The sequence below is a fragment of the Ilyobacter polytropus DSM 2926 genome (assembly GCF_000165505.1).
Classification (GTDB): domain Bacteria; phylum Fusobacteriota; class Fusobacteriia; order Fusobacteriales; family Fusobacteriaceae; genus Ilyobacter; species Ilyobacter polytropus.
Map to the genome: position 1 here is coordinate 346,028 of NC_014632.1, position 57,671 is coordinate 403,698.

Sequence of the window (57,671 nt, forward strand, 5' to 3'; positions counted from 1 at the left end):
CATTAAAACCCTTGATATGGGAGATAAAATGATGGGAGTGGGTGTGACTGTAATTCTAGGAATGGGTATCACAGTTACGGCACTTATATTCATACAATTTCTTATAGGAATGATGACGAAATTAATGGCTGAAAAACCAAAACCAGCGGCGGTTACTGAAGAGACCCCAAAAGCTCCGCTGAAGCCAGATGTAAATGATCCAGAATTGATGGCTGCTATATCTGCTGCAGTTGCTGCAAAAATGGGTATTTCCAATGATAAGATAGTGAAAACAGTCGTAGAGAAAAGATAGAGGCAAACCTTTTAATCTAATAATCTTATAAGAAATTTCACAGGAGGATAAAAATGAAAACTTTTAAAGTTGTTGTTAACGGAAACGAATATGAAGTAGGGGTACAAGAGGTAAAAGCAGGAACGGCAGCACCAGCACCAAGAGCAGCAGCACCAGCTCCGGCAGCGCCTAAACCAGCAGCACCAAAACCGGCGGCACCAAAACCAGTAACTACTGCAGCAGGGGCAGGAGCAGGAGTAAACACAGTAACTGCACCTATGCCTGGTACAATAATTAATGTAGGATGCCACGCAGGAGCAAAAGTTTCTAAAGGTGACATCTTAGTAGTATTAGAAGCAATGAAAATGGAAAATGAAATTATGGCTCCTCATGACGGAACAGTTACTGAAGTAAAAGTTCAGCAAGGTGCTTCAGTTAATGCAGGAGATATACTAGTAGTATTATCTTAAATCTAGAGGGGGACAATTGTTATGTTACAAGCTTTAATGGATTTTTATACAAGCACAGGTTTTTATGGTATAAATATAGGTTCCATCTTAATGATGATAGTTGCCTGTATTTTCCTTTACCTTGCTATAGTAAAAGGATTTGAGCCTCTATTATTGGTTCCTATCTCTTTCGGAATGCTTCTTACTAACCTTCCATTTGCAGGTATGATGGCAGAGCCTTTAATGGAAGTAAAAGAGCATATAACAGCTTCAGGAGCAGTGCAGTATGTAGTTCATACAGCAGAGCCTGGAGGATTACTTTATTACTTATTCCAAGGAGATCACTTGGGAATATTCCCTCCATTAATCTTTATGGGTGTAGGGGCGATGACAGACTTTGGTCCGTTAATTGCAAATCCTAAATCACTTCTTCTTGGAGCGGCAGCTCAGTTTGGTATCTTCGTTACTTTCTTGGGAGCTATAGGTTCTGGACTGTTTACAGCTCAGGAAGCAGCTTCAATCGGAATTATCGGAGGAGCAGATGGACCTACTGCGATCTTCCTTTCTTCAAAACTGGCTCCGCACCTAATGGGACCAATAGCTGTAGCAGCTTATTCATATATGGCGCTTGTACCAATCATTCAGCCGCCTATCATGACAGCTCTTACAAGTGAAAAAGAGAGAAAGATAAAGATGTCTCAACTAAGAATGGTAACAAAGAAAGAGAAGGTAATCTTCCCTATCGTAGTTACTATCATAGTATCTCTAATAGTACCTCCAGCAGCAACTCTAATCGGAATGTTAATGCTTGGAAACCTATTCAGAGAATGTGGAGTAGTAGGAAGACTAGAAGATACAGCGAAAAATGCACTTATCAACATCATCACAATCTTCCTAGGTGTAACAGTTGGAGCAACAGCAACAGCTGAAGCCTTCCTAAAAGTAGAAACTCTAGCTATCCTAGCACTAGGAGTAGTTGCCTTTGGGATAGGAACAGGATCAGGAGTACTTCTTGCTAAGCTTATGAATAAGATGAGCAAGACCCCTATCAATCCATTACTGGGATCTGCAGGAGTATCTGCAGTACCAATGGCAGCAAGGGTATCACAGGTAGTGGGACAGAAAGCTGATCCGTCAAACTTCCTACTGATGCATGCAATGGGACCAAACGTTGCAGGAGTAATAGGATCTGCAGTATCTGCAGGTGTACTACTTTCACTGTTTGGATAATTATTTATAATGTAGAGCTATATTCCAAGAAATGAGGCCGTGTCTCATTTTAACTCGGTACTTTATTTCTTAAAATTTATAGATTCTTAAAGGGTAAAAAAGAGGGTGACCCAAGTGTAAAAAATACTTGTGGCTCACCCTCTTTAATATTTGTTTAAAGAATCTCTTCTACGTCTAAGGCAGATTGATTTTTTTTCTTTTTGAGGAAAAATATTAGTGCACTTATTGCAGCTAAAATACCAAAAGGATAACCTATGGCTGTGGACATTCGTAACCCCTCTGGAGCGATTATGATATATGTTGTAACAACACCTGTCATAAATGTACCTGGAATTGCAGCGATCCAGAAATTTTTACGGTTATTTGCAAGATAAACTGCACCAGCCCATAAGACTATAGTAGCAAGGGTTTGATTAGACCAAGCAAAGTATCTCCATATTATTCCAAAATCCATGAAGCAAAGAGCAATTCCGACTATAAACAGAGGGATTGCTATTAAAAATCTATTTTTTATAGGACCCTGTTTAAGATTTGTAGCATCTGCAATGGCGAGTCTTGCACTCCTAAATGCAGTGTCACCAGAAGTAATCGGACAGGCAACTACTCCCAATAAAGCAAGGGCTCCACCAACTCTACCAAGCATCGAGTTGGAAATTGTATTTACAACTACACCTGCGGCACCTGCTTGTGCAAGGCCTTCTGTACTACCAAAAAAAGTCATGGCTGCTGCTGCCCAAATAAGAGCAATAACCCCTTCTGCTATCATAGATCCGAAAAATACTCTTCTTCCTTCTTTTTCATTTTTTAAACACCGAGCCATAAGTGGAGACTGAGTGGCGTGGAATCCAGATATTGCACCACAGGCAATTGTTATAAAAAGAAATGGATAAAAAGGAGTTCCTTTAGGATTAAGATTTTGAAGAGTCAACTCTGGAATCTGATATCCTTTTATAAAAAGACCTAAACCAATTCCAAGTCCCATTATAATAAGAGACAGTCCAAATATTGGATATATTTTGGAGATCAACTTATCCACGGGAAGTATTGTTGCTATAATATAATAAATAATTATAATTCCAACCCAGGTCATTTTACCTACACTTGGAACTATATTTGTCAATATACCAGCAGGACCAACTACAAAAACTACACCTACAAGAACTAAAAGCACGACTGAGAAAACCCTCATAAAATTTTTAGGGCCATTTCCAAGATATTTACCGACAATTTCTGCTATTGTTGATCCGTTATGCCTAACTGAAAGCATACCAGCAAGGTAGTCATGAACCGATCCTGCAAAGATGCATCCAAACACAATCCATAGAAAGGCTACAGGTCCCCATAAAGCCCCTGCAACAGCTCCAAATATAGGACCTAGGCCGGCTATATTGAGGAATTGTATAAGGAAAGCTCTTCCCCAACTGATTTCACAAAAATCAACACCATCGGCAAGACTTACCGCAGGTGTAGGCCTGTTTTCGTTTATACCAAAAATATTTTCAACAATTTTCCCATAAATGAAATAACCACCGATTAAAGCTGCCAAAGCTAATAAAAAAGTTATCATTTTTTCCCTCCTTACCTTATAAGAAATAAAATATGATAGTTTTCTCAATATTATTTTTGTAATATTAAATTATTGTGATTTGCTAAGCTATGAAAATAGGTTTTTTTGCAGATTCAATTATCTTTACCCCTGGTTCTCTAATAGTTTTTTCAAGCATTATAGAATGTTTGAGGTCTCCCATAATTATAAGATCATAGTCCTTTGAATATTCTAAAATAATTTTATGAACTTCTCCACTGGAAAACTCTCTTTTGAAATTTTTCTCAGCCTTTTTCATATAAAGATTCAAATCTTCTTCATCATTTGTTTTGTCCTCACTAACTGTAATGGCTGTAAATTCTGTAACACTAGAAAAAATTTCCATGAAATTAAAGAGTGCCTTGTTTGATTTTATCTCTAGGTCATCTGCGAGCATAACTTTTTCTAAAGAATAGTCTTCTAATTCAGGTACTAATATTACAGGTTTATGATGGGTGTTTAACAAAACTTTTTCTTCATGAGTAAGTTCATTTGATTTTGCAAGTATTGCAAGGTCGAAAAACTTTAATTCTTCCAATAATATTTTAGAAGAATCTCCTACCATGTTGTAAAAGTTAGCCTCTTTAATTATAGATAGAAATGTCTTTTCTATTCTTTCTGAACGCTCTTTTTCAGCTTGTGTTATTCTTTGGTATTCTTTGTCGATGTTTTTTATCTTAAGTCTGTAAAGATCATCAGCAGCCATGAATTCTTTGAACTCATCTTTATCCACAACTGAGTGTATAAACATTCCTACAATATCCACTTCAGGATAATTTTCTTTTATCATCTTTGTGTACTTTGTCAAATATTCGACGTCTTTTTCCTCGACAAACACTACCAATATCCTATTCAGCATTGTTAATCACCCTCCTTAAAAAAAATATATGTTTCTTATTTATGTAATGAAATATTGGTCTTCTGTCAATATAGTAGTCAACCTAACACCAATTTTTTCTGTATTTTTTCAAACTCAACAGGGGAGACATTTCCTAAGAAACTGTGTCTCCTCTCTTTATTATAAAATTCTATGTAATCAAATACCATTGCCTTCATATACCTTTTAGTTACTAAACCTTCTACATAAATCATCTCTTTCTTCAAAGAAGCATGAAAGGATTCTATTACTGCATTATCATAACAGTTCCCACGTCTACTCATAGATTGGATTAATCCTAGCTTCTTTACAAGGTTAGAGTACTCCCTACTCGAATATTGCGATCCTTGATCACTATGAATTATCAGTTCTTCCTCTGGTTCCTCCAGTAAAAATGACCTTGTTAAAGTATCTATTACTAACTCACTAGTCATGCGCTTACCTATATCGTAGGCGATAATCCTTCTAGAAAAAAGATCCATAATTGTGCTTAAATATAGCCAACCTTCGCTTGTCCAAATATATGTGATATCTGTAACCCAGACCTCATTTTTTCTACCTACTTTGAATTTTCTTTTTACAATATTTCCTGTGATATTTTCTCTTTTACTCTTTTCATTTCCTGTTTTAAACTTCTTGGTAGAATTAACTGATATATCATTTTCTTTCATTATTCTATTTATTCGTCTTTCGCTTGTTATTATGCCATATTCATCTTTGAGCTCAACCTTTAGTCTAGGGGCTCCATAGCTCCTCTTATGTCTGTTCTTTCTGACCTCTAGAATACTATCTAGAATCCCTTGATCCTTTTTCTTTCTCTCAGTAGTTTTGTTATTCTGAAACTTATTAAAACCACTTCGAGAGACTTCTAGGGCTCTACATATCTGAGATATAGAATGAACATTTCTGTGTATTTCAACGAAGATAAAGAGTTCCCTCTTAGTTATCTTTTTTTCCTTGAGAATATGGCTGTAGCCTTTTTTAAGATCTCTATATCCTCTTCTTTTTCCTTAAGTAGATTTTTCAACCTGATAATTTCTTTGTCTTGAGCGCTTAACTCCATGTCCTTCTTAGGACCTCCAAAGTATTTCTTTTCCCAGGCAGCAACAGTATTAGTGGTAATACCGTATTCATTTGATAGCTCTACCTTTGTTTTTATTTTAAGGAAAGAAAGCTCAGCGATTTGCTTCTGTTTCTCCTCTGAAAATCTTGCATATCTTCTTTTTTCTTCCATCATAGCCACTCCTAAATATGTTTATTTTTTATTATATATTTTTGAGTGCTAAACTGTCTACTAAACCATCATAACACCAATATTTAGGCTTAATTTTTGTCCTACAGAATAATTATTCTATCTAAAAAAACAAACTCCTTTTATAATTTTTTACGAAAATTAAATAACTCAAATTACCACTTAATCATAATTATGATGGATTCATTAATTTGTCTAAAATAATCTTTAATGAAAAAATCTAAAATTATTACAGAATTCATGGAATTTACTTTAAAAGTTTTATTATGTTTTTGAAGAAGTGCTCATAAAGTAATTTGAATATTTATTTATAAACTTTGAAAAATAAAAATTCAAATGGTCTCAAGAATAAATGCCAAAATTTATCTTTAAAACTAAAATATGAACCTGTCACATAATGACCAGGTTCATATAGGTTGATAACTTAATATAATTTTATTTATAAAATGATTTTTTTTACTTTATACTTATAAATATAGAGTTTAATTTAGAGGTGATTAGAAAACATAGTGCACGCCTAGTATATGCTGGTTGGAATCAGATGAATTATAACTTGATTTTTTGACCTCTGTAAAGCTATCATTTATCTTATAAGAATAAGACAAATCTATATATTTCATTTGCAGCTTCAGCTGATTAAACCACTGAAGAGAATGATCAGTACCGATATTATTACCGCTCCAATCTGTTTTATCTTTTGATTCGTTTGCTCCAAAGACATAGTCGACCCATCCGCTGAAATAAATATTCCATCCATTTTTAAATGTATGTAATTTTCTGCCGTAGGCAGCATTTAAAAGATAACCATCCCACTTATCCTCTATACTCCCATCATAGGCTTCCTTATGATATCTGGCCAAGAGGTTCATCCTGACATAGTCGAATCCTTTAATATAAACATCATTTCCAATCCCTATCTGATGTCTTTTGAGTCCTCCACCGTAAGAGCTGTCATCAAAATCATACTGATATGAAATAAACCACTCCTTAAAATTACCAAACGAAAGATCTTTCCCCAAAAGTCCATCTAAAGAGATCCTGGGGTTGATCTCACCATAAAGGTTAGGATCCTGACCGTGGACATCACTAGATCCTGAATCAAAGGCATCAAAAAAATCTACAAACCAATACATATCGAGAAGGTTGTACCTATGAAATCCTTCGAACTCTACATACCTGTCATCGATACTTTCACCATAACCGTCAGCGGAATTATTCCCCTGAAATACACTGACACTGGTATAATTGTAGTTCCACGGCTCATATGATCCAAAAGAAGTGATGTTGACCATTAAGAATAAAATACCAAACATTTTTTTCATTGCTACCATCCTTTTTAATTATACTTTTACTCTGAAGTTTAGAGGTTAAAAATTCTCTAGAGTTGGTCTATATTGTATAGAAATAATAGGATTTTTACAACTTGAAATTAAAATATAGATAGTAAAAAATATAATATCATTCAACTGTATGCAGGATTTTATGCTCTTGAATTGTATAATTAACTGCAATAAAAAAATATTACGATAAAAAATAAAAATCCATCTATAGTATCCCGTTTTATAAATCAAGGTTTTGCAACAATAAAAATAATAAGTAAATATCTAAGGGTATTTGAATATATTATGTTTTGAGAGGTTAAAAAAGGTAAAGAAATAATTTGTTTAAAAATTAATTTTAATCATTGAATTTTAAGAATTACATAAAAACAGATCAAATTTATGATTCGAGGAGGGTTTATGAAAAAAGTATTGTTAAATAACGGTGTTGAGGTGCCAATTATAGGATTGGGAACATTTAGAGCCAAGGGAGAAGAGGTTTATATGGCTGTAAAAACAGCTATCGATAATGGTTATACTCATATTGATACCGCTATGATATATGGTAATGAAAAAGAGATAAATAGGGCGATAAAGGATAGTGGAGTAAAGAGAGAGAACTTGTTTATCACAACAAAACTCTGGAATTCAGACCAGGGTTATGAATCTACAAAAAAAGCATTCCAGAAATCATTGGACGACTTGGGTTTAGATTATATTGATTTATATTTAATTCATTGGAATAAAGGGGTAGAAAAAGCAGCAGAATCATGGAAGGCGATGGAAGAACTTTATAAGGATGGAAAGATAAAAGCCATCGGTGTATCCAACTTTACCATGTATCACATCGAAAAACTTCTTGAAACAGCCCTAGTTAAACCTGCCGTAAATCAGGTGGAATGTCATATAGGACTGCCACAATATGATCTTCAGAAATACTGTGAGAGCAAGGGGATAAAACTAACTGCCTATGCACCTATGCAAGCTGGTAAAATCTTTGAAAGCGAGGAATTAAAAGCAATTGCTGATAAGCATGGAAAATCTGTTGCCCATGTGGCATTAAAATTTCTCGTAGACAGAGGAATTATCGTAATCCCTAAGTCAGTTAAGACCGAGAGAATAATCAATAACAAGGATATTTTTGACTTAGAACTTGATTCAGAAGATTTAAAAGTGATCAAATCTCTCTGGAATGGGAAAAGATTATACACTGACCCGGACAATTGTTACTTTTAGTAAATAAAAACAGCAGCTGAAAAGCTGCTGTTTTTTTTCTTCAGGAGAATTTTAAATCTCTAAGTAAACTTTGAATTTAGAAAGGAAAATTTGAGAAATTTTAGAAAAAACACTCATAAGAGGAGGGGTTGATATGAGTGAAAAACAACTTGAGGACAAGATAATAGAGCTTTTACCGAAAACATCTCTTTTTGGGGGAGTGGATCTGAAAGAGATTCATTTTTTTGTAGAGAGTCTTGTGGAGAAGAGATGTAAAGCTGGTGAAATTATACTAAAAGAGGGGGAATCACCTGGAGATTCTTATCTTTTATTAGAGGGCGAGGTAAAGTTGACAGTCAGGGATAGGCGGGTGGATAAATTTGGTCCTGGAACAGTTTTTGGAATAGATTCTACAATAGGAATTCAAAAACAGATTACAACTGCCATTGCAGCAACTGATATTATTTTGGCAATTATTCCAAAGATGAGCCTCTATACTTTATCTCAGAAAAATCCAGATTTGTTTAGTAAGCTCATCCTAAACGTAGCCAGAGACCTGGCAAGAGCCCTAAAGGGCATGGAAAGGATAATAGAAGATTATGTACTTTTAGAGGAAAAACACCTTCTTTGAGAAAAGAATATGTGAGTCAATAAAATACTTTTATAATCAAAACTTTTTAGCTTGACAAATTTCAATATAAGAGATATAATCAGAGCATATTATGAATGATCCTAAGTATTACAGAATATTATTGAAGCTGGGAGGGGTAAATATGTCACATCCAGTAACTTATGGACAACTAAACAAGAAATTTGTCATAAAAGGAATAAACGGTAATGATAAGACCAAGGCTAGACTCATAGAGAGAGGGTTCTGTATAGGTGAGAATCTATGCATACTGAAGGATACTGATGAAAATCTAATTATAGAGGTAAATAAAAGCAGATATGTTGTTAATTTTGGACTAGCAAATAAAATAATAGTAGACGAAGCATAACTAAAAGACAGCTCTTCGGAGCTGTACCTTTTTAAAAAAATACTTTGATAATCAAAGTAAATTTATAGATGAAACTGGAGGAGACAGATGAAACTTACTGACCTGAAAAGAGGGGAAAAAGCAAAGATTGTCAAAATAGGTAAAATAGGAGACCTAAAGAAAAGACTTGTGGACATGGGAGTCACTTCTGGAGAGATAATAAAACTGGAAAGAGACGCACCTCTAGGGGACCCGCAGCAGTACATAATAAAAGGGACAGGGATAGCCATAAGGAAAGAAGATGCAAAGAATATAGAGGTAGAAAGATAATACATCAATATAAAGAAGGAGAGGAAATACGAGATGATAAAAATAGCCTTTGCGGGAAATCCCAATGTAGGGAAATCAGCCCTTATCAACTCCATAGCAGGCTCGAAACTAAAGGTAGGAAACTGGCCAGGTGTTACAGTCGAGAAAAAGGAAGCTGAATTTGAGTTTGAGGGTAAGAAAATAAAAATGATAGATCTTCCAGGTGTATATAGTCTTAGCCCCTATACAATAGAAGAAAAAATCACGCGAGACTATATATTAAATGAAAATCCAGACGTTGTAATAAATGTGGTTGACTCTACCAACCTAGAAAGAAATTTATATCTTACAATGCTATTAAAAGAATTGGGAAAGCCAATGATAATGGCTCTGAATTTTTTAGATGAGTTTGAAAATCTTAATTACAAATTAGATCTTAAAAAGTTTCAGACACATTTGGAGATGGAAGCTATCCATACAAGTGCCGTAAAAAATAAAGGTATAAAGGAACTTTTGGAAAAAGCTTTGTTGGTAGCAGAAAAACATAGAAAACAAAGTCATATTAAATATGAACTTAGGTTTGACAACACAATAGAAAATGAGATTCAGAACATAAGATGCAAGATAAAAGAAGATGAAAAATTTGTCCCGGTATTGCAAAAATATGCAGAAGACTTTGTATGTATCAAATTATTGGAGCAGGATTCATATTTTGCAGAAATTCTAGAAAGAGAATACGGGATAGAGATTGATTCTGTGACAAAAGAAAATGTAGACAGGGTAGAGAAAAAATTTGATGAAGATGCCGAGACGGTAATTGCAGAGGGAAGATACGGAGCACTTAAGGGTATTTTAGCCCAGACCTTTACAACTTCTCTAAAATCTAGACTTGATTTTACAGACAAGGTTGACAAAATACTTCTCAATAAATATCTGGGACTTCCAATATTTTTCTTTATAATATCTGGAATAATGGGTGTTGTATTTAACGGAAGTGGACCTTTTATCGACTGGGTAGACGGCTTCATAGGCGGCTATATAGGAAAGTATGTGGCCATTGCCGTAGAAGGAACTCCAGACTGGCTTTACTCTCTTGTAACTGATGGAATAATTGGTGGAGTAGGAGGAGTTCTTGTCTTTGTTCCTCTGATGCTTTTCCTGTATTTTTTCCTGGCTTTATTAGAGGAAAGCGGATATATGTCAAGAGTGGCCTTTCTCATGGACAAAATAATGAGAAGACTGGGATTAAATGGAAAGGCTTTTGTACCTATGGTACTAGGTTTCGGGTGTACAGTTCCAGCCATCTATGCCACAAGGACACTAGAGGACGAACCATCTAGAAGACTTACTGCTCTTATGGCACCTTTTATGTCTTGCGGGGCAAGACTTCCAGTATATGGTCTTTTCACAGCAGCATTTTTCGGAGCCCGTGCAGGGATGATAGTAATGAGTCTTTATGTAATGGGAATAGTAGTAGCAGTGCTTACAGGTATGTTTTTTAAGAATAATCCTCGATTTAAAGCAGAGGATAAGGCTCTTCTTTTAGAGCTGCCTCCATACAGAGTGCCTAGCTTTAAGATGATATGGAGTTCTACTATGACAAGAACAGGGTCATATCTTAAAAAAGCCACCACTGTTATATTAGGAATACTGATACTTCTTTGGGGTCTTATTTATTTTCCAAATAATGGAGATGCCTCAAATTCTTACATGGCAAAATTCGGAAAGGTAATAGCACCTATAATGAAGCCAACTGGATTTGGTAACAGATGGGAAGCGGTGGCTGCTATAGCTCCTAGTATTGCGGCTAAAGAAGTTGTTGTAGGGTTTATGGCTCAGGTACTTCCACAAGAAAAAGAGGCGATCTCAGTATCAGAAGGTGAAATTCAAGAGGAAACTACAACATTTGCACAAGATACAATGGAGCAGCTAAGGGGATTTGCAGTGGCATCAAAAGAATCTGTGATTTCCATGGTGAGTTTTGATGTAGCTAGTCTTTTTACTCCACCTAGTGCTGATGAGGTGGAAGATGAGGGAGCTGGAGTAGTAGGAGCAACTGCAAAATTATGGGAGGGAGATCCTTTAGGACCTCTCAGAGCGTATTCATTCATGGTGTTTATACTTCTTGTTGTTCCTTGTGTAGTTACTTTGGCAGCAATAAAGCAAGAGTTTGGACAGAAATTCATGTGGTTCACTGTTATGGTGATGCTTATTGTACCTTATATAGCTTCGACAGTTATATTCCAAATAGGTAGATTATTTATTTAAGTCGGGTTTCACGGAGGGATTAAATGAAAACGATTATAGTTATAGGGGTAGTTGCAGTGATTGCATTTTTTTCCCTCAGAAGTGTGATAAAAATGCTAAAAGGTGAAAACGGATGCGGATGCTCTAAAGATAACAACTGTGCTATGAAGGATCACTGCTCTAGCAAGAATAAAAATAAAAAATAATAAAATATGCAGCAAGCTGCATATTTTATTTAAAATTATACTTTGATATTCAAAAGATTGGCTGGTATTAATAAAGAGTTATAACAGAGGTTAGCTAAAAAGTTCGTACACAAAGGAGGTGTAGCTGTATGATAGCAATTATAGGGGGAATCAAGGGAATAGAGAGGGAATATAAAAACCTAATGGATGAATATAATCTGAGGTGTAGGATTTACAATAAAACCTGTCCTTCTTTCCAAAAGAAAATAAAAAACTGTGAAGCCTGTATATTGTTTACCAATACGGTGAGTCATAAGCTCTCCCTTTCGTGTACCAAAATATGTAAGAAAAATAATATAAAACTCATAAGGGTTCACTCTAGCAGTTTGAATAAACTCAAGGAGAGTTTGTGTGAAATATGCAAAGGGTGCAGCTAACCAAAAGGAGGTATTAAAAATGGAGGTATTTGTACATCATATCTATGAATTTGAGAAGGGCCTTAGGAATCTCGTCCTTCACACTACTGAAAAAGAAAATCTAAAAATGATAATGAACAAACTGAATAATAGAAAGATCAATTACGAAATTTATGAAATAGAAGGAAACAGGATAAATATATTTTTTGGAGCCAAAGAGTGTGTAGAGGTAATAAGAAGTATAGGAAAGCAGTCACTGAGGGAATATACCTTTGAAGAGGATTTTATACTTGGAATTATGCTAGGTTATGACAGAAGGAAACAGTGTGAAAGATACTTATCTTTTAAAGAAAAAAATGCAAGAACAGCATAAAGGGCACTTGGCCCTTTTTTTTTTGATTTTTTTTTGACTAAAATTTTAACCTACAAAGTAAGTTTTAAATTCCGAAGTTTTTTTAAAATTTTGAATATAAAAATAGATTGTGAAATAGTTAAAATATGAAAAGCACAGGATTAAAAACTAAAAAAGAAGTTTTAAATCTAAGAGTAGAACTTAGTTAAAAAAATAACAATACACAGTGAAATAAATTTTGAGAGTCTAAATATCAAGTTTTCCAAAGAGAATCCTTTAACTAATTGTTCCTTGACAAGGGATTATAAAGAGAGTATATTGTAATTAAATCAGTATTTCATTTGGCTTACTGTGAAAATTTTTATTTAAAAAATAGGAGGTCCAAAATGTACGTAATCGATAAAGAAGCTTGTATTGCATGTGGAGCATGTGAAGGAACTTGTCCAGTATCAGCAATTTCTGCTGCAGACGGTAAATATGAAATTTCAGATGCATGTATCGACTGTGGAGCATGTGCAGGAGTATGTCCTGTAGAGTGTATCACGGCTCAGTAATATCAAAAAATATTTTAAAAAATAAAATAGGGGGTTTTAAAATGTACGTAATCGATAAAGAAGCTTGTATTGCATGTGGAGCATGTGAAGGAACTTGTCCAGTATCAGCAATTTCTGCTGCAGACGGTAAATATGAGATTTCAGATGCTTGTGTAGACTGTGGAGCATGTGCAGGAGCATGTCCTGTAGACGCAATCGCTGCTGGTTAATAAAAAATTTAAAAGAGCCTTTAGGGCTCTTTTTTTTGTAATTTTTATTTTAATAAAAGGAATTTTCAGTTGTAGGTATATAATTTTAATATAGAGTGTAGTAGTTCTATAGAAAATATATCGATTTGAATCTATAAAAAAAGTTGACATGCAGCGGGATGGAAAATACGCTGGCAGGTTAAAAGACTCAAAGGGAATAGAAGCCTAAGGCTCTTTGGGATTTTTATAGAAAAAATGATATTAATTGGTAATTGTTAGAGATGACTTTCGTTGAGACTTTAACAGGCCAATACAGAGGGTAAAATCTTTGTATTGGCCTGTTTTTTATATTTTTAAGTTGATACTGGGATTTATTTAAACTGATTATTTAGAGGGCATAATTAAATTTAAAAGGGGAAGGTGATTAAAGTGTTGAACAGAGTGCTGATAAAGTTGGATAATCAAGAGGAAGTAAAGCATCTTGCAAAGTACGCTAATATGATCAAAAAGAATTATCCAGAGGCGGAGATAGTGGGTATCTTTATACATCCAAGTATAGGGGAGCATTCCTTCAGGGAGTTTAGGGGTGTTGGTGGAGATTATGACATCGGTGAGGCCAAAAGTGAGCACAAGGCTAAGATAGAAAAAATTATGGAGGATGAGAATAAAATAAGAGAAGAGTTTTTATCTTTGGTGGAAAATTCTAGTTTTTATGCAAAAATAGGAGACATCCCTGAGGTGCTCATGGATGAACTAAGGTTATTTGATCTGGCAGTAATTTCTAAAACTGATAAAATAGGCCATGATTTAAGGGAGATTTTTAAAAATCATAATAAGCCTATTATACTAGTACCTGAATTGGAAAACTACTCACTAGACAGAATTTTAGTGGCTGATGACCAGGGGTTAGAAGTAAATAAGTCTGTTTTCAAGTTCATGGGTGTTTTTGAAAAGACAAGGGAATTTAAAGCTGTAACAGTGGGAGTAAGTCAGGAAGAGGTAAAGGATCTTAATTTCTATCTAGAAAAAATAGATAAAAAAATAGATTATAAGTTTGAAGAAGGGGCAGTCGACAAGATCATACTAAATTATGCCAAAGATTGTGATATGTTGATAATGGGAAATTTAAAACGTTCTTTTATGGTTGAAAAATTAATAGGAACTGGAGGAATAAGGGCATTAGAAGAAGTCAAAAAACCGATCTTCATAGGATGAAAATGAAACAAACCAAAATAAATAAAAAACAGATCAAACTCAATACTATCCAATAAAATAGCCATTAATCTTGTATAAAATTACCTTTGGGAATAAAAATATTTTAATAAAAAATATATTTTTTTCAAATAAACGTTGACATAAAAAACTTTGTGGCTTATACTGGTACAGTAGAGGCTTAAAGAAGACACGTTGTGCAAACCTTTAAGATTTTTTTAAGAAATCAAATATTTTGTTGGTAATTATTAGAGATGACTATGGTCAAGACTTTAATAGGCCAACACAAAGAGATAATCTTTGTGTTGGCCTATTTTTTGTTTTTAACAAAAAAATATAGCTGGTATAGAAATAACAGGCAAAATAAAAAAAATATTTACAAGTTTTTAGGAGGTAGTTAAATGAGAAAGTTTCCATGTACTATTTTGAGATCTGGTACAAGTAAGGGTGTTTTTTTCAATGAAAAGGATATGCCTAAAGACAAGGAAAAATGGGAAGATTTTCTTTTAGACGTTATGGGGAGTCCTGATAAAAAACAGATAGACGGACTAGGAGGAGCTAATTCTCTCACAAGTAAGGTAGCCATAATAAAAAAATCAGAAAGAGAAGGTTTTGATGTAGATTATACATTTGCCCAAGTAAGTCTCACTGCTAGAAAAATAGATATGAAAGGTAACTGCGGAAACATATCGTCTGGTGTAGGTCCATTTGCAATTGATAACGGTCTGGTAGAAGCTATAGAACCTACTACAAAGGTAAGAATATACAATACAAATACAGGAAAAACAATTGAATCAGAGGTAAAAGTTTCAAATGGTATGTATGATCCAGATGGAGATACAAAAATACCAGGTGTACCAAATACCGGTTCAGTAGGTTATTTATCATTCTATGCACCGGAAGGTTCAGTGACTGGCAAGCTTCTTCCTACAGGAAAGGCTGTGGATACAATAGAAACTTCTGTAGGAACAATAGATATATCAATAGTAGATGCTGCAAACCCACTTGTATTTATAAAAGCAGAGGATGTAGGATTAAAAGGTACTGAGCTACATTATGAGTTTTCGCAAGAAAAATTAGATCTTTTGGAAGAGATAAGATCTATAGCAGCAGAGTTATGCGGTTTTGCAAAAAAAGAAGATGCTACTAAAAATTCACCTGCAGTTCCTAAAACTACTGTAATATCAGCACCACAAGATTATAAAGATGAACCTGGAACACTGTATAGATCTGATGAAATGGATCTTGTAATCAGGATGATGTCTATGCAAAAACCTCATCAGGCACTAGCTATAACAGGGGCTGTTTGTACATCATTAGCTGCAGCAACAGAAGGAACACTGGTATCTAAAATAGCCAGCCCAGATGAAAATGGAAAACTGAGATTGGGACATCCCGGAGGAGTAATGAATGCATACTCAGGCAAAGGTGATAACGAAGATGTCTATGTAAAAGTAGAAAGAACAGCGAGACGTATTATGGAAGGTATTGTCTATACAAGAGGAGATTATGAAATCTAATAATCTCGGTATCTTTAAAATATATAAAAAAAAACTAAGGAGGAATTTATGAAAAGAATTGCGTTGTTAGTTGTTGGGATAATTACAGCTTTGGCCATGGTAGGATGCGGTGGACAGCCAGGAGGAAAAGATGGAGGGGATACAGCAGCATATCCTAAAAAACCTATCGAAATGATAATACCTTTTGGAGAAGGTGGAGCGAGTGACACTTTTGCAAGAAAATTTGCGGACATAATGGCAAAAGATATGCCTCAGCCAATACAAGCTATCAATAAAAAAGGAAGTAGCGGACTTGTTGGAATGGTCTATGCGGCTCAAAAGAAAAATGATGGATACACTATCTTAGAGGTGACTCCTTCAATGGTAATCGCAGATGCCCTTGAGGTAAGTGAGTCGATTAAATTCATGAAGGATTTTGAACCACTAGCAAGAATTCAGTCAGACATCTATGTACTGTGTCTTCCTGGAGACAGTAGATTTAGCTCTTTCCAAGAATTAGTTGAGTATGGACAGAATAACCCTGTAACTTTTGCAGGAGTAAGCCCAGGGGGTCTTGATGACTTGACTCTAAATGCTTTAGCTGATGCTACAGGTGTAGATATCAAATTCATACCTTATAAATCAGGGTCTGAAGTAAAAGCAGCTGTACTTGGTGGAGAAGTAGATATCTATCTTGATAAAATTGTTTCTGCTGTAAACTATATCAAAGACGGAAAAGTAAAACCTGTAGTTGTGTTAAACGAAGAAAGAATCGACAAAATCGATGTATTTAAATCTGTACCTACAACTGTTGAATTAGGTTATGATGTAACAATCGGTTCTTGGAGAGGTTTCGTTGTTAAGAATGGAACTCCTCAAGAAATCAAGGATTACTTAATAGATAAAATGGAAAAAGCTTATGCTACTCAAGAGTACCAAGATTTTGCTGCTCTAAATCTAGTGGACATAAGACCTGGATACCTAGATGCTGAAGGTTTCTACAAGCAGTGGGAATCAGAGTATGAGAAGTTTGACGCTGTTGCAAAGAAAGTTGGCTTAAAATAATTAATTTATTGTAGGGTGTCCGCTAAAGTGGACATCCTATCAAATATAAAGGAGTGGAATGAAAAATGGGTGAAATAATTTTTCACATTTTCCTATTAGTAGTAATGGGAGCTTTTTATAAACAGTCATTAGACATAAATACTGCACGTATGACAGATCCTATCGGACCTGCAGGATTTCCAAAAACGATAATATATGTAGCTGTTATACTGATCGTAATTTCTCTTGTATCAAATATTAAAAACTACAAGGCGAATAAACCAAAGGAAAAAGAGAAGATAAAAGAGCTAGATCCTGGATTCTTGGCATTATTGGGAATAATCGTTTTCTTTGTACTTGCAGTTAATTATATTGGATTCTGGTTTGGTGGAATCATTATAATCTCATCGACGATGTGGATTTTAAATCAAAGAAAAATATCGAAACTGGTTATAATAACATTAGTAGGATCTTTAGTCTTCACTTTTGTTTTCGGTAAAATACTAAGTATACCTCTACCAAGAGGATATGGAATATTTGAAACTATCAGTTATTATATTTATTAAACGGAGGATAAACAATGGATACTTCTTTATTAATTGAAGCGTTGAAAACGATATTTATGCCTACTAACTTCCTGTTGGTTTTGGCCGGTATGACTTTGGGGGTATTTTTCGGAGCCCTACCTGGAATCAGTTCATCAATGGGTATTGTTCTTATGATACCATTTACTTACTACATGGGGATAATCCCGTCAATAGTTCTTCTTGTTGCTTTATATGCTGGATCTGCCTATGGTGGTTCTATAACGGCTATATTATTTAATACTCCTGGAACAGCGGAATCTGTTGCCACAACATTTGACGGATATCCAATGGCACAACAGGGAAAAGCAGGTAAGGCACTTGGCCTTGCAATGTCAGGATCTGCAATTGGTGGAATTTTCTCAGTGTTGGTAATGCTTTTACTAGCACCACTACTATCAAAAATTGCACTTAAAATACAAAGTGCTGAGTACTTTGCATTGACACTACTAGGAATCGCATGTATATCTTCAGTTGGTTCAAAAAATCTTTCTAAAGCTTTGGTAACAGGGTTATTGGGTATAATAATCGCAATGGTTGGAATGGACCCTATGACTGGAGTTTCAAGACTTACATTTGGACAAATTAACTTTTTAAATGGTATAGAGTATATACCTATCATGATCGGTTCATTTGCCATGGCTGAGGTTTTCAAACAGGTTATAAATAGAAAAAGCGAAGAAAAAACTATGGATATGGGCGACAGTGTATCTATGGAAAGTATCAAGCTAAAAGATCTTCTTGTGTATAAAGTTACTATTATAAAATCTGCAATAATTGGAACAGCAGTTGGAATACTTCCTGGTACAGGTGGATCAATAGCATCTATCGTTAGTTACGGTGAAGCGGCTCGTTCTAGAAAAGATAAGGCAAGATTTGGAAATGGAGCCGAAGAGGGAGTGTTAGCACCTGAGACAGCAAACAACGCCGCTGGTGGAGGGGCAATGATACCTACTCTTGTACTTGGGATACCAGGATCTCCGACTACGGCAATCATCCTAGCTGCACTTGTTCTCCAAGGCTTACAGCCTGGTCCTCAGCTAATGACAGAGCAGCCATTGTTATTATACTGCATCTTCTTCTCGATGCTTATTGCAAGTACTGTTGTGTTCCTTTCAGGAAGATACGCAGTAAAAGCATTTGCTGCAGTATTAAAACTTCCTTATGGAATCATAGCACCTATGATCGTTATGTTCTCAATTATCGGGGCCTATGCAAGATCTAACGATATGTTCCAGATCTGGGTAATGCTTACATTTGGTGTATTTGGTTATTTCATGAAGAAATACCAGTTCTCTGCAGCATCACTTATCCTTGGAATCGTACTTGGTAACATGATGGAAGAGAGCTTCAGAAGACAACTTCTTATTTCAAATGGAAGTTATATGTCATTCTTACAAAGACCAATAGCAGTTGCAATATTTATAGCAGTAGCCTTTGTTCTTTTCTTCCCTATAGTTGCTGGTATGATGGAAAAGAAAAAAGCTACAGCAGCTGCACAGAATTTATAAAATTTTAAAGATATTTATCAACGGATACTACAAATCCATTTTTAGAATAGTGGCAAATTACATTTTTCCTCCCGGAATGCTACTAGAAACAGGAAGGCTCTCTGAATGCAAACTTTAGAGAGCCTTCTTTAAACATTATCAAATATCTATTTTAACTTTATTGTATTTTAGTGTTAAAATGAGTTACAGGGGTAGCCCATCTGTTTGTCACATTTAAATATTTTAAATTGATTAGTGGATGCTGTGTTGTGATTACTTTTGAAGTCATAGAAAGCATAAATTTTTTCTAGAGGCAGTAAGCTAAAATAATAAGGAAAAAATTTTAATTTTTGAAATACGAGGTGTTAAAATGAGTTTTATAAGAGAAATTATAAAGTATAAAAAATCTATATTGATATTTTTTACAGGTTTGATATTCGCTGTCTCACTGGCCTTTACAATTTTGAAAAACTATAAAGATTTGAGAGATGCACTGGTTCTAAATGAGCAGAAACACCTTTTGACAATTGCAGATACAACTGCAAAAAGTATAGAGTCATATTTCCTAGAAGAAGAGAGATCAATGAGAATTCTTGCCCGGGATACTGGTTTTTTGAGAGATTTTGAGTATTTGAAAGATAAGGATGAAAGATATTTAGGGGAATCTCTTAAGATATATTATAAAATAGGGGCCCCTAGAATTAAGTCCATACAACTATTGGATTTTAAAGGAATAATCTTAGACGAGTATCCCACTAAATCTAAAGATAATATATCAAAAGATATCTCAGATTTAAAAGATGTAAAAAAAATAATAAAAAATAAAGAGCAAGTATTAAGTTCAGTTTATTTTGAAAATAGAGACCCATTTATATACATATTGCAGCCAATATTTAATCGAGGGAAGTTTCAGGGGATTATAAGGTGCAAACTGAGTATAGACAATATATATAAAAGATTTATAGAGAATATAAGATCTGGTAGTAAAGGGTATGCCTCTGTAAAAACTAAAGATGGAATTTTTTTGATGCATCCTAAGAAAAGTCAGATCAGTGGCCATGTAATGCAGCTAAGAAAGTCCAAATATCCAAATTATGATTGGTCTGAGCTAGAAAAACTTTTTGAAAAGCAAAGATCTGGAGAAAAGGGAGTGGAGATTTATCGTTCTGTATGGGTTACAGATGACGACTCTAAGATGGTTAAGAAATTCAACGGATATTCTCAGGCTTATATAGGAGATACATTTTGGATAGTAACAGTCGCTTCTGATTATGATGAGGTAGTTAAAATTATCAAAAAAAATTATTATTATACAGTGGCAATAGCGACACTTATTGTACTTAGTATAAGTTTACTGGCTGCATATATATACAGCATAAGGGAGAAAAAGGCTAAGCTAGAGATGAAATCTTTGCATTTAAATGAGGTGAAAAAACTAAACAGCGAATTAGAAGAAGATATAGAGAAAAGAAAATTATTGGCAAAAGAACTTGTCAAATCAAAAAATAAATATGAGGCGATGTTTAACAGCATCAATGACTGTGTATTTGTGGCAGACTTTGAGAACAACTCTTTTGAAGATATAGTTGAGGTAAATGAAAAAGTTTATAAGAGGCTGAAGTATACACGAGAAGAACTTTTAAAAATGAAATACTCTGATATAGATGTAGGTTTATCAGTGAATGAAGGAAAAAAGATACTAGAAAAGATGTTAGACAAGAGATCTGTAATGTATGAAACGGAAATAAAGACAAAGTTTAACAAAAAAATCCCCGTAGAAGTAAGTGGTAGACTATTTAAAATGGAAAATAAATACAGGGCAATCTTAATATCTAGAGATATTACCTTGAGGAAAATCCAAGAGGAAACAGTAAAAAGAAGTGAGGCCAGATTTTTTAATATCGTAAATAAGTTAGCAAGTGATATAGAAGGAGAAAATTCAGATACAACTAAAATAAAACTTGGAAAAGATATTAATAACCAAAAGATACTTTTAAAGCTTGAAAAAATAAATATTGAACTGGAAAAAATGTTTAAAAAAGAGATGGACGAGAACAAAAAGAAAGAGGCACTCATGATCTATCAGTCAAGATATGCAGCTATGGGAGAGATGGTAGGGAATATAGCTCACCAGTGGAGACAGCCTTTAAGTTCATTATCTCTTATAATCTCAAATATAGAGGATTCTTTCTTTTACGGAGACGTTGATAAAGAGGATGTGGAATCTCTTTTTAAAAAATCTAGAATGCTTATAAATAAAATGTCTGAGACTATAGATGATTTTAGATATTTCTTTAAACCAAAAACAAATAAAGAAGAATTTCATGTAAAAAATGTCGTAACATCTACAGTAGAATTATTTAACGAAAGAATGCGATATAACGGTATAGAGTGCAATGTAGAAACAGAGAATGATGTGAAGATATGGGGGTATCCAAATCAATTGTCCCAGGTAATATTGAATTTTATAAATAATGCCGTAGATGCCCTGCTAGAAAATCGAGAAAAGGAAAGAAAAATTGATATATTGATATCAGAAGAAAAAAACAGTGCTATTGTTGAAGTCCAAGATAACGGAGGAGGAATACCTGAAGGGGTAATGGAAAAGATATTTGAACCATATTATTCCACCAAAGAGAAAAAAAATGGGACAGGTATAGGACTTTACATGTCACAAATGATAGTGGAAAAGAATTTTGACGGAAAAATATATGTGATAAATAAAAATAACGGAGCGTGTATGAAGATAATTATTCCTATGGGTGGTGAAAATGAAAATGCTTGATAAAACAAATTTACTTATTAAATACAAGGTTCTCTATGTGGAAGATGACGAGATGCAGAGAGAAAATCTCAAGATATTTTTAAAGAGAAGAGTTGGAAAACTTTACATGGCAGAAAATGGGAAAGAGGGCTTGAAAGTTTTTGAAGAGCAGAATCCAGACATAATAATAACAGACCTTAAGATGCCTATAATGGACGGGATAGAGATGAGTAAGAAAATCCGAGAAAAAAATAAAAAATCCGGGATAGTGATAACAACTGCCTTTTCTGATGTGGAAACTGTTCTAAGTGCCATGGATGTCGGTATAGACAAGTATATACTTAAACCTGTTGACACAGGAAAACTTATAGAGGCTATGGAAGAGATAGCCCTTCGTCTTACAGGGGAAGAGTCTGGAAATCTTGTGTTGGACGATAAGATAATATCTGACAAAAAAGAAAAACTAGAATATGAGAGTAAGATACAGATAAAAATAGCTTATTTTATAAAAAGTAACACTGGGAAAGGTCCTAAATCTGTAAAAGCCTTTATAAAGGGCAGCCTGATAGAGATAGAGGCCAATGATCCACTTACTATCTATGAGAAAAAACTTCTGGAACAAAGTAAGAACAAAAGCCTTGTAAATTTTAGTAGAGAGGCATTTTATAATGACAGGAAGAATGAGATCGAAAAAATAATTTTTGAAATATTAGGAGTAAAAGGCAACCTAGAAAGAGTGACCATAGATTTTAAAAATAACAGAGACATACTGGTTATTTCTGTTTAAATCAAAAAGACCTTCTAGCATCTAAGAAGGTCTTTTTAATTGGAATTTAAGAATTATAGTATATTTTAATCTAAGGTGTTTTTTTTTTAAAATTAGAGTATTGAATTTATCCAAAAGCTCCTGTTACTTTCTTTGCTTGCCCAAAGTACCCCAAGGGCATTTCCTCCCTTCGGTCAGGGCAAAAGTAACCAAAGAAAAGGCACCCAATTAAAACTAATGAAACTTGTAAAAATAAATTTTACAAGAACTAGAAAATATATTCGTTTTACTCATTATTTTCTAAGTCAAATCACTTCTGAACTAACTTTCTATTGAAATATAGTCGGTAAACCTCCTTATTTCAATGAAAGTGGATTTCACAAGATGATTTCTTAACGGTATTTTTTAAAGGGGAAAGTAGTCTGAAAATTAAAATATTTTTATTTTCACTCTGTGCAACATACACTTTTATGATGCTCTGTGGTCAAAAAGTTTTATCTTTATTCGTCTTAATTTTTTTGCCTTTTATAGGTTTTCATTCGTGACAAAATCTTTTGACTTTAATATTCTTGTAAATTTAGTAATTTGTAGAGAAATATTTTAAGTGGCAACTTAAGATATTTTAATTAATAGTTTGGATAGAGGAAAGTTGTTCTGATATTATATATAAATAATAAGAGGACAAAAAGGAGAAAAAATTATGTATGTAAAGCATAATGAGTATTTTGAGATAGAAGAATTTGAAAATAAGGGGATAAAAGCTATATTTACAGGGAAAAAATCCGGAGATGTAAAGGAGAATTTTTTTCTGTCACCTGAAAAAGAAAAAAATATAGAGGAATTTATGAAAAAATTTTCTATAGAGGGAAAAAAACTCGTGGCTGCAAAACAGACACACTCTAAAAACATAGCAGATATCAAAGATGAAAGTCCCCTATACTTTGATAATGTAGACGGTTTTATAACTGCTAGAAGAGATGTTGTCCTTTTTACAGTCCATGCAGACTGCCTGCCTATATATTTTTACGACATGGAAAAAAAGGTCATAGGACTATGCCACTCGGGATGGAAAGGAAGCTACCTTCAGATAGGAGAAGAGGTTATAAAAAAAATGAAGGCAAGTTATGGGAGCTTGGAAAAAGACATCCTTGTGGGGATAGGTATAGGGGCAGGTAAATGCTGCTATCAGGTGGGAGATGAATTTTACAGGGATTTTAAGGAGAAGTTTCCCCTAGATGTTATAGAGGCTTCCTTTGAAAAAAAAGCTGATTCATGGTATTTTGACAATGGTGAATTTAACTTTCAGATGTTCATAAAAAGAGGAATTTTAGAAAAAAACATAGTGAAAAGCCGACAGTGTACAGTTTGCAACAGAGAATTATTTTCATACAGAAGAGAGGGAAAGGATGCGGGACGAAATGGTGCATTTATCTACTTTAAAGATTAAGGTAATTATCTTTTTTATGATAGCGGTAACAGGATGTAGCGCCTTACCTGAAGGTCGTAAGTGGGAAGACGTGAGCTTTGTGATGTATCAGACGGACAGGCTAAAGACCGGAGATATAATCGTAAAAAATAAAAAATGGGATCCCCTTTCCTGGTACGGACATGCAGCAGTTATGATCGACGACATGAATATAGGGGATTATCCTAAGTTTGGTGTAGGATATTATGAAATTGATAGTTATTCCTGGCTTTATGAAGAGAGAAAGGTAATGGTTTTCAGATACAAAAATTTTGATGAAAAATTCAAAGATGTTTTTTTGAAAAATTTAGAAGGTCTAAAGGATAAGGGTTACTGGGTACCATTAAATAAAAAAACACCAAGGGTTTTTACTGTTCACAGTTTGTATGGTATCTTTACTGGAAAACGGCTAAGGATCTTGGGTATAATCTAGACCTTGATTCTGACCAGGGGATGCTAGTAATGCCTTATGATTTTATAGCTTCTCCCTATTTAGAACAGATATATTTTAGTGACAACTAGAGGGAGAACTATCCCTCTTTTTTTATGGAGGTATAAAATGAAAAAAATTATATTTATAATATTTTTTATTTTTTCTACTGCTCTATTTGGCCGTAACTATACTGAACTACAGGAGTGGAGACAAAAGAAACTCCCCGTTGATATAAAGAAAGGAGTTCGGGTGGAGGTCTATGATTTTGAATCTAGACATGGTGTGAAATATGAATACCCTGCAATAAATATAAGAGTTCACAACAGAGGAAGTTCTGCAGTAACAGATTTGGTTATCACCATATGGTTTTGGAAAAATGAAGGTGTATATGTAAAAGAACTTGTTTTAATAGGAGAAGAAGGAGAATACAGGAAGAAATTATTTTCAGGAAAAGAGAAGTACATCCCTAGCGAGAGAAGATATTATAATTTTAAAGACATCAAATTTAAAGAGATAGAAAGATTGGAAATACAAATAACAAGGATAAAAACCAAATAAGTGCACACTATTGGTCTAAAACATTCTAAAACTTGACACAAGACATTTTTTATAGTAAAAATTAATGTAGAGTAAATGTAAGGGCTTACAAAATAGGAGGGATCCCATGAAGATGTCAGATATAGCTGAAAAAGCGGGAGTTTCTATAGCTACTGTTTCAAGAGTTATAAACGAAGATAAAAATGTAAAGGACTCTACGAGGGAAAAAATCCTCAAAATAATAGAGGAGTATGATTATACTCCTAGTGCAATAGCGAGAAACCTTTCAAGAAAAGACAATAATACTATAGGGGTAGTTGTACCTGATATATCAAATCCATATTTCTCAGAGATGGTAGAGGGAATAAGCGAGGTGATAGACAAGGAAAATCTCAATATATTAATTTATAATACCAATGATAAGATAGAAAAAGAGCAAAAATCACTTCAGATGCTGCTAGAACAGAGAATAAAAGGTCTAGTAATAACAGTCACCAGTGAAAGCTATGAAAAAGGTAAAAATTATCTAGATAAATTTGTAAAAGAAAAAATACCTGTGGTTCTTGCAGACAGGGATATCAAATATTCTAGCATGGACTGTGTTTTTATAGACAATATAGGCGGGGCATACAAAGGAGTCTCGGTACTTATTGAAAATGATCATAAGGATATAGCCATTATAACCGGTCCTCTTAAATCTAAGCCAGGGAGAGACAGATTAAGAGGATACCGAAATGCTCTTTCTGAAAATGGTATAGAGGTCATAGATGAAAATATCTATGAGGGAGACTTTCAGATGGAATCAGGCTATAAATTGGGAAAAGAGATACTAAATAGAAAAAAAAGACCTACGTCGGTGTTTATATCTAATAATCAGATGACCTTAGGATTTTTTAAGGCTATGAATGAAATGAAGTTATCTACTCCAAAGGATATTGCAGTGTTATCCTTTGATAGAGTTGAAATACTGGATATATTTGATATTAAGCTCACTACGGTATCTGCTTCAGTAAGGGAACTAGGAGTCAGATCGGCAGAAATGCTTTTAGAAAAAATAAGAAATAAAGACAAGTATATAAGCCAAAAGATGATTCTTCAGACAAACTTAGATATAAAAGGGTCTGAAAAAAAGTTGAGTTGAGTCAAAAGAGTGTAATCGATTACAAGGAGGTAAAATGGGAAAAATACTGGTAGTTGGAAGTATAAATATGGACCTTGTAACAAAAGTCTCGAAATCACCAAAGACGGGAGAAACAGTCTTGGGAAAAGATTTTAAACAGATACCAGGAGGAAAAGGTGCCAATCAGGCTGTTGCCATGGCTAGACTAGGATCAGATGTTGCTATGATAGGAATGCTTGGGAAGGATTCCTTTGGAGATACTCTGCTCTCTGTCATAAAAAAAGACGGCGTGGATATCTCAGGCATAGGAAGATGCAAAGACATATCAACAGGGATAGCTACCATAGTTGTAGATGACGATGCAAATAACTCTATAATAGTAGTCCCAGGTGCAAACTTTGAAATAGAAAAAAAAGACATAGATGCAAATATTAAACTTTATGAGAATTCCGAAATAGTTGTACATCAGCTAGAAACCCCATTGGATATTGTGGAATACTCTCTGAAAATCAGTAAAAAACTAGGGAAAACGACCATACTTAATCCGGCACCTGCAAAATCAATGTCAGATGAAATAATAAAAAATGTAGACTATCTCATCCCCAATGAGACTGAATTAGAGCTTCTTGCAGGGGTTCCTGTAAAAAACAAGGAGGATATTCTCAAGGCTTGCCGAAAAATTATGGCAAAAGGAGTAAAAAAATTGATAGTTACCTTGGGATCTAAAGGAGCGATCTATGTAGACGAAAAAGGTTCCAAAGAATTTGGGGTATATAAGGTGGATGCAGTAGATACTACTGCTGCAGGAGATTCATTTATAGGAGGGCTTACAGCAGCCATTTCTAAGGGAGAGCCCTTAGAAAAAGCTATGGAATTTGCCGCAAAGGTAGGGGCAATAACAGTGACGAGAGAGGGAGCTCAGACTTCACTCCCTACATTAGATGAGGTTATAAATTTTGAAGGAGTGGTGTAAGTGAAAAAAATGAGGCTTCTAAACAGTGAGATATCATATGAGGTAGCCAAACTTGGACACACAGATCATATATGTATAGGGGATGCAGGATTACCTATTCCGGCTGGTGTAAAGAGGATAGATCTAGCCTTAGAAAGAAACATACCGACATTTATGGGTACTTTAGATGTGATTCTAGATGAGATGCAGGTGGAAGAGGCAATTATAGCTTCTGAAATGAAGGAATTGAGTCCGAAGCTTTACACAGAACTTTTGGATTTACTGAATAAAAAGTGTCAGGGAATTAAAATAGAAGAGATTCCTCATTCGCAACTTAAAAAAACCAGTCGGGAGTCAAAGGCAGTAATAAGAACAGGAGAGTGCACTCCTTATGCAAATATTATTTTGAAATCAGGTGTGGCATTTTAGTCTGGAGGTAAGCTCAGGTGAAAAAGAAAATATTGGAACTTCAAGAGATGGTAAAAATCTTTCCGGGAGTCAAGGCATTAAACGGAGCTAACCTCAATTTATACGAGGGACGTGTCATGGCTCTACTAGGTGAAAATGGAGCAGGAAAGTCAACACTGATAAAGGTGATGACAGGAATATACAAGAGAGACAGTGGAAAAATGACTCTCTATGAGGAAGATGTGGAATTTCAAGGTCCTAGAGAATCACAAAATGCTGGAATAGCAATAATACACCAGGAGCTAAATCTCATATCTAATCTCACTATTGCAGAAAATATATTTCTAGGAAGAGAAAAAACCAGTTTTGGAAAAATAGACTGGAAGGGTATGTATAGTGATGCAGATAAACTGCTAAAAAAACTAAAGGTAAAACATTCTTCTAAAGAGCTGGTCGGGAACCTCAGTGTGGGAGAACAGCAGATGGTAGAAATAGCCAAGGCTATGTCACAAAATGCAAAAATAATAGTAATGGACGAACCTACAGACGCTCTTACAGATAAAGAAACCGAGAGTTTATTCAGTGTAATAAGAGAGCTTATAGGGGAGAATAAAAGTATAGTTTATATTTCCCACAGACTCAAAGAGATATTTGAGATATGTGACGATGTGACCATAATGAGAGACGGTAAATTTATATCTGAAAAAGAAGTAAAAGATATAACTGAAGACCAGATAATAGAAAGTATGGTTGGAAGAAAACTAGAGGATCAGATGCCTAGAGTAGAGGTAGAGCCAGGGCCTGTAAGTCTAGAGGTAAAAAACTTAAAAGGCGACTATGTAAATAATGTTAGTTTTACCCTGCATGAAGGTGAAATTTTAGGAGTTGCGGGGCTCATGGGATCAGGAAGGACTGAGCTGGCTAAAACCATCTATGGTTTTTATAAGATGACCTCTGGGTCAATTCTTATAGGTGGAAAAAAAGTGAAAATAAACTCCCCTGAAGAGGGACTTAAAAATAAAATAGCTTATGTACCTGAAGATAGAAAAAAAGAAGGGCTGATATTAGGACTTTCTGTAAAAGAAAACATGAGCATATCTTCTCTGGAAAAATTTGAGAGTAATTTGAAAACTCTTAATAAAAATGATGAAAAAGATATGGTGGATTCTTATATCTCAAGGTTTAACATAAAAACCCCGGGAATGGCTCAGATTATAAAAAATCTAAGCGGAGGAAATCAGCAAAAGGTTGCCATAGCAAAGGCTCTAATGACTGAACCAAAAATTTTGATTTTGGATGAACCTACACGAGGGGTAGATGTAGGGGCTAAAAAAGAGATATACGACCTCATAAACGAACTGAAAAAACACGGAATGAGCATTTTGATGATATCCTCTGAAATGGTTGAAGTTATAGGGCTCAGCGACAGGATAATGGTTATGCATGAAAATAGTGTAACAGGAGTATTCACGGCTGAAGATGCCAGTCAGGAAAAAATAATGAGGTGTGCCGTGGGCCTGAAGGAGGATAATGATGAATAATCAAACAACGTTAGAGCCGAGTCAAAAGAAAAGCTTTATTTTACTCAGAAATAAACCCTTTATAGGACTATTGATATTTGCAGTCTTGGTCTCTTTTATGAACCCAAGATTTCTTTCTGCATCTAATATGTTAAATGTACTAAGACAGACCTCTATAAATGCAATTATTTCAGCAGGAATGACTTTTGTAATATTAACAGGTGGAATAGACCTTTCAGTGGGATCAATCCTCGCCTTTTGCGGTGCAATATCTGCTAGTCTCATGGCATCAGGTCAGAATGCCTTTTTAGCCATAGCTGTGTCACTTGTTATAGGTGGAATTCTTGGAATGCTGAGCGGAATGTTTATAAGTTATGGGAAACTACAGGCATTTATTACTACTTTAGTGACTATGACTCTTATGAGGGGAGCCACTCTTGTATTTACTGACGGGAAACCTATATCAATAGGATTTGGTGATAACACCTCATTATTTGGAAGTATAGGGGCTGGAAATATATTGGGAATTCCCACTCCCATATATATAATGGCAGTTGTGTACGGGGTATCTTACTATGTACTCAACCATACAAAATTCGGACGGTATGTATATGCAGTGGGAGGAAATGAGGAAGCCACTAAGCTTTCTGGGATAAATGTAGACAAAGTAAAAACCAAGGTCTATGCCATCAGCGGAGTTTTATCTGCTCTGGCTGGAATAGTTGTTACAGCCAGATTGTTTTCTGCTCAGCCTACAGCAGGAAGCGGATATGAGCTAGATGCCATAGCGGCAGTTGTACTAGGAGGGACAAGTCTTGCAGGAGGGATAGGAAGGATAACTGGGACTATCACAGGGGCCCTTATTATAGGGGTTCTAGGAAACGCTCTTAACTTACTAAATGTATCTTCATACTACCAACTTATGATAAAGGCATTGGTTATATTGGCAGCGGTACTAATGGACAGAAAGTCCAAAAAATAAAAAAAGGGAGGAAAAAATGAAAAAGATTATTACTCTGATCACAGTTTTATTGATGGTTGTTTTAACAGGCTGCGGTGAGAAAAAAGCTCCAGAAGCAGAATCCACAGGTAGAGTCGGTCTCGTAGTATCTACTCTAAACAATCCATTCTTTGTTACTTTGAAAGAGGGAGCCGAGGCTAAGGCCAATGAGATGGGTATGGAGATTATTATCCTTGATTCTCAAAATGACCCTGCAAAAGAGCTTGCAAATGTAGAGGATCTAGTAGTAAAAGGGGTAGATGTAATTCTTATAAACCCTACAGATTCTGATGCAGTAGCTAGGGCAGTTATGGCTGCAAATAACAGTAAAATACCTGTAATTACACTAGACAGAGGAGCAAACGGAGGAGATGTAGTAACTCACATAGCTTCTGATAACGTGGCAGGTGGAAAAATGGCAGGAGAATTTATCGTGGAAAAAATAGGAAAAGATGGAAAAGTTGTGGAACTTCAAGGTATCCCTGGAACTACTGCAGCAAGAGACAGAGGAAAAGGATTCAATGAAGCTGCTGCAAATAACATAACTGTAGTTGCACAGCAAGCTGCTGATTTTGATAGAACTAAAGGACTAGACGTAATGGAGAATATACTTCAAGCAGTTCCTGAAATAGATGCTGTATTTGCACATAATGATGAGATGGCTTTAGGTGCATTAAAGGCTATAGAGGGAAGCGGAAGAGATATATTGGTGGTAGGATTTGACGCAACGGATGATGCTGTAAATGCTGTAGAAGCTGGAACTCTTGCTGCAACAGTAGCACAACAGCCGTCTATGATAGGAGCTATGGGAGTAGAAACTGCTTCAAAGGTAATAAATGGAGAAACAGCACCTGAATTTATTCCAGTAGAATTAAAATTAGTTACAAAATAAATTATGTTAAAGCCTTCTGATTCAGAGGGCTTTTTCTTTTGTTCACAGAGGGCACAGAGAAAAAAAGTGAATTTCACAGAAGAGATTGATAGAAAATTTTAAAAGATTTTATCACGAATGGACACTAATAAAAGATAAAAAAATGACACGAATAAAGAAAAAAGTTTTTTTGTCACGTAGAAAGAACATAAAATTTTTCAGAAGTGAGAATGAAATTATAAATTTTTTTCAAAAGGGTTTATATCTTTTTTTTCGCCATTGAAATATATGCCTCGAGAATGACCTATGGTAAAAAATAATCTATAATAATTTTAGGGGTTTATTATCTAGGGATAAGAGTATATAATTTTAATTAGAGGTGATAAAGATGTATGAAGAATTGAAAAACATCATAAAAAAAAGTAATAATATAGTTTTTTTTGGAGGAGCAGGTGTTTCTACAGAGAGTAACATACCTGATTTCAGAAGTGCAACGGGACTGTATGCACACTCACCGGAATATCTTTTGAGCAGAACCTACTTTGACAGCAACACTGAAGAATTTTATAAGTTTTATAAAGAAAATCTTATCTTTAAAGATGCCGAGCCTAATGATGCACATTATGCTCTGGCAAAACTTGAAGAACTTGGGAAATTAAAAGCTGTGATAACCCAGAATATAGACGGACTTCATCAGAAAGCCGGAAGTAAAAAAGTCTATGAACTTCACGGAAGCGTAATAAGAAATTATTGTATGAAGTGTAATGAGTATCACGATCTTGATTATATTATCAGTTTTAAAGAAACTGTGCCTAGGTGCAGAAAATGTGGTGGCCTGGTTAAACCTGACGTGACATTATATGAGGAGATGCTAGATATGGATGTCTTTGGTGGAGCCATTGACTGTATATCCAAGGCAGATGTTTTAATAGTTGGAGGAACATCCCTCGTGGTCTATCCTGCTGCCTCACTTGTAGAATATTACAAGGGAAGTAAATTAGTACTAATCAACAAAGGGGCAACATCATATGACAACAAGGCATCGCTGGTTATAGACGCCCGTATAGGGGAGGTGCTAAAAGAGGTTACCAGAGAACTTTGAAGTACTGTTTTCAACTTAAAAAGATTACCACTTTTAGAAAAGGGGTAATCTTTTTATTTATAATATTGTTTGAAGTTGTGATTATTAATCAATTATTTCTTGAACTCTTCCAACATCACCACTAGTAAGACGGACTTTGATTCCATGGGGATGAGTAGAAGAATTTGTGAGTAGATCTTTGACAATTCCCTCAGTTAACTTACCGGTTCTTTGATCTTTTTTCAAGACGATTTTTACCTTGATACCAGGTTTTATATTTGCTCTCTTTTTTCCATCCATAGTATTTTATTCTCCTAACTTTTATGGCAAATAGCCATTTATTTTTTTATTATCTCTTAAAATAGTCTGATTTTTTGATTTACCGAATTTTAGTATAACACAGTATAATATCTGCAACAAGTAATAAAAAAGGACCTGTCTTTAAACAGATCCTTAATTTTTACTATAAACTTTTTTTGAAGTTAACAATAGGAAGAACAGGGAATACACCATTTTCAGCGTAGTTCACAAATCCAATTTGTAGACCGTCAAGTGCCTTTGTAGCGTTGACAATACCAAACTGGAATGATGTTGCCTCAGCATAGTTGATAACTCCAACGTCAACCAAGGAAGTTCCCTGGGTAATATTTACAAAACCAAAGTTTACCATAGAGTCATATTCTACATAGTTTACAGATGCAAGGTTTATCATACTGTCCCCAGTGGAATAGTTTGCAAATGCAAAGTTTACACCGTTTACGTCATTGACATAGTTGACGAATCCTAAATTGGCACCTTTGTCATAACCTTCATGCCAGTTTACTAATCCTAGAGAAAGACCTTTGAACTCATTTTTTACTCTGTTGGCACCAAAAAACAATCCAAGCTCAAGACCGGTAAAATTATCCATATCAGAAAGTCCTAGAACAGATATGTCTAGACCTTTTACAATGGCAGTCTCACCATGTAGTAGAGACAGTCTTACACCAGAAACATTTTCTTCATTAGGAATGTTTTTTCCTGGAACAGAGATCTGAGCCGAAGCTGCAAATGCCGAGAAGCTTAACAATAAAAAGCCGATTAAAATTGTAATAAATTTTTTCATTTTTACCTCCTTATAAATATAGTGACCTGCACTTATATATAAGGTGATAAAATCTGAATTCCTCTTTAAATTTTAGATAAAAATAGATTTAGTATAATTGATAAATTAAATTCCGTGATATTTTTAGAAGTTTAGGTTGAAGTTTACTATTGGCAGAATTTCAAAGAGTTCGGAATTTGCAGCCATGTTTAGTAGACCTACCTGAACTCCCTGAAGGTTCTCGGTATAGTTGAACAAGCCTAGCTGGACTCCTCTTGTGTATTTGTTGAAATTGGCTATACCAAGCTCTCCTCCTACAAAGGAATCTGCCATGTTTAAACCACCTAATCTAACACCTTTGAAGTTGTGATCAAGATTGACCCATCCTGCCTGTGCCCCTATACTGTTCCCGTTGTTTATATTTAAAAGTCCAAACTGTGCTCCTAAAAAATCCCTCTCCACAATGTTTAATCCACCAAACTGAACTCCTTTAAAGTTTCCTCCTACATGGTTGTAAGATACGAAAAACCACCACGGAATTCTTACACCTGTGAAATCACCATCAGTCTTGTCATAAAATGAAAGTACAGAGAATCCCTTAAAATCTCCTCGGGTTCTGCTGGCAACAAGGTTCACATCTAGTCCGCTGACATTTCTGTTTTCAGAATAGATACCTCCTAATCTTATTCCGCTTATATCATCATAGGGTGAATTAAGCTGTATATCTGGTGAGAAAAGAGAAAGTTCAAAGGGTTTTTCCTCTCCTAACGCATTAAAAAAAACAAGTGAAAACATAAGAAAAAAAGTTATTTTTTTCAAAATCAAACACGCTCCTTTATACTTAGTTATAATTACTCTTGATTATACATTATAATTGTGAGTTTTTTATGATGCGGTCTAAATATTTGAAAACTCTGGAAGAAATAAAAAAAGACGGCTGTTTTATATTTGAACCTGAGTATTATTATGGAAAAATTCATTGACAAATCAAGGTTATTTCTGATAAGATTGACGAAATAGCAAAAGATTTTGGGAGGATTAATTATGTTGACCATGAAAAGGATCAGGAGGAGCAAAGAAAAACACTCATAAAAACCTTATCTTTTAAAATGGCCTAATTGACATCAAAAATTCTTTTGAAAAGATTGAGAACTCTTGGTTCTCATGAGTATACAAAAGTTAATTAGCCGGCGGATATACTCTGTTGGCTTTTATTTTTTAAGATGTACCTGATATTAGCCAGTTTATGGATACGGCAAGTGTCAGGTTTTTTTCATAAAGGCAAGGCTCTTTAAAGGACAAACCAAAATCCAGAAGATTATTATTTTTTCAAATAAAATATATCAGAAGAAATATTAATCTGAAATTGCTTTAAATAAAGGCGGCAACAGCTGCAAAATTTTCCAAAAATTTAGTAGGAGGAAAGAATGGCGTATTTATCGGTATTAAAAGGAATTTTTATAGAGGGCAACAGGTATATGTACATAGTTAATGGACTATCCTTTTCTGTGGGAGTGACACTTTTGGCGGCTCTGATAGGATTAACTGTAGGAGTACTTTTAGCTGTAATGAGATTATCTCACTTTTATCCATTTAAGAACACGGAGAAATATAAAAAAACCAATCCTCTAAACCTTATAGCATTATGGTATATAGATATTATACGTGGAACTCCAGCTGTGGTACAGCTTATGGTACTTGCCAATGTAGTATTTGTAGGAAATTTACGTAATACTCCTATATTTGTAGTTGCGGCATTGGCCTTTGGACTAAACAGTTCTGCTTATGTGGCTGAGATCATAAGAGCGGGTATAGAGGGACTAGATAAGGGACAGACAGAGGCTTCTAGAGCGTTGGGAATGAATTATTTTCTCACTATGAAAGAGATAATAATACCACAGGCGATAAAAAATATTCTTCCGGCTTTAGTGAGTGAGTTTATAACCCTTCTTAAGGAAACTTCCATAGTAGGATTTATCGGAGGAGTGGATCTCTTGAGGTCTGCTAATATAATAACAAGTCAGACCTATAGGGGAATAGAGCCTCTATTGGCAGTGGGACTCATCTATCTTATTATGACAAGTATCTTTACCAAATTTATGAGAAAAGTAGAAAAGGGGTTGAAAGTAAGTGATTAAAGTAGTTGACTTGCACAAGCACTTTGGTGATCTAGAGGTGCTTAAGGGTATAAATAAAGAGATAAAAAAGGGAGACGTAGTGGCTGTAATAGGTCCTTCTGGAAGTGGAAAATCCACCTTTCTAAGATGCCTTAACAGACTTGAAGAGCCTACAAAGGGGCATGTGTATATAGCAGGGGAAGATGTCATGGATAAAAAAGTGGACTTGAATCGTCTTCGTGAAAAAGTTGGGATGGTTTTTCAGCACTTTAATCTTTTTCCTCATAAGACAGTACTTGAAAACCTAATGCTTGCACCTACAAAGGTAAAGGGAATGACATCAGAAGAAGCTAAGAAAAAAGCAATGATCCTTCTTGAGAAGGTAGGATTGAAAGATAAGGCTGAAGCCTATCCAAACCAGCTTTCTGGTGGTCAAAAACAGAGGATAGCAATAGCTAGGGCTCTTGCTATGGAACCACACCTCATGCTTTTTGATGAGCCAACATCGGCATTGGATCCTGAGATGGTAAAGGAAGTACTAGATGTAATGAGAAGTCTTGTAGATGAGGGAATGACCATGGTAATAGTGACTCACGAGATGGGATTTGCCAAAAATGTGGCCAGCAGGGTATTCTTTATGGATCAAGGAACTGTTCTTGAAGACGGAGAACCGACTCAGATTTTCAATAATCCAAAACATGACAGAACAAGGGAATTTTTAGAAAAAGTATTGAATCATTAATAAAGTATCGGGAGGATAAAATAATTATGAAAAAATTTTTAAATATTCTATTAATTTTGGTAATGCTAGTTTCTCTTGCAGCGTGCGGAGGAAAAAAAGAAGAAGAAAAAACTGTGATACATATAGGGACAAATGCTGAGTTTCCACCGTTTGAGTATCTAGAAGATGGTAAAATTACAGGATTTGACATGGATTTAATCAAAGAGATTGCCAAAGAATCTCAATTGGAAATAAAGATAGAGGATATGTCTTTTGACGGTCTGCTTCCTGCACTTCAGTCAAAAAAAGTTGACGTTGTAATAGCGGGAATGACTGCCAACGAAGAAAGAAAAAAAGCTGTAAACTTTACATCACCTTATTATACTGCTAGTCAGGTAATAGTTGTAAAAGAAGGAGATAGCTCTATAAACTCCTTTGATGACCTGAAGGGGAAAAAAGTAGGGGTAATGCTTGGATTTACAGGGGACCTTGTAGTCAGCGAGATAGAAGGGGTAAATATAGAGAGATATAATGCAGCTTATGCTGGGATAATGTCGCTTCAGTCAGGCAAGGTAGATGCAGTAGTCCTTGACTCAGAGCCGGCTAAAAACTATGTGGAAAAAAATGAAGGGCTGGCAATAGCCAAAGCAGATGCTGCAGAAGAAGAGTATGCAATAGCAGTAAGAAAAGAAGATAAAGAACTCTTATTAAAACTCGAAAACGGTCTGAAAACTGTAAAAGATAACGGGACATATGAGGAGTTACTAAAGAAATATTTTTAAGGCAGGAAAAATGAACAGGAAAAACGAAAAAAATAAAACAGCTGAATAGAGATATATAAATGTTGGTAAGAACTGTCTGGATTTTTTTACACTAAAGTGGTGTATTGGACCTGTCTAATTCTTGGCAGGTTCTTTTTTATACAAAAATTTTAAAAATTAAATGTAAAGAGGGGGAGTTTATTATGAGAAAAATGATGCTTATTGTATCACTTTTGATGTTGGTAGTTTTAGGTGGGTGTGGTAAAAAAGAAACTGCACAAGAGGAAAAGAAGGTTCTTTTTGTTGGAACAAATGCAGAATTCAAGCCTTTTGAATATCTTGAAGACGGTAAAATAGTAGGTTTTGATGCTGAACTAATGGAAAAGATTCTTGAAAACTTAGGTTATGAGATGGAATGGAAGAATATGAGTTTTGACGGGCTTATTCCTGCTCTTCAAAGTGAGAAGATCGACCTTATCATAGCTGGAATGACTCCTACAGAGGAAAGAAAAAAGGCAGTAGATTTCTCTGACTCTTATTTGACTACAAAGCAGTCTTTTGTAATAATAGAGAAAAACAATGAACTTAAGACTATGGATGATCTTAAAAACAAAAAACTAGGAGCACAGCTAGGAACGGCTCAGGAAACTATAGCAAGAGGTATAGAGGGAGCTAAAATAACACCTTATACTTCTATAACTGCTGCAATATTAGACCTTAAAAGTGAGAAGTTAGATGCAGTTGTACTAGAAAACTTAGTGGCTCTGCCTTATATAAAAAATAACGAGGGTCTTAAAAAGATAGATATGGAAGAACTTCCTAAGGCTGATGTTGCCATTGCTATAAATAAAGGAAATGAAGAGCTTTTGGAAAAAATAAATAAAGAACTTCAGAATCTTAAAGAGAACGGATTTTATGATGAGATCTTCAATAAATACTTTGTAGATACACAAAACTAGGAGGATATATGAAACTTTGGGGTGGAAGGTTTAAGAAAGAGACAAGCAGTTTACTTGAAAAGTTTAATGCTTCTATAAACTTTGACAAAAGAATGTATAAAGAGGATATAGAGGGAAGTATAGCTCATTCTAAGATGCTTGCAAAACAGGATATAATATCTCATGAAGAGCAAAAAACAATCGAAAAAGGACTACTTCAGGTAAAAGAGGAGATCGAGTCTGGAAACTTTGTTTTCTCAATAAAAGACGAAGATATACACATGGCTATAGAGGGAAGACTTATAGCTTTGGTAGGAGAGGCCGGAAAAAAACTTCATACTGCTAGAAGCAGAAATGACCAGGTGCTTGTGGATACGAGGCTTTATACAAAGAGAAGAGCTGAGGAAATAGGAAGCGGTTTGCTAGAACTTATGGATGCTCTTATAGAGGTCAGTGAAAAGAATATAGGGGTTATTATGCCTGGTTACACACATCTTCAGAGAGCACAGCCTATACTTTTTTCTCACCACGTAATGGCTTACTTTCAGATGTTTAAAAGAGACCTAGAAAGACTAGAAAGTGCAGTAGAAAGAATAGATGTACTTCCTCTAGGTGCAGGAGCCCTTGCAGGAACTACTTACCCTATCGACAGGGAATATGTAAGAGAACTTCTTGGATTTGCCAAGGTAAGTGAGAACAGTCTAGATACTGTAAGTGACAGAGACTTTATAATAGAGATGAATTTTGTCCTTGCTATGATAGCTATGCATATGTCTAGATTTTCTGAAGAGATTATTATGTGGTCTACAAAGGAGTTTTCATTTGTTCAGCTAGATGACGGCTATTCTACAGGATCGTCGATCATGCCTCAGAAGAAAAATCCTGATATTCCTGAACTTGTGAGAGGGAAATGCGGAAGAGTCTACGGAAACTTAGTTAGCATAATGACAGTTATGAAGGGTCTGCCTCTTGCATACAATAAGGACACTCAAGAGGATAAGGAAGGATTCTTTGATTCAGTAGACAATATGGGAATGTCCCTTGAAATATTCAAAGAGATGCTTCTTACAATGTCTGTAAATGAAGAAAATATGAAAAAGGGAATCTACGGAGGATTCATCAACGCAACTGATGTGGCGGACTACCTTGCTAAAAAAGGGATACCATTCAGAGAAGCTCACCACATAACAGGTTCGATGGTGGCTTACTGCGAAGAAAAGAACACATCTCTTGAGGAACTTTCTTTAGAGGAGTTTAAACAGTTTAGTGATGCATTTGAAAGTGATGTATTAACACTTATTACAGTAGAGGCTTGTATAGAGGGAAGAGACTCTTACGGAGGAACATCTACAAACCAGGTTAAAAGACAAATATCAGAAGGAAAAAAACTTTTAGAAAAATATAAGGGGGAGTTATAAATGGAAAAAGTAGTATTAGCATATTCAGGAGGACTAGATACCTCTATCATCATACCTTGGTTAAAAGAAAATTACAGTCTTGACGTAATCGCTGTCTGCGTAGATGTAGGTCAAGATGACGATATGGAAGAAGTTAAGAAAAAAGCCATAGCTTCAGGAGCTGCAAAAGTATTTGTTGTAGATGCTAAAGAGGAATTTTTAACAGAATACGCCTTTAAAGCACTTAAGGCAGGAGCTATGTATGAAAACAGATATCTTTTAGGAACATCTTTTGCAAGACCACTAATGGCTAAAAAATTAGTTGAAATAGCTCATCAAGAGGGAGCTACATATATCTGTCATGGTTGTACAGGAAAAGGTAATGACCAGGTAAGATTTGAAGTAGGAGTAGCAGCATTTGATCCGATGATGAAAATAATCGCTCCTTGGAGAGAGTGGGATATCGAATCTAGAGAAGATGCAATAGACTATGCAGAAGCAAAGGGTATAAAATTAACTGTAACAAAGGAAAAAATCTACTCTAGAGACCAAAATATGTGGCATATAAGTCATGAAGGTGGAGATATCGAAACTTTATCAAATGAGCATAAAGAAGAGATGTACATGATGGTAACTCCTCCAAAATTAGCTAAAGATGAGGAATCTTTTGTATCTGTTACTTTTGAAAAAGGATTCCCAGTAGCAGTTGACGGAGACGCTATGGGACCTGTAGAACTTCTTCAAAAGCTCAACAAAATAGCCGGAGAGAATGGAATAGGGGTAATAGATATAGTAGAAAACAGACTTGTGGGAATGAAATCAAGAGGTATATATGAAACTCCAGGAGGAACACTTCTTTACAAGGCTCTTACAGACCTTGAGAGTGTGTGTCTAGACAAAGATTCGTGGGCATTAAAGAGAAGTCTTTCTGAAAAATATGCTGACCTTGCATACAACGGACTTTGGTTTACATCTTTAAGAGAAGCTATCGACAGCTTTGTAGATACACTTCATGAGAATGTGACAGGAACAATAAAAATGAAGCTTTACAAAGGAAATGTAAAAGTAGCAGGAAGAATAACTGAAAATGCCCTTTATGACGAGGAAATCTCATCATTTGGTGCAAGTGACCTTTACAGTCACAGTGATGCAGAAGGATTTATAAAAATATTCTCACTTCCGACTAAGATAAAAAAATTAAAAGAAGACAGAAAATAGAATTATTTGCAGGGGATGCATGTCCCCTGTTTTTTTTATATTATATGAAAAAAATATAGATATTTAATTTTTTAAGAGATAGTAAGATGGGTTGGATGTATAAAAAAGGAAATGTTGAAAGATCAATGTAAAATATTTTTATAGAGAGTAGAAGGAGATGGTGACAGAATGTCAAACTATAACTGGGTAAAAATAGGTGAGATGATGCAAAAACTTATCGAAGACAATACGATAGATTTTAATGAAGAAGCTACTTATTGTATTATGAGAAGATATAACCCTGAACTGCCTTTTAGTTTTGACAGATATATAAAAACCTACAAAGAGGAGCTTGGTGTTGATTTTGTCCAGAGAAAAGATGTTCTTGGAAAAATTTTTCTAAACTATGATGTGGATACGAGGTTAAAACTTTTGAACTACCTTCTCTATTATTTTCATAAAAGTAAGGTCAACAGAATAAAGTTGAAAGAACTTGAAAACTATCTTGATGACAATAGATAGAGGGCCTGTTAGGGCCCTCTTATTTTCTTAGTGAATCACCGACTTGATCTGAATATTAAAGTTAAAAAATTTCATTACAAACGAACACCGGTGAAAGATAAGAATTAGTTTTAATAAGGACAAAACCTTTTGGACACATAGCTTATAAACTAAGTAATTTATCTCAATATCATAAAAAAATTAAAAAAAGGAGTGGGAGAGATGGACCTTACAAAGGGAGACATAGGGCAGGCAGTAAAAAAAGTGGCAATCCCTTCTAGTGTGGGGTTCCTTTTTAACACCCTTTTTAATGTGGTGGACAGTATGTATACCGGATATATAGGTCCTGATGCCTTGGCAGGACTTGCCATGTCATTTCCTGTGTTTTTTATTCTTATATCCTTAGGTTCCGGTATAGGGACAGGGGTGACGGCTATTCTTTCAAATTTTATAGGGGAGAAAAGCTGTGAAAAGGCAAGAGTGACTGGACGGGATGCTCTGACACTGGGAGTTATTTTTGCATTTTTTATAACCTTTGTGGGTATAGGGGTAGACGGACCTCTTTTTAAATATATGGGAGGTGCAGAAACTTCTGTTTTTTACGGAGAAAAATATACCACCTGGATATTTATAGGATCGGTGTTTTTTGTTATGAACATGGTTTTTAACGGGATACTATCTTCTCAGGGAGACACCAAATCCTATAGAAATTTTTTGATAATTGGATTTTTTGTAAATATAGTTTTAGATCCGTTTTTTATATTTATATTGAAAATGAGCACAGACGGAGTGGCAATAGCAACAGTAATTGTGCAGATAATGGGGAATTTTTATCTGTATAAAAAAGTTAAAATGTCCCAACTTTTTTCAGGTCATGGATACAAGCTTTGCAAACCACATATGGAAAATTATAAAAACATACTGTCACAGGGAATACCGGCTAGTCTAAATATGATGACGATAGCCTTGGGGATATTTGTGATCAATTATTTTGTAATTAAAAATGGAGGAGATATGGCTGTGGCAGCCTATGGGATATCTATGAGAATAGAGCAGATGGCACTTTTGCCGGCTATAGGACTAAATATAGCAGCACTAAGTATAGCCGGTCAAAGCTATGGAGCTGGGGAGACAGAAAGGGTCATGCATGTATATAAAAAGACTCTAAAGTATGGGATTGTTATTATGACCATTGCAATGTTTATAATACTTCCTTTGTCTGGATATTTGCTCAGGATTTTCACAAGAAACAGTGAGATAATAAGATACGGCATGGGATACTTTAGAGTGGAAATTCTTGTGTTTAATTCTTATATTCTTTTGAATATATCAGTTTCGGTGCTTCAGGGTCTGAAAAGACCGAAATTTGCAATTATTATAGGTATTTACAGACAGTTTCTCATGCCTATTCTGCTTTTTCCTGTTTTTACAAATATTACAGGGGATGTCACAGGAATATGGTGGGGTATATTTACAATAAATTGGAGTGCGGCCCTTGTTGCAGTTTTGTATGTAAATAGAGTATATAAAAAGATATTGGTTTTAAAGGAGAAAAAATCCCGTATTACAAAGATGTAAGAGGGGTTTGTTTAAATAAGATATTTATAGTATAATTTTAAATATTTCAAGAAAAATTAATGGCGGTGATAAATAATAATGAAACTTATAGATTCCCATTGTCATCTTGATAATGAAAAATTTCAAGGTGACAGAGACGAAATCATAGAAAAAATAGGAAAAGAACTGGAGTTTGCTGTAAATATAGGTTATGATTTGAAAAGTTCTGAAGAAAGTATAAAACTCGCAGAAAAACATGATTTTATATATGCAGTAGCAGGAATCCATCCGACAGATATAAGCGGTTATAATCAGGAGATGGAAAATGCACTGGAAAAGCTAGCTAGACATCCTAAGGTTCTTGCAGTAGGGGAGATAGGTCTTGACTACCACTGGATGACAGAACCTAAGGAGAAACAGCAGGAGGTCTTTAAAAGGCTTATAGAGGTTGCTAGAAGAGTAGAAAAACCTATAGTGGTGCATACAAGAGATGCTATGCATGACACCCTTGAGATATTAAAAAAGTACCCTGATGTAACAGGAATACTTCACTGCTATCCCGGGTCTTATGAAAGTGCACTAGAGGTAATGGATAATTTTTATTTCGGTGTAGGCGGAGTAGTAACCTTTAAAAACGCCAAAAAACTGGTAGAGGCAATAAAAAAAATTCCTTTGGAAAAACTACTGGTGGAGACAGACTCACCTTATCTGACACCTGAACCCTATAGAGGAAAAAGAAATGAGCCCTCTTATGTGGAATATGTAGCCAGAAAAATAGCAGAGGTAAAAAATGTAGATTATGAAGAGGTAGTAAGAGTAACAAATCAAAATACGAAACTAGCTTATAAAATGATAAAGGGGTAATGGAATGGGATTATTGGTATGCCCTATTTGTAAAGAGGAACTTCTGAAAATAGAAAGAAGTTTTAGATGTAAAAATAATCATAATTATGATATGGCAAAGCAGGGATATTTGAATCTGCTTTTATCTAGCAAAAAGAAATCTAAAAATCCCGGTGACGACAGGGAGATGGTAGAGAGCAGAAAACGATTTTTAGAAGCTGGATTTTATAAAAAAATATCTGAAAAAGTAAATATTATGGTGGCAGAATCTGCTGCAAAAGAAAAAGAGCTAAAGATACTGGATATCGGCTGCGGTGAGGGGTATTACACCAACCGTCTAAAAAGCTTTCTTGAAGAAAAAAATAAAACAGTAGAGATGCTTGGGATAGACATATCCAAAGAAGCTGTTTTGGCAGCCAGTAAAAGTTATAAAGAGATATCATGGTTTGTTGCAAGTGGTGGAGAACTTCCCATAAAGGATAACGCTCTTGATTTTGTTCTTTGTATGTTTTCTAGAATAGTACCGGAGGAGTACAACAGGGTAATAAAAGACAAGGGATATCTTGTGGTAGCCTCTACTGGTGGAAAACATCTCTTAGAGATGAAACAGGTTCTTTATAAAGATGTAAAAACTGATTTTTACAGGCCTGAAAAACATCTCGCTGATTTTTTCCAACTGGAAAAAACAGTGAATGTCAAATATACAGAAACTATAAAGGGAAATGAAAATATAAAGAGTCTATTTGATATGACCCCCTATAAGTGGAGAAGTCCTAAAGAGGGAGTGGATAGACTTTATCTCCTCGATGAACTGAAGGTAACTATAGACGTAAACCTAGATTTATTTAGAAAAAAAGTCTAAGAGAGAATTTTACAAAAGGTCTGTGAGGTGGAAGATGGAGATAACCGGTATCGGTAACGATATAGTTGAAATAGACAGGATAAAAAAAGCCATAGTAAAAAACTCTAGATTCAAAGATCGAGTTTATACCTCTAATGAGATAGATTACCTTGAAAAAAAATCCGATCCGTATCCAGGTTATGCAGGAAGGTTTGCTGCAAAAGAAGCTGTATCTAAGGCTATGGGGACAGGGGTCAGAGGATTTAATCTTTGTGATATAGAGGTAGTAAATAATAGCCTGGGGAAACCAGAAGTGAAATTTTATGGAGCACTAGAGGAAAAATATAAAGATTTTAAGGTGATGTTAACTATATCCCATTCTAGAGAGTATGCGACGGCAATGGCAATTTTGTTTAAATGTTTTTAAGGTTTTATTTTTGAATAAATTACTGAATTTATCCAAAAGCTGTGTTACTTTCTTTGCTTGCCCAAAGAAAGTAACCAAAGAAAAGGCACCCCTAAAAAATACCTAAAATCACTTCTGAACTAACTTTCTATTGAAATATAGTCGGTAAACCTCCTTATTTCAATGAAAGTGGATTTCACAAGATGATTTCTTAACGGCATTTTTTAAAGGGGAATTTAAAATCTTAAATTATTTTTTTTTAAATCTTTTGAAATTCTTTTGGCCATTGATAAAATAAGCGTTAAGAATGACTGAGAGAAATCTCTAGAAAAAATCAACTGTCTGAGCGTAGCGAGTTTCGAGTTTTTCTTGGATTTTCAAGGTTATTTAGCTGATTTTTCACAGGCTTGAACTTTTGGTTACTTTTCTTTCAAGAGAAAAGTAACGAATCCCGATAAATTCAATACTTTAATTGAAAAAAAAATTAAAAAGATTAGTTTTAAGAGCAGGAGGAGATATGATTACGAAAGAGTTTTATCAAAATCTCGAGAATTTTATCGGCGAAATGGAAGATAAAAGAAATGAGGTACAGGTTCTGAACTTTGTAATGAAAGAGATAGGTTATATTCCTTTGGAAGTACAGGAGTTTATAGCTGATAAAACGGGACTTTTTTTGGTAACCATTCAAAATGCAATTGATTTTTTTCCAAGGTATAAAACAAGCATAGACAATACAGTGGAAATAAAGGTCTGTACCGGTCTTGGATGCACTGGAAAAGGCGGTCTCTTGATCTTGGAAGAGCTAGAAAAAAAACTGGGTATAGAGGCAGGAGAAACTACTAAGGATAAAAAGTACAGACTGACCACTCAGAGATGCTTTGGAAAATGTGCCAAGGGTCCAAACCTAAGTATAGGGGGAGTATTGTACAATAATGTCAATATAGAAAACCTTGAAAAACTTATAAAAACAAATGTTAAATAGCTCTTGTGGTTTATTGAAAAAAAAAAAGTGCTGTGGTATAATTAACTTTGCGTAAAATAAGGAGAGATGTAGGATGAGGGGGTTAAAATTATTCAATATAATAATTTTTTTAACGTTGTCCCTTCATGTGGCGGCTGTTCAAGAAAAAATTGAAATACTGTGTCAAGGACAGGGTCGTGATGGGTTTCTTAAACTGAAAGAAACTGCTCCGCTTATTTATGAAAAACTAAAAATTCGGGGGTTCACTCTTGATAAAATAGATGTTATCAAATATTTTGCCGAAGTTGATTCAGATAAGGATTTTTTTGCGGAGTTTTATATGAAACCTTATAGTCTTGAAAAGTTGAGATATATTGAGGGATACGAAAAAGATAATTTTAGCCTAGATGGAAAAAATTACAGTGTCAGGTATCTCATAGATGATGAAAATACTATTATATTATTTAATAGTGAAGAGGCCTTTATATCAAATAATCTTGCAAAGGCCTATGAAAAAATATCAGAAAAAAATTATTTTGAAAAAAAGATATCTCATTTATTGGGTTCGGATTCAGGAGCGTATTTCCGGTATATTTTTTCTGAAAAAGGTACGAATATCTATGGAGACTATAAAATGAAGGCCTTAGAATACAAAGGAAACGACCTTATTGAGACTTATTTTTATGAAAAAATAGATGGAAATGAAAATATGAACGCCATTCCAGTAAAGGGAAGGCTTACACCTATAATGAAGTATGAGGATCTGGCTTCTATTCTGCTAGAAGAAATACCTGAAATTAAACTTTCGTCTGAGAAAATAAAAAATATATTGGAAAATAAACTAAAGGGTGCCTTTTTATTGGATAGAAATGGGGAAAAAGGTGTTGTCCTTATTATGAAAAAAAACAATGACCGTAATGCTCTTCTCAAGAAGATTTATACTCAGGATATATTTGAAAAAGTAGGGGTCGATCTAAAGGTAGACCATAATGGAGTAAAATACTTTGGATTTCCCTTTTTTAAGATAAAAAAATATATAGTTGAATTTGACGGCGGAGTGCTGCTCACTTCAGATGAAAACTTAATAGAAGAAAAAAAATCGGATTTAGAAAAAGAGAGTTATTACAAAATTGATAATAAAAGAATCACACTGAAATACAAGGGGGATACAAATGGATATTTTGGAGTTAAAAAGAGAGCATTCTCAGCATATTGAGAAAATAGAAGAAATCAGGGGGTCTCTTTGACCTTGAAGGAAAAGAAAATAAGGTAAAAGAACTGGAAAAAGAGACACTGAAAGATGGATTCTGGAATGATAAAAGAGAAAGTGAAAAGCTAATAAAGGAGATGAACGCTCTTAAAGAAATTATAGGGGAATATCGTTCTATTGAAAAACTTTCTGATGAGGTATCTGTTCTCCTTGAATTTGTAGAGATGGGAGAGGATGAGTTTTTAGAAGAGCTAGAAACAAAGCATAGAGGACTGGACAAAGTTATAGGGGCCTTTGATGTTAAACTTCTTTTAGACGGGGAATTTGATGCTAATAATGCAATAGTAACCATTCACTCTGGTGCTGGTGGAACAGAGGCCTGCGACTGGGCAGATATGCTATATAGAATGTATTCTAGATGGTGTAACAACAGAGGATACAAGATAACTGAGCTCGATTTTATGCCAGGAGAGATGGTGGGAATAAAATCTATAACCATTCTTGTAGAAGGTATGAGAGCTTATGGGTATCTGAAAAATGAAAAGGGGATACACAGATTAGTTCGAATATCACCTTTTGATGCCAATAAAAAGAGACATACCTCCTTTGCTTCTGTAGACGTAATGCCAGAAGTAGATGAAACTACGGATATAGAAATAAACACCGGAGATCTAAAAATAGATACCTACCGAGCCAGTGGAGCCGGAGGACAGCACGTAAATACTACGGATTCTGCCGTGAGGATAACCCATCTTCCTAGTGGCGTTGTGGTGACTTGTCAGAGGGAAAGATCCCAGCTTCAAAACAGAGAAACAGCCATGAAGTTACTGAGGTCAAAACTTCTCGAGCTAGAGATGAAAAAAAGAGAAGAAGAACTTAAAAAAATCCAGGGGGAACAAAGTGATATAGGATGGGGAAGTCAGATAAGATCCTATGTATTTCAGCCTTACACCCTAGTCAAAGATCACAGAACCCTTGTGGAATCTGGAAATATAAAAGCCGTGATGGATGGAGATATAGATGACTTTATCAACGGACATCTTAGATGGCTGAAAAGATAGATAAAACTTAGATTAATTATAAAATTAAAAAATAATAAAAAAGTAATTTTAGGAGGAATAAAAACAATGGAAAGAAGAGTCAGAACTAGAATAGCCCCTTCTCCTACAGGAGACCCTCATGTGGGAACAGCGTATATAGGACTATTTAACTTAGCTTTTGCTAAAAAAAATGGAGGAGACTTCATACTTAGAATAGAGGATACAGATCAAGGAAGATCCACAAGAGAATCTGAAAAGATGATATTTGAAACATTGAAATGGCTGGATATAAACTACAGCGAAGGTCCTGATGAAGGTGGAGAATATGGTCCTTACAGGCAATCAGAGAGATTCCATCTTTATGGAGACTATGCAAGGCAGCTAGTTGAAAAGGGAGAGGCTTATTATTGTTTCTGTACAAGAGATAGACTAGACAAGCTGAGAGAAAGACAAAAGGCCATGGGAAAAGCCCCGGGATATGACGGACACTGCAGATCTTTATCAGAAGATGAGATCAAGGCAAAATTAGAGGCTGGAGACGAGTATGTAATAAGACTTAAAATGCCTTATGAGGGAACGACTGTAATCAAAGACAGATTAAGAGGAGATGTAGTTTTTGAAAATGACAAAATCGATGATCAGATTCTCCTAAAAGGTGACGGTTTCCCTACTTATCACCTAGCCAATGTAGTAGATGACTATCTTATGCAGATAACTCACGTAATCAGAGCAGAAGAGTGGATAGCATCAACTCCAAAACATATACAACTTTATAAGGCTTTTGGTTGGGAAACTCCAGAATTCATCCACATGCCTTTACTTAGAAATTCAGACAGAACAAAGATATCTAAAAGAAAAAATCCTGTATCTCTAAACTGGTATAAAGAGCAGGGATATCTAAAAGAGGGATTAATAAACTTCTTAGGACTAATGGGATACTCTTTTCCAGATAACAGAGAGATATTCACTATAGATGAGTTTATGGATAACTTTGATATAAACCATGTATCTCTTGGAGGACCTGTATTTGACCTTGTAAAACTTGGTTGGGTAAATAACCAGCATATGAGAATGAAGGACTTAGACGAGCTTACTGAGCTTGCCATCCCTTTCTTTAAAGATCAAAATTACATAGGTGAAAACGTTTCAGAAAAAGAATATAAGACTGTAAAAAGAATAGTTGAAATTTTAAGAGAGGGAACACATTTCCTAAAGGAACTTGCTGAAGGTGCAGCTATCTATTATAATGACGACTATGAACTTCCTGTAGTCAATGAGGATATGAACAAAAAAGAGAGAAAATCCATAGAAAGAATGCATAATGCTATAAATGATGAGACTGGAAAGGCTTCTATAAAGAATTTCATAGGTAAGATAGAAAACAGTAAAGAGGATCTTACAGAGGAAGAAGCAAAGGCACTTCTAAACGAGACTCTAGATGAGATAGGAGAGGGTCCTGGTAAGGTACTAATGCCTCTAAGAGTTGTAATCACTGGTCAGGCAAGAGGAGCAGAGCTGTATCAGGTGATATCTATCATCGGAAGAGACAGAACTCTAGACAGGATAAAGAATATGGTGAAAAAATATAATTTATTTTAATAAAAAAAAGCTAGGCGATATATATGCCTAGCTTTTTTAGTACTGATAATTATTTAGAGATATTTTTGCTTTTTAATGTGATTATGACCCCAGAGATGATCATGGCGGCAGCCAGTATCTTTTGAATTGTAATTTTTTCCCCTAAAATAAAATAAGCCATTACCATTGAAAAAAGTGGAATAAGATTTATATACAAAGAGGTCTTTGAAGGTCCGATTCTCTTTACTGAAACTTGTTGGAGCATATAGGCTATAACAGAGGCAAAAGTCGCCATGTATAAAAGGCTTCCCCAACCTTTTATTGTAACTGACCCCATATAAGAAGCTGGGTTTTCTATTATTACAGCAGGGAGAAGAATCAAAACACAAAATAGAAAAACATAAGCTGTAAGCTTCATAGGGGGAATCCTGCTCAGGACATTTTTTAGAAGTATGAAATAACAGGAGAAAGACAATACCGCTATTAGCATATAGAGGTCTCCAATGTTAAAATTCATATTCTTTAAGACTTCATATGAACCGTTGGTAACTATGACGGCAACCCCTATAAATGATATGACTATACCAAAGGCGGCTTTTAGTGAGACCCTTTCCTTTAGAAAAATTGATGCTAGAACTGTTGTCATTATTGGGTTTGAGGCTGCAATAAGAGATGTATTTACACTAGATGTGTATTTTAGTGCAGTGAAAAAAAACAGGTGATAACCTACCATCCCGAGAAGAGAAAGTACTATCACATGAGGTATCTCTGATTTGGATATTTTTAGATTTTCCCCTCTGAAATGCATTATCAAGAAAAGAATGACACTTGCAATTAAAAATCTGAAAAAGGTAAGGGAGAAAACAGGAAACTCCATTATGGAAAATTTCCCGGCAATAAAGGCTCCGGAAAAAAATATAGAGGATATCACCATTATATTTTTATCTAGAATTGATTTTATTGATCCTAGGCATGTACTGTTATTATTTTCTTTCATAAATGGTGCCTCCTGAGAATTAAAAAATTATTTTGTTCTTATTTATGAGGTGAAAAGCCTATAAAGTAATTAAAATATGACATATTATTCTACAACACTTGATAGAGAAATGTCCATATGAAATTAAAAAGTGAAATCGAGCTAACAAAGAAAATTCTATTTTCTAGGAAGAAAACTCTTGAAAAGTCTAACTTTTTTATAATGTTATTTTTTTAACAAACTTTAGTTAATTAGATAAAGATATAAAAATTTGATTAAATTGAAATAAACTCTCCTATATTATAGTATTATAAATATAGGATAGTTTACTGTGTTTATAAAAAAACAAAGAAGTTCTTGTTTGTTTTGGTTTTTTAATTCAAGTTGATTTTTTATTTCATGTTAAAGTATTGAATTTATCGGGATTCGTTACTTTTCTCTTGAAAGAAAAGTAACCAAAAGTTCAAGCCTGTGAAAAATCAGCTAAATAACCTTGAAAATCCAAGAAAAACTCGAAACTCGCTACGCTCAGACAGTCGATTTTTTCTAAGGATTTTACTGCAGTTATTTTTAACGCTGATTTTGTCAATGGCCAAAAGAATTTCAAAAGATTTAAAGAAAATCATTTAAGATTTTGAATTCCCCCTTTAAAAAATGCAGTTAAGAAATCATCTTGTGAAATCCACTTTCATTGAAATAAGGAGGTTTGCCGACTATATTTCAATAGAAAGTTAGTTCAGAAAGGATTTTAGGGATTTTTTAGGGGTGCCTTTTCTTTGGTTACTTTCTTTGGGCAAGCAAAGAAAGTAACACAGCTTTTGGATAAAGTCAGTAATTTATAAGGAAATATTTAAACTAGAAACTTAATTTTTTTAATAAATTTAATTTTAAAATTCATGCAGAGGAGGTGCCTGTCTGTGGAAAAAGAATTAATCCTTGAAAATATAAAAGAGGGGCTGATAGCCTTGAACTCAAATGATGAAATAGAGTATATGAATAAAAGTGCCCTTTATATATTGAGGGACAATGACAGGGAAAAAGTCGGCAAGGCTCTCATAAACTTTGCAAAAAAGAGAATTCCATATTACAACAGAGAATTTATATTGTGCAATAAAAGAATTTTTATAAATCTCGTACCTGTAATAAAAGAGGAATGTTATATGGGGTCGGTAATAACTTTTGTAGACCAAAATGAAATGAACAGCATAGCTAGAGAGATAACTGGTATAGATCAGGTGATAAACAGCCTGAGAGCCAGTGTCCATGAATTTAAAAATAAGCTTCATGTGGTCATGGGGTTTATTCAGATGAAGGAGTACAGAGAAGCAAAAGACTATATAATGAAGCTTCAGCAAGAGGAAAACAAGAATTTTTCATTGGTAAGTGCAGTTGAAGATCACTATATAAATGCTGTCTTACTTTCTAAGGGAAGTATTGCCAGGGAAAAGAGGATAGATTTTAAGATTGAAAACGCCTCTAACCTACGAGAAAAACACGGGGTAATATCAAGTGATGACCTAGTTGTAATAGTTGGGAATCTTGTAGATAATGCATTTGAGGCCTGTATGATATTTGAAGAGTCTGAAAACCAGGTGAAGATAATGTTGGATGAGGATGAGTCTAGAATCCGTATAGAGGTCTTTGATAACGGAATAGAGATTTCTGACGATATGAAAAAAAGTATATTTAAAAGAGGAATAAGTACAAAGGGTAAAGGAAGAGGTTCGGGTCTTAGTCTTGTAAAGGACAAGGTCGGGTTATATAATGGGTATGTAAAAGTTGTAGAGGAAAAAGATGGGAAAAGATTTGTAGTAGAGCTGTCAAAGGAAGGTGAGATGTGAAAAAAGTTTTGATAGTTGAAGATGACCCCATGGTAGCTATGATAAATAAAAAATATGTAGATTCATTTGAGGGGTTTGGTGTAACTGGGTGTGTCAGTAAAAGAGAGGATTTTTTTGACATTCTGTCTAACAAGGATGTGGACCTAATAATAATGGATGTATATATGCCAGGTAAAAGCGGGCTAGAACTCTTGAAAGAGATGAGGGAACTTGGGTATACAACAGATGTAGTAATGGTAACTGCGGCAAACAGCGTAAAAGAGGTAAAAAAGGCCTTTGCCTACGGAGTGGTGGATTACCTTATAAAACCCTTTGAATTTGAGAGACTGAAAGAAGCCCTTGAAAAGTATGAGGCAAGGTCAGTTGTTTTTTCCGAAAAAGAAAATTTTCAGCAAAATGAGATAGATAAACTTTATACTAGTGAGAGTATAGAGGAGGAACTTCCCAAGGGGATACAAAGTAAGACTTTAAATAAAATAATAATCCTTATGGAAAATGAGGAAAAAGAAAAGGTTTGGACAATAAAGGAACTATCGGAAAAACTCATGATAAGCGGAGTTACCATAAAAAAATATTTAGATTTTCTTGAAAAAAATGAAAGAATAAGAGCTAGTGTGTTTCACGGACAAAGAGGCAGGCCTGAATATAGATATAGGCTGATGGGGTAGAAGATACCAGAGATCAATGAAGAGTATAGAGGTATAAGCTGAAATAGGATGGATATAGGAGGTAAAGAAATGGAAAAGTTTAGAGCCGTAAGGATATTTGAGGAAGATGGTAAATTTGTAAAAAAGCTAGTTGAAAGAGATATAGCAGAGCTTCCTGAGGGTGAAGTTTTAATAAAAGTAAAATACTCATCACTAAACTACAAAGATGCTCTTTCATGCATTGGAAATAAGGGTATAACTAGAAAATTTCCGCATACGCCAGGAATAGATGCAGCAGGAATAGTTGCAGACTCTAAATCAGAAGAGTTTAAAAAAGGGGATGAAGTTCTAGCTATAGGTTATGATCTAGGTATGAACACAGACGGAGGCTTTGGAGAATATATAAGAGTTCCTGCAGACTGGGTTGTGAAAAGGCCTGAAAAATTAAGTCTAAAGGAAGCTATGATATATGGAACTGCAGGTTATACGGCTGGTCAGTCAGTATACGAACTTGTTACTTCTGGAGTGAAACCTGAAGACGGAGAGGTACTGATAAGTGGAGCTACAGGAGGTGTCGGAAGTCATTCGGTGAGATTTTTGTCAAAACTTGGATATGATGTGGTGGCTGTTGTAAATGGTGAAACAGAGGAAAATACGGCCCTTGCCATGGGAGCGAAGAGAGTCATATCAAGGGAAGAGGCTTTAGATAACAGTGGGAAAGCTCTGCTTAGTCAAAAATGGGCAGGTGCAATAGATACTGTAGGAGGTGCTACACTTTCTACTATGGTGAGGTCAATAAAATTTGGAGGGGCAGTAACTACCTGTGGTAATGTCACAGGGGCCGAGATGCCAGGGATAACTGTATTTCCATTTATTTTGAGGGCTGTAAAGCTTATTGGTATAGCTTCTGCTTACTCTTCTAAAGAGAGAAGAAGAATAGTGTGGGAAAAACTGGCAGATGAGTGGAAAAGTGATAAACTTCAGATGGGAATAAAAGAGGTTGGCATCGACGGAATACTTCAAGAGGTTGATAACATGCTTGATGCAAAACTTGTGGGAAGAGTAATATTAGCACATGAATAATAAAAAGGTCCTTATGAAATATTATTTTCATGGGGGCCTTTTTTTAGTAAATTACTGAATTTACAAGAATATTAGAATCAAGGAATTTTGTCACGAATGAAAATCAATGAAAAGCAAAAAAATTAACACGAATAAAGATAAAACCTTTTGGCCACAGAGCATCATAAAAGTGTATGTTGCGCAGAGAAAAAGAGAGAGTTTCACAGAGTTAAGACGAAAACTAGATACGAGTTCTTTTGCGAGAGGTTTTCGATCTTTTTTCTTCTGCCATTGACAAAATCAGCGTTAAGAATAACCGCAGTGAAATCCTTAGAAGAAATCGACTGTTTGAGCGTAGCGAGTTTCGAGTTTTTCTTGGATTTTCAAGGTTATTTAGCTGATTTTTCACGGGCTTGAACTTTTGGTTACTTTTCTTTCAAGAGAAAAGTAACGGAAGTTTGGATAAATTCAATAATCTATCTCTTGAGATTTTCTATCATGTTGTGATAGAAATATGAAGAATATTTTTCGTAAATAATATCAGCAGACTGGGGTTTATCAAAATAATATCCTTGGAAATTATGACAACCCAATGATGTGAGGGTTTTTATATGGTCTTTTGTCTCGACACCTTCTGCGATAACTTTGAAACCGGATATTTTTCCTACTTTAATTACAAAATCTATTATAAGAGGATTTATTTTGTCAGTATGAATATTTCTCACAAATAATTTGTCGATTTTTAATTCAGCTATTGGGAGTTTTTCAAGGTAGCTCAAAGATGAATAGCCGATACCAAAATCATCTATGGAAAATTCGACTCCTATTTTATTTAGATCTTTCATCTTATTTACTGCCACCTTGAAATTATCTAAGGCTATTCCTTCGGTGATTTCTAAAACTATGAGTTCTGCAATTTCCCGTGTATTTAAAATTTTCCTTATCTCCTTGGAAAAGTTTGGATTTTGAAAAACTACAGGAGATATATTGACAGATACCTTGGTATTTGTCTTTTGTGAAAAGTCTACGGCATCTTTTAAGACCTTTTTTGTAAGGTTGTGTATGACAAAAGACTTTTCTGAGATGGGAATAAACTTATCTGGAGGTATCAGCCCCTTTTCAGGATGAAACCATCTTATGAGAGCTTCAAACTCTATCTGTTTTTCCCTAATAAAAACTTTAGGCTGGAAGAAGGTCCTGAATTCGTTACGGTTTAATCCATCGATTATCTCTTCTTGAATAATAGCATCTTTGGTACTTTGTTTCTTCTTGTGAAGATTAAGCTGGTGAAAGGATTTTTCTATAAATTCCTGGGCTGTTTCTCCCTTGTATGCACAGAAGAGCATGTGAAGTTTTAGGTAATAATTTTTTTTGTTTGATGTATTAAAAAGAGAGAGTCTGTTTTGGAGACTCTTTATGAGGGCAGCTCGGCAGTTAGCCTTGCATCCTTTGAGGATAACAATGAACTTATCTCCTTCGAATCGAACTACGGCATCTGTCTTCCTAAAATTAGAAGAAAGAATGTTTCCCACTATTTTTATTAGCTTGTCTCCGGCAGCGATACCAAGTTTATTATTGATATGAGCGAGATTTTGTATATCCACAAGACATAAAGAGACGGGAGAGTCCTGGAGGTTATCTTTTTTTATGGTATTTTCCAAAATTTCTAGTCCCTTATTTCTATTGAAGGTTTTAGTTAGATGATCCATCTCGTTCAAATTGATTATCTTGTTTTTTGTCGCTATATTTTTTTTTTTAGTCTCATAAATGCACATATAAGTGGGAGTGAGAGAGCCAGAAAAATTAGTGATCTAAAAGCTCCTAAGACTAACCATGATATTACGTTTTTTCTAAGATGTGAGATGGTAATGTCTGCCCCTGCAATGTACGGAGTGCCGTCTGATGAAATCTGTGGAAGATAAACAGAGCGGTAGCTGTCCCATTTATCTGTGCTGTTTAAAAAAACAGGTTCATCTTTACCGAAAGTCTCAGAGGTAAGAAGATAAGAATCATCTTGGGCGTCTTTTAAAGAGAGCCAGTAGTAGGGAGTTGGATTCTCTATCAGTTCATCTAAAAGGTCGCTCATCAATGCGTAACGTATATCATTTTCCTTTTTCACCAACATGTACAAATAGTCTATCTCGGTTTTTTTGGCAATGCTGTCCAAGAGAGCACCTTTATTTATAATTTCTTCTTTTGAATATGTGGTTTCATTTATATCTTTTGTGACGTAATCTTCTCCGACGTAGTATTTTATGTTTTGGGCAGCGGTTAAAAGCTGAAGGTCGATATTTTTTAGTAGCTGTCTTTCCATATGGGTAATAGATAGGGAGATGTAGATTACAAAGCCTAAAAGTGCTAAAAGTATAGGGGAACGAAGTTTTTTTAAAAATGAGATATAATCCTTTTTCATAATAAACCTTCCTTTAGATACTTAAATTCAATTAAATGTATAAAAGCTTTACGTAATGGTATACACTAACACAAAAAAAATCCTTCAAATTTTATATATTTTTCAGGGTATATATACAAAGTTTAGTTTTTGATAATAATACTTATTTTTTAAAAGAATTCTAAGGAGGTTTTTATAGAAGGGTTATAAAAGGCTTTATTATGACTTACATTGAAAAATATAGGCTGATATGATATAATTTTTTGATTGATAAAAGTTGTATTCTTTGAACTGGATTCAAAGTTTTTTGGGGGTAAAATAATGAAGATTTATGTGGCACCTATGGCTGGTGTGACTGATTATACATATAGAAGAATAATGAAAGAGTTTCATCCTGACCTGATGTTTACTGAGATGGTCAGTGTAAATGCAGTAGAGATGGCCAACGAGAAAACTATAAATAAAATGCTAAGACTGCTTCCAGATGACGCAGTTCAGATTTTTGGAAAAGATATAGAGATAATGAAAAACAGTGCGAAATATGTAGAGAATCTTGGGGTGAAACATATAGATGTAAATATGGGATGCCCGGTACCTAAGATAGTCAAAAACGGATATGGATCTGCCATGCTAGAAGATCCAGAGCATGCGAGAAAAATGATGCTAGAGCTTCGTAAGTCTCTAAAGCCTGAAACATGTTTATCTATGAAGATAAGGATAGGCTATAAAAACCACAAAGATCCTTTGAAATTTGCAAAAATAGCAGAAGAAGCTGGATGTGAACATATAACCATCCATGGAAGAACAAAAGAGCAGATGTATTCTGGAACTGCAGACTGGGATGTGATAAAAGATGTGAAATCCCAGGTAAATATTCCTGTGATAGGTAACGGAGACATATTTACTCCAGAAGATGCCTATGAAAAGGCCATGTACTCTAAGGTGGACGGCGTGATGCTGGCTAGGGGAATATACGGTAATCCCTGGCTTATAAAACAAGTGAGAGAGATATTCCAAGAGGGAACGGTAAAGACTATCCCTACTGCTGAAGATAAGATAGATATGGCAATAAAGCATGTGAAATATGCAAGAGAAGACCATCCAGATAGAGATTTTTACTTTGAGATAAGAAAACATCTATGCTGGTATATAAAGGGTTTGAAAAATGCAACTCACGGAAAAAACCTCATAAACAGATCAGAATCTTATGAGGAAATTCTTGAAATACTGGAAAATCTGAGAAAAGCAAATATTTAAAATAATGAGGGCGGAATATTAATGAGCAATGAAACACCACTTATGAAACAATATAGAGAGATAAAAGAGGAGAACAGAGACAGCATCCTCTTTTTTAGACTTGGGGACTTTTATGAGATGTTTTTTGACGATGCAGTTATAGCATCTAAAGAACTAGGGATAACCCTCACTA

The 57,671-nt window shown here is 34.8% G+C and carries 61 protein-coding genes (2 of these 61 running past the window's edge); 50 read left to right on the forward strand and 11 right to left on the reverse strand.

Going from position 1 to position 57,671, the window contains the following annotated elements:
- The 3 genes in view from ILYOP_RS01590 to ILYOP_RS01600 are tightly spaced (at most 53 nt apart) and all read left to right on the forward strand, a layout consistent with a single transcriptional unit that may run on beyond the window.
- Positions 1–292 carry the 3' portion of an OadG family protein gene (locus tag ILYOP_RS01590; RefSeq protein WP_013386758.1) on the forward strand. Its footprint begins 44 nt before the window's first position, so 292 of the gene's 336 nt are visible here — the last part of the coding sequence; its start codon lies off the left edge, out of view; the stop codon is at positions 290–292.
- 53 nt (positions 293–345) lie between these two features.
- Positions 346–741 carry a biotin/lipoyl-containing protein gene (locus ILYOP_RS01595; RefSeq protein ID WP_013386759.1) on the forward strand — a complete coding sequence of 132 codons (396 nt, stop codon included), beginning with the start codon at positions 346–348 and terminating at the stop codon, positions 739–741.
- Between the two features lie 15 nt (positions 742–756).
- Positions 757–1,950, forward strand: coding sequence for a sodium ion-translocating decarboxylase subunit beta (locus tag ILYOP_RS01600; RefSeq protein ID WP_425364868.1), 1,194 nt, complete (start codon positions 757–759; stop codon positions 1,948–1,950).
- A gap of 154 nt (positions 1,951–2,104) precedes the next feature.
- Here ILYOP_RS01600 and ILYOP_RS01605 read toward each other — a convergent pair whose 3' ends face one another.
- The 5 genes from ILYOP_RS01605 to ILYOP_RS01625 form a co-directional block, all read right to left on the reverse strand.
- A complete protein-coding gene (locus ILYOP_RS01605; RefSeq protein ID WP_013386761.1) occupies positions 2,105–3,517 on the reverse strand; it encodes a carbon starvation CstA family protein in 1,413 nt (470 codons plus the stop codon).
- Positions 3,518–3,599: 82 nt separating this feature from the next.
- Entirely contained in the window at positions 3,600–4,394 is a 795-nt protein-coding gene (locus ILYOP_RS01610; protein ID WP_013386762.1) for a hypothetical protein, read from the reverse strand.
- 77 nt (positions 4,395–4,471) lie between these two features.
- A complete protein-coding gene (locus ILYOP_RS01615) occupies positions 4,472–5,377 on the reverse strand; it encodes an IS3 family transposase (protein WP_148223647.1) in 906 nt (301 codons plus the stop codon).
- Positions 5,356–5,649, reverse strand: a complete 294-nt coding sequence (locus ILYOP_RS01620) for a transposase (protein WP_083789061.1) — start codon at positions 5,647–5,649, stop codon at positions 5,356–5,358. The genes ILYOP_RS01615 and ILYOP_RS01620 overlap by 22 nt, the downstream gene beginning before the upstream one ends.
- Positions 5,650–6,161: 512 nt before the next feature.
- Positions 6,162–6,986 (reverse strand): outer membrane protein OmpK, encoded by an 825-nt coding sequence (locus ILYOP_RS01625; protein WP_013386763.1) that lies wholly within the window; start codon positions 6,984–6,986, stop codon positions 6,162–6,164.
- A 417-nt stretch (positions 6,987–7,403) separates the two neighbouring features.
- Here ILYOP_RS01625 and ILYOP_RS01630 point away from each other — a divergent pair, with 417 nt between their 5' ends.
- The 27 genes from ILYOP_RS01630 (at position 7,404) to ILYOP_RS01755 (ending at position 32,193) form a co-directional block, all read left to right on the forward strand.
- A complete protein-coding gene (locus tag ILYOP_RS01630; protein ID WP_013386764.1) occupies positions 7,404–8,219 on the forward strand; it encodes an aldo/keto reductase in 816 nt (271 codons plus the stop codon).
- A 133-nt stretch (positions 8,220–8,352) separates the two neighbouring features.
- The gene (locus ILYOP_RS01635; protein WP_013386765.1) at positions 8,353–8,829 is read left to right on the forward strand and encodes a cyclic nucleotide-binding domain-containing protein; all 477 of its coding nucleotides are present in this window, start codon (positions 8,353–8,355) and stop codon (positions 8,827–8,829) included.
- Between the two features lie 142 nt (positions 8,830–8,971).
- Complete coding sequence (locus ILYOP_RS01640) at positions 8,972–9,196, forward strand: FeoA family protein (protein ID WP_013386766.1); 225 nt, start codon at positions 8,972–8,974, stop codon at positions 9,194–9,196.
- Positions 9,197–9,283: 87 nt separating this feature from the next.
- On the forward strand, positions 9,284–9,505 hold the full coding sequence (locus ILYOP_RS01645; protein WP_013386767.1) for a FeoA family protein: 222 nt from the start codon (positions 9,284–9,286) through the stop codon (positions 9,503–9,505).
- 33 nt (positions 9,506–9,538) lie between these two features.
- Positions 9,539–11,752, forward strand: coding sequence for a ferrous iron transport protein B (gene feoB, locus ILYOP_RS01650; RefSeq protein ID WP_013386768.1), 2,214 nt, complete (start codon positions 9,539–9,541; stop codon positions 11,750–11,752).
- Positions 11,753–11,775: 23 nt separating this feature from the next.
- Positions 11,776–11,937 (forward strand): FeoB-associated Cys-rich membrane protein, encoded by a 162-nt coding sequence (locus ILYOP_RS15455; protein ID WP_013386769.1) that lies wholly within the window; start codon positions 11,776–11,778, stop codon positions 11,935–11,937.
- Between the two features lie 128 nt (positions 11,938–12,065).
- Positions 12,066–12,353, forward strand: a complete 288-nt coding sequence (locus ILYOP_RS01655; protein ID WP_013386770.1) for a DUF2325 domain-containing protein — start codon at positions 12,066–12,068, stop codon at positions 12,351–12,353.
- A complete protein-coding gene (locus ILYOP_RS01660; protein ID WP_013386771.1) occupies positions 12,328–12,705 on the forward strand; it encodes a DUF2023 family protein in 378 nt (125 codons plus the stop codon). The genes ILYOP_RS01655 and ILYOP_RS01660 overlap by 26 nt, the downstream gene beginning before the upstream one ends.
- A 365-nt stretch (positions 12,706–13,070) precedes the next feature.
- Positions 13,071–13,238 carry a DUF362 domain-containing protein gene (locus ILYOP_RS01665; RefSeq protein ID WP_013386772.1) on the forward strand — a complete coding sequence of 56 codons (168 nt, stop codon included), beginning with the start codon at positions 13,071–13,073 and terminating at the stop codon, positions 13,236–13,238.
- A 41-nt stretch (positions 13,239–13,279) separates the two neighbouring features.
- Positions 13,280–13,447, forward strand: coding sequence for a DUF362 domain-containing protein (locus tag ILYOP_RS01670; RefSeq protein WP_013386773.1), 168 nt, complete (start codon positions 13,280–13,282; stop codon positions 13,445–13,447).
- A 420-nt stretch (positions 13,448–13,867) separates the two neighbouring features.
- Positions 13,868–14,641 (forward strand): hypothetical protein, encoded by a 774-nt coding sequence (locus ILYOP_RS01675; RefSeq protein WP_222838862.1) that lies wholly within the window; start codon positions 13,868–13,870, stop codon positions 14,639–14,641.
- A gap of 398 nt (positions 14,642–15,039) precedes the next feature.
- Entirely contained in the window at positions 15,040–16,158 is a 1,119-nt protein-coding gene (locus tag ILYOP_RS01680) for a 2-methylaconitate cis-trans isomerase PrpF family protein (protein WP_013386775.1), read from the forward strand.
- A 48-nt stretch (positions 16,159–16,206) separates the two neighbouring features.
- Positions 16,207–17,202, forward strand: a complete 996-nt coding sequence (locus ILYOP_RS01685) for a Bug family tripartite tricarboxylate transporter substrate binding protein (protein WP_013386776.1) — start codon at positions 16,207–16,209, stop codon at positions 17,200–17,202.
- 65 nt (positions 17,203–17,267) lie between these two features.
- On the forward strand, positions 17,268–17,747 hold the full coding sequence (locus ILYOP_RS01690; protein WP_013386777.1) for a tripartite tricarboxylate transporter TctB family protein: 480 nt from the start codon (positions 17,268–17,270) through the stop codon (positions 17,745–17,747).
- 14 nt (positions 17,748–17,761) lie between these two features.
- Positions 17,762–19,276, forward strand: coding sequence for a tripartite tricarboxylate transporter permease (locus ILYOP_RS01695; RefSeq protein WP_013386778.1), 1,515 nt, complete (start codon positions 17,762–17,764; stop codon positions 19,274–19,276).
- Positions 19,277–19,625: 349 nt separating this feature from the next.
- Complete coding sequence (locus ILYOP_RS15040) at positions 19,626–22,040, forward strand: cache domain-containing protein (protein WP_013386779.1); 2,415 nt, start codon at positions 19,626–19,628, stop codon at positions 22,038–22,040.
- A complete protein-coding gene (locus ILYOP_RS01705) occupies positions 22,027–22,806 on the forward strand; it encodes a Na-translocating system protein MpsC family protein (protein ID WP_013386780.1) in 780 nt (259 codons plus the stop codon). The genes ILYOP_RS15040 and ILYOP_RS01705 overlap by 14 nt, the downstream gene beginning before the upstream one ends.
- A 679-nt stretch (positions 22,807–23,485) precedes the next feature.
- A complete protein-coding gene (gene pgeF, locus ILYOP_RS01710) occupies positions 23,486–24,232 on the forward strand; it encodes a peptidoglycan editing factor PgeF (RefSeq protein WP_013386781.1) in 747 nt (248 codons plus the stop codon).
- Entirely contained in the window at positions 24,204–24,683 is a 480-nt protein-coding gene (locus ILYOP_RS01715; RefSeq protein ID WP_013386782.1) for a hypothetical protein, read from the forward strand. The genes pgeF and ILYOP_RS01715 overlap by 29 nt, the downstream gene beginning before the upstream one ends.
- A 126-nt stretch (positions 24,684–24,809) precedes the next feature.
- Positions 24,810–25,241: a hypothetical protein gene (locus tag ILYOP_RS01720; protein WP_013386783.1), complete on the forward strand. Its 432-nt coding sequence runs from the start codon at positions 24,810–24,812 to the stop codon at positions 25,239–25,241.
- 106 nt (positions 25,242–25,347) lie between these two features.
- Positions 25,348–26,361, forward strand: coding sequence for a LacI family DNA-binding transcriptional regulator (locus tag ILYOP_RS01725; RefSeq protein WP_013386784.1), 1,014 nt, complete (start codon positions 25,348–25,350; stop codon positions 26,359–26,361).
- Between the two features lie 34 nt (positions 26,362–26,395).
- A complete protein-coding gene (gene rbsK, locus ILYOP_RS01730; RefSeq protein WP_013386785.1) occupies positions 26,396–27,313 on the forward strand; it encodes a ribokinase in 918 nt (305 codons plus the stop codon).
- A gap of 9 nt (positions 27,314–27,322) precedes the next feature.
- A complete protein-coding gene (gene rbsD, locus ILYOP_RS01735) occupies positions 27,323–27,721 on the forward strand; it encodes a D-ribose pyranase (RefSeq protein WP_245546513.1) in 399 nt (132 codons plus the stop codon).
- Positions 27,722–27,738: 17 nt separating this feature from the next.
- Complete coding sequence (gene rbsA / locus ILYOP_RS01740) at positions 27,739–29,241, forward strand: ribose ABC transporter ATP-binding protein RbsA (RefSeq protein ID WP_013386787.1); 1,503 nt, start codon at positions 27,739–27,741, stop codon at positions 29,239–29,241.
- The gene (rbsC, locus tag ILYOP_RS01745; protein ID WP_013386788.1) at positions 29,234–30,202 is read left to right on the forward strand and encodes a ribose ABC transporter permease; all 969 of its coding nucleotides are present in this window, start codon (positions 29,234–29,236) and stop codon (positions 30,200–30,202) included. The genes rbsA and rbsC overlap by 8 nt, the downstream gene beginning before the upstream one ends.
- Positions 30,203–30,218: 16 nt before the next feature.
- Positions 30,219–31,112 carry a ribose ABC transporter substrate-binding protein RbsB gene (gene rbsB, locus ILYOP_RS01750; RefSeq protein ID WP_013386789.1) on the forward strand — a complete coding sequence of 298 codons (894 nt, stop codon included), beginning with the start codon at positions 30,219–30,221 and terminating at the stop codon, positions 31,110–31,112.
- Positions 31,113–31,479: 367 nt separating this feature from the next.
- Positions 31,480–32,193, forward strand: coding sequence for an NAD-dependent protein deacylase (locus tag ILYOP_RS01755; protein ID WP_013386790.1), 714 nt, complete (start codon positions 31,480–31,482; stop codon positions 32,191–32,193).
- A gap of 84 nt (positions 32,194–32,277) precedes the next feature.
- Here the strand turns inward: ILYOP_RS01755 and ILYOP_RS01760 are convergent, their stop codons facing one another.
- From ILYOP_RS01760 to ILYOP_RS15045, 3 genes are all read right to left on the reverse strand, one after another.
- Positions 32,278–32,472, reverse strand: coding sequence for a YwbE family protein (locus tag ILYOP_RS01760; RefSeq protein WP_013386791.1), 195 nt, complete (start codon positions 32,470–32,472; stop codon positions 32,278–32,280).
- Between the two features lie 163 nt (positions 32,473–32,635).
- Positions 32,636–33,277: a VC2662 family protein gene (locus ILYOP_RS01765; RefSeq protein ID WP_013386792.1), complete on the reverse strand. Its 642-nt coding sequence runs from the start codon at positions 33,275–33,277 to the stop codon at positions 32,636–32,638.
- A 123-nt stretch (positions 33,278–33,400) separates the two neighbouring features.
- Positions 33,401–34,075, reverse strand: a complete 675-nt coding sequence (locus tag ILYOP_RS15045; RefSeq protein WP_049774839.1) for an LA_2272 family surface repeat-containing protein — start codon at positions 34,073–34,075, stop codon at positions 33,401–33,403.
- 608 nt (positions 34,076–34,683) lie between these two features.
- On the opposite strand from ILYOP_RS15045, the gene ILYOP_RS01775 reads away from it, so the two are divergent.
- From ILYOP_RS01775 to gltX, 15 genes are all read left to right on the forward strand, one after another.
- A complete protein-coding gene (locus tag ILYOP_RS01775; RefSeq protein ID WP_013386794.1) occupies positions 34,684–35,394 on the forward strand; it encodes an amino acid ABC transporter permease in 711 nt (236 codons plus the stop codon).
- Positions 35,387–36,115 (forward strand): amino acid ABC transporter ATP-binding protein, encoded by a 729-nt coding sequence (locus tag ILYOP_RS01780; protein WP_013386795.1) that lies wholly within the window; start codon positions 35,387–35,389, stop codon positions 36,113–36,115. The genes ILYOP_RS01775 and ILYOP_RS01780 overlap by 8 nt, the downstream gene beginning before the upstream one ends.
- Positions 36,116–36,141: 26 nt before the next feature.
- Positions 36,142–36,876, forward strand: a complete 735-nt coding sequence (locus ILYOP_RS01785; RefSeq protein ID WP_013386796.1) for a basic amino acid ABC transporter substrate-binding protein — start codon at positions 36,142–36,144, stop codon at positions 36,874–36,876.
- Between the two features lie 182 nt (positions 36,877–37,058).
- Positions 37,059–37,814, forward strand: coding sequence for a basic amino acid ABC transporter substrate-binding protein (locus ILYOP_RS01790; RefSeq protein WP_013386797.1), 756 nt, complete (start codon positions 37,059–37,061; stop codon positions 37,812–37,814).
- An 8-nt stretch (positions 37,815–37,822) separates the two neighbouring features.
- Positions 37,823–39,211, forward strand: coding sequence for an argininosuccinate lyase (gene argH, locus ILYOP_RS01795; protein WP_013386798.1), 1,389 nt, complete (start codon positions 37,823–37,825; stop codon positions 39,209–39,211).
- Positions 39,212–40,408 (forward strand): argininosuccinate synthase, encoded by a 1,197-nt coding sequence (locus tag ILYOP_RS01800; protein ID WP_013386799.1) that lies wholly within the window; start codon positions 39,212–39,214, stop codon positions 40,406–40,408. It begins immediately after the preceding gene.
- Positions 40,409–40,576: 168 nt separating this feature from the next.
- Positions 40,577–40,909 (forward strand): hypothetical protein, encoded by a 333-nt coding sequence (locus tag ILYOP_RS01805; protein ID WP_013386800.1) that lies wholly within the window; start codon positions 40,577–40,579, stop codon positions 40,907–40,909.
- A 201-nt stretch (positions 40,910–41,110) separates the two neighbouring features.
- A complete protein-coding gene (locus tag ILYOP_RS01810) occupies positions 41,111–42,466 on the forward strand; it encodes an MATE family efflux transporter (protein ID WP_013386801.1) in 1,356 nt (451 codons plus the stop codon).
- Positions 42,467–42,544: 78 nt separating this feature from the next.
- Positions 42,545–43,309 (forward strand): TatD family hydrolase, encoded by a 765-nt coding sequence (locus tag ILYOP_RS01815; RefSeq protein WP_013386802.1) that lies wholly within the window; start codon positions 42,545–42,547, stop codon positions 43,307–43,309.
- A 4-nt stretch (positions 43,310–43,313) separates the two neighbouring features.
- Positions 43,314–44,150, forward strand: coding sequence for a putative RNA methyltransferase (locus tag ILYOP_RS01820; protein WP_013386803.1), 837 nt, complete (start codon positions 43,314–43,316; stop codon positions 44,148–44,150).
- Positions 44,151–44,184: 34 nt separating this feature from the next.
- Entirely contained in the window at positions 44,185–44,556 is a 372-nt protein-coding gene (acpS, locus tag ILYOP_RS01825) for a holo-ACP synthase (protein ID WP_013386804.1), read from the forward strand.
- A gap of 496 nt (positions 44,557–45,052) precedes the next feature.
- Entirely contained in the window at positions 45,053–45,517 is a 465-nt protein-coding gene (locus tag ILYOP_RS01830) for an NADH-quinone oxidoreductase subunit NuoE family protein (RefSeq protein WP_013386805.1), read from the forward strand.
- Positions 45,518–45,590: 73 nt separating this feature from the next.
- A complete protein-coding gene (locus ILYOP_RS01835) occupies positions 45,591–46,712 on the forward strand; it encodes a hypothetical protein (RefSeq protein ID WP_013386806.1) in 1,122 nt (373 codons plus the stop codon).
- A protein-coding gene (prfB, locus tag ILYOP_RS01840) for a peptide chain release factor 2 (RefSeq protein ID WP_013386807.1) occupies positions 46,669–47,767 on the forward strand; the annotation gives its coding sequence in 2 pieces (ribosomal slippage) (positions 46,669–46,740 and positions 46,742–47,767; 1,098 coding nt in all). Before ILYOP_RS01835 ends, prfB begins: the two co-directional genes overlap by 44 nt.
- Before the next feature lie 66 nt (positions 47,768–47,833).
- Complete coding sequence (gene gltX / locus ILYOP_RS01845; protein WP_013386808.1) at positions 47,834–49,345, forward strand: glutamate--tRNA ligase; 1,512 nt, start codon at positions 47,834–47,836, stop codon at positions 49,343–49,345.
- Positions 49,346–49,394: 49 nt separating this feature from the next.
- On the opposite strand, the gene ILYOP_RS01850 is transcribed toward gltX, so the two are convergent.
- Positions 49,395–50,321: a DMT family transporter gene (locus tag ILYOP_RS01850; RefSeq protein ID WP_013386809.1), complete on the reverse strand. Its 927-nt coding sequence runs from the start codon at positions 50,319–50,321 to the stop codon at positions 49,395–49,397.
- Positions 50,322–51,217: 896 nt separating this feature from the next.
- On the opposite strand from ILYOP_RS01850, the gene ILYOP_RS01855 reads away from it, so the two are divergent.
- The 3 genes from ILYOP_RS01855 (at position 51,218) to ILYOP_RS01865 (ending at position 53,871) form a co-directional block, all read left to right on the forward strand.
- On the forward strand, positions 51,218–52,141 hold the full coding sequence (locus tag ILYOP_RS01855; protein ID WP_049774841.1) for a sensor histidine kinase: 924 nt from the start codon (positions 51,218–51,220) through the stop codon (positions 52,139–52,141).
- Complete coding sequence (locus ILYOP_RS01860; RefSeq protein WP_013386810.1) at positions 52,138–52,809, forward strand: response regulator; 672 nt, start codon at positions 52,138–52,140, stop codon at positions 52,807–52,809. Before ILYOP_RS01855 ends, ILYOP_RS01860 begins: the two co-directional genes overlap by 4 nt.
- 69 nt (positions 52,810–52,878) lie before the next feature.
- Entirely contained in the window at positions 52,879–53,871 is a 993-nt protein-coding gene (locus tag ILYOP_RS01865) for a YhdH/YhfP family quinone oxidoreductase (protein ID WP_013386811.1), read from the forward strand.
- 455 nt (positions 53,872–54,326) lie between these two features.
- Here ILYOP_RS01865 and ILYOP_RS01870 read toward each other — a convergent pair whose 3' ends face one another.
- Together ILYOP_RS01870 and ILYOP_RS01875 are read right to left on the reverse strand one after the other, a co-directional pair.
- Positions 54,327–55,559 (reverse strand): bifunctional diguanylate cyclase/phosphodiesterase, encoded by a 1,233-nt coding sequence (locus tag ILYOP_RS01870; RefSeq protein ID WP_222838864.1) that lies wholly within the window; start codon positions 55,557–55,559, stop codon positions 54,327–54,329.
- 32 nt (positions 55,560–55,591) lie between these two features.
- Positions 55,592–56,263, reverse strand: a complete 672-nt coding sequence (locus ILYOP_RS01875; RefSeq protein ID WP_013386813.1) for a hypothetical protein — start codon at positions 56,261–56,263, stop codon at positions 55,592–55,594.
- Between the two features lie 297 nt (positions 56,264–56,560).
- Here ILYOP_RS01875 and dusB point away from each other — a divergent pair, with 297 nt between their 5' ends.
- Together dusB and mutS are read left to right on the forward strand one after the other, a co-directional pair.
- On the forward strand, positions 56,561–57,499 hold the full coding sequence (gene dusB / locus ILYOP_RS01880; RefSeq protein ID WP_041921078.1) for a tRNA dihydrouridine synthase DusB: 939 nt from the start codon (positions 56,561–56,563) through the stop codon (positions 57,497–57,499).
- A 21-nt stretch (positions 57,500–57,520) separates the two neighbouring features.
- Positions 57,521–57,671, forward strand: partial view of a DNA mismatch repair protein MutS gene (mutS, locus tag ILYOP_RS01885; protein WP_013386815.1) — the 5' end (the start) only. It continues 2,459 nt past the right edge of the window; the window shows 151 of its 2,610 coding nt (coding positions 1–151); it begins with the start codon at positions 57,521–57,523; the stop codon falls past the right edge of the window.

What these genes read in the sequence shown, in the direction of transcription:
- ILYOP_RS01715 (WP_013386782.1), top strand. Translation starts at nt 24,204, where the DNA reads ATGGTGCATTTATCTACTTTAAAGATTAAGGTAATTATCTTTTTTATG.
- ILYOP_RS01800 (WP_013386799.1), top strand. Translation starts at nt 39,212, where the DNA reads ATGGAAAAAGTAGTATTAGCATATTCAGGAGGACTAGATACCTCTATC.
- ILYOP_RS01810 (WP_013386801.1), top strand. Translation starts at nt 41,111, where the DNA reads ATGGACCTTACAAAGGGAGACATAGGGCAGGCAGTAAAAAAAGTGGCA.
- ILYOP_RS01850 (WP_013386809.1), bottom strand. Translation starts at nt 50,321, where the DNA reads ATGAAAGAAAATAATAACAGTACATGCCTAGGATCAATAAAATCAATT.
- ILYOP_RS01765 (WP_013386792.1), bottom strand. Translation starts at nt 33,277, where the DNA reads ATGAAAAAATTTATTACAATTTTAATCGGCTTTTTATTGTTAAGCTTC.
- ILYOP_RS01755 (WP_013386790.1), top strand. Translation starts at nt 31,480, where the DNA reads ATGTATGAAGAATTGAAAAACATCATAAAAAAAAGTAATAATATAGTT.
- ILYOP_RS01705 (WP_013386780.1), top strand. Translation starts at nt 22,027, where the DNA reads ATGAAAATGCTTGATAAAACAAATTTACTTATTAAATACAAGGTTCTC.
- ILYOP_RS01695 (WP_013386778.1), top strand. Translation starts at nt 17,762, where the DNA reads ATGGATACTTCTTTATTAATTGAAGCGTTGAAAACGATATTTATGCCT.
- ILYOP_RS01870 (WP_222838864.1), bottom strand. Translation starts at nt 55,559, where the DNA reads ATGGATCATCTAACTAAAACCTTCAATAGAAATAAGGGACTAGAAATT.
- ILYOP_RS15040 (WP_013386779.1), top strand. Translation starts at nt 19,626, where the DNA reads ATGAGTTTTATAAGAGAAATTATAAAGTATAAAAAATCTATATTGATA.
- ILYOP_RS01835 (WP_013386806.1), top strand. Translation starts at nt 45,591, where the DNA reads ATGAGGGGGTTAAAATTATTCAATATAATAATTTTTTTAACGTTGTCC.
- rbsD (WP_245546513.1), top strand. Translation starts at nt 27,323, where the DNA reads ATGAGGCTTCTAAACAGTGAGATATCATATGAGGTAGCCAAACTTGGA.
- argH (WP_013386798.1), top strand. Translation starts at nt 37,823, where the DNA reads ATGAAACTTTGGGGTGGAAGGTTTAAGAAAGAGACAAGCAGTTTACTT.
- ILYOP_RS01605 (WP_013386761.1), bottom strand. Translation starts at nt 3,517, where the DNA reads ATGATAACTTTTTTATTAGCTTTGGCAGCTTTAATCGGTGGTTATTTC.
- ILYOP_RS01635 (WP_013386765.1), top strand. Translation starts at nt 8,353, where the DNA reads ATGAGTGAAAAACAACTTGAGGACAAGATAATAGAGCTTTTACCGAAA.
- ILYOP_RS01690 (WP_013386777.1), top strand. Translation starts at nt 17,268, where the DNA reads ATGGGTGAAATAATTTTTCACATTTTCCTATTAGTAGTAATGGGAGCT.
- ILYOP_RS01720 (WP_013386783.1), top strand. Translation starts at nt 24,810, where the DNA reads ATGAAAAAAATTATATTTATAATATTTTTTATTTTTTCTACTGCTCTA.
- ILYOP_RS15455 (WP_013386769.1), top strand. Translation starts at nt 11,776, where the DNA reads ATGAAAACGATTATAGTTATAGGGGTAGTTGCAGTGATTGCATTTTTT.
- ILYOP_RS01725 (WP_013386784.1), top strand. Translation starts at nt 25,348, where the DNA reads ATGAAGATGTCAGATATAGCTGAAAAAGCGGGAGTTTCTATAGCTACT.
- ILYOP_RS01630 (WP_013386764.1), top strand. Translation starts at nt 7,404, where the DNA reads ATGAAAAAAGTATTGTTAAATAACGGTGTTGAGGTGCCAATTATAGGA.
- ILYOP_RS01790 (WP_013386797.1), top strand. Translation starts at nt 37,059, where the DNA reads ATGAGAAAAATGATGCTTATTGTATCACTTTTGATGTTGGTAGTTTTA.
- ILYOP_RS01680 (WP_013386775.1), top strand. Translation starts at nt 15,040, where the DNA reads ATGAGAAAGTTTCCATGTACTATTTTGAGATCTGGTACAAGTAAGGGT.
- ILYOP_RS01865 (WP_013386811.1), top strand. Translation starts at nt 52,879, where the DNA reads ATGGAAAAGTTTAGAGCCGTAAGGATATTTGAGGAAGATGGTAAATTT.
- ILYOP_RS01665 (WP_013386772.1), top strand. Translation starts at nt 13,071, where the DNA reads ATGTACGTAATCGATAAAGAAGCTTGTATTGCATGTGGAGCATGTGAA.
- ILYOP_RS01670 (WP_013386773.1), top strand. Translation starts at nt 13,280, where the DNA reads ATGTACGTAATCGATAAAGAAGCTTGTATTGCATGTGGAGCATGTGAA.
- ILYOP_RS01645 (WP_013386767.1), top strand. Translation starts at nt 9,284, where the DNA reads ATGAAACTTACTGACCTGAAAAGAGGGGAAAAAGCAAAGATTGTCAAA.
- ILYOP_RS01775 (WP_013386794.1), top strand. Translation starts at nt 34,684, where the DNA reads ATGGCGTATTTATCGGTATTAAAAGGAATTTTTATAGAGGGCAACAGG.
- ILYOP_RS01640 (WP_013386766.1), top strand. Translation starts at nt 8,972, where the DNA reads ATGTCACATCCAGTAACTTATGGACAACTAAACAAGAAATTTGTCATA.
- ILYOP_RS01875 (WP_013386813.1), bottom strand. Translation starts at nt 56,263, where the DNA reads ATGAAAAAGGATTATATCTCATTTTTAAAAAAACTTCGTTCCCCTATA.
- ILYOP_RS01820 (WP_013386803.1), top strand. Translation starts at nt 43,314, where the DNA reads ATGGGATTATTGGTATGCCCTATTTGTAAAGAGGAACTTCTGAAAATA.
- rbsK (WP_013386785.1), top strand. Translation starts at nt 26,396, where the DNA reads ATGGGAAAAATACTGGTAGTTGGAAGTATAAATATGGACCTTGTAACA.
- acpS (WP_013386804.1), top strand. Translation starts at nt 44,185, where the DNA reads ATGGAGATAACCGGTATCGGTAACGATATAGTTGAAATAGACAGGATA.
- ILYOP_RS01625 (WP_013386763.1), bottom strand. Translation starts at nt 6,986, where the DNA reads ATGAAAAAAATGTTTGGTATTTTATTCTTAATGGTCAACATCACTTCT.
- gltX (WP_013386808.1), top strand. Translation starts at nt 47,834, where the DNA reads ATGGAAAGAAGAGTCAGAACTAGAATAGCCCCTTCTCCTACAGGAGAC.
- feoB (WP_013386768.1), top strand. Translation starts at nt 9,539, where the DNA reads ATGATAAAAATAGCCTTTGCGGGAAATCCCAATGTAGGGAAATCAGCC.
- ILYOP_RS01815 (WP_013386802.1), top strand. Translation starts at nt 42,545, where the DNA reads ATGAAACTTATAGATTCCCATTGTCATCTTGATAATGAAAAATTTCAA.
- ILYOP_RS01610 (WP_013386762.1), bottom strand. Translation starts at nt 4,394, where the DNA reads ATGCTGAATAGGATATTGGTAGTGTTTGTCGAGGAAAAAGACGTCGAA.
- ILYOP_RS01830 (WP_013386805.1), top strand. Translation starts at nt 45,053, where the DNA reads ATGATTACGAAAGAGTTTTATCAAAATCTCGAGAATTTTATCGGCGAA.
- ILYOP_RS01805 (WP_013386800.1), top strand. Translation starts at nt 40,577, where the DNA reads ATGTCAAACTATAACTGGGTAAAAATAGGTGAGATGATGCAAAAACTT.
- ILYOP_RS01655 (WP_013386770.1), top strand. Translation starts at nt 12,066, where the DNA reads ATGATAGCAATTATAGGGGGAATCAAGGGAATAGAGAGGGAATATAAA.
- ILYOP_RS01595 (WP_013386759.1), top strand. Translation starts at nt 346, where the DNA reads ATGAAAACTTTTAAAGTTGTTGTTAACGGAAACGAATATGAAGTAGGG.
- rbsB (WP_013386789.1), top strand. Translation starts at nt 30,219, where the DNA reads ATGAAAAAGATTATTACTCTGATCACAGTTTTATTGATGGTTGTTTTA.
- ILYOP_RS01620 (WP_083789061.1), bottom strand. Translation starts at nt 5,649, where the DNA reads ATGATGGAAGAAAAAAGAAGATATGCAAGATTTTCAGAGGAGAAACAG.
- ILYOP_RS01785 (WP_013386796.1), top strand. Translation starts at nt 36,142, where the DNA reads ATGAAAAAATTTTTAAATATTCTATTAATTTTGGTAATGCTAGTTTCT.
- ILYOP_RS01685 (WP_013386776.1), top strand. Translation starts at nt 16,207, where the DNA reads ATGAAAAGAATTGCGTTGTTAGTTGTTGGGATAATTACAGCTTTGGCC.
- rbsC (WP_013386788.1), top strand. Translation starts at nt 29,234, where the DNA reads ATGAATAATCAAACAACGTTAGAGCCGAGTCAAAAGAAAAGCTTTATT.
- ILYOP_RS01760 (WP_013386791.1), bottom strand. Translation starts at nt 32,472, where the DNA reads ATGGATGGAAAAAAGAGAGCAAATATAAAACCTGGTATCAAGGTAAAA.
- pgeF (WP_013386781.1), top strand. Translation starts at nt 23,486, where the DNA reads ATGTATGTAAAGCATAATGAGTATTTTGAGATAGAAGAATTTGAAAAT.